This window comes from Streptomyces sp. NRRL S-118, from assembly GCF_000716335.1.
In the GTDB taxonomy this organism is placed as follows: Bacteria; Actinomycetota; Actinomycetes; order Streptomycetales; family Streptomycetaceae; genus Streptomyces.
In genome coordinates this window covers 256769-300106 of the sequence record NZ_KL591003.1, presented here as the reverse complement: position 1 = coordinate 300106, position 43338 = coordinate 256769, and the positions used below count along the sequence as shown (strand labels likewise).

Annotated in this window: 37 protein-coding genes and 2 pseudogenes; 21 read left to right on the top strand and 18 right to left on the bottom strand. The window is 72.3% G+C overall.

What is annotated here, in order from left to right; all coding sequences use genetic code 11:
• Window positions 1-154: 154 nt before the first annotated feature.
• Window positions 155-481 carry a hypothetical protein gene (locus tag IH00_RS0108030; protein WP_031071096.1) on the bottom strand — a complete coding sequence of 109 codons (327 nt, stop codon included), beginning with the start codon at window positions 479-481 and terminating at the stop codon, window positions 155-157.
• 190 nt (window positions 482-671) lie between these two features.
• Between IH00_RS0108030 and IH00_RS0108025 the strand changes: the two genes are divergently transcribed.
• Window positions 672-1805 carry an L-cysteine desulfhydrase Cds1 gene (locus IH00_RS0108025; protein WP_031071094.1) on the top strand — a complete coding sequence of 378 codons (1134 nt, stop codon included), beginning with the start codon at window positions 672-674 and terminating at the stop codon, window positions 1803-1805.
• A gap of 140 nt (window positions 1806-1945) precedes the next feature.
• Here the strand turns inward: IH00_RS0108025 and IH00_RS0108020 are convergent, their stop codons facing one another.
• On the bottom strand, window positions 1946-2413 hold the full coding sequence (locus IH00_RS0108020) for an SRPBCC family protein (RefSeq protein ID WP_031071092.1): 468 nt from the start codon (window positions 2411-2413) through the stop codon (window positions 1946-1948).
• Between the two features lie 9 nt (window positions 2414-2422).
• Window positions 2423-3250, bottom strand: a complete 828-nt coding sequence (locus IH00_RS0108015) for a DeoR/GlpR family DNA-binding transcription regulator (RefSeq protein ID WP_031071090.1) — start codon at window positions 3248-3250, stop codon at window positions 2423-2425.
• 195 nt (window positions 3251-3445) lie between these two features.
• Here IH00_RS0108015 and IH00_RS0108010 point away from each other — a divergent pair, with 195 nt between their 5' ends.
• Window positions 3446-5815, top strand: coding sequence for a hypothetical protein (locus tag IH00_RS0108010; protein ID WP_031071088.1), 2370 nt, complete (start codon window positions 3446-3448; stop codon window positions 5813-5815).
• Here the strand turns inward: IH00_RS0108010 and IH00_RS0108005 are convergent.
• The 4 genes from IH00_RS0108005 to IH00_RS0107990 form a co-directional block, all read right to left on the bottom strand.
• Entirely contained in the window at window positions 5785-8220 is a 2436-nt protein-coding gene (locus IH00_RS0108005) for a right-handed parallel beta-helix repeat-containing protein (protein ID WP_031071087.1), read from the bottom strand. The genes IH00_RS0108010 and IH00_RS0108005 overlap by 31 nt on opposite strands.
• Window positions 8221-8305: 85 nt before the next feature.
• The gene (locus IH00_RS0108000; protein ID WP_031071085.1) at window positions 8306-8902 is read right to left on the bottom strand and encodes an Rv1733c family protein; all 597 of its coding nucleotides are present in this window, start codon (window positions 8900-8902) and stop codon (window positions 8306-8308) included.
• A 103-nt stretch (window positions 8903-9005) separates the two neighbouring features.
• The gene (locus IH00_RS0107995) at window positions 9006-9839 is read right to left on the bottom strand and encodes an MOSC domain-containing protein (RefSeq protein ID WP_031071082.1); all 834 of its coding nucleotides are present in this window, start codon (window positions 9837-9839) and stop codon (window positions 9006-9008) included.
• 43 nt (window positions 9840-9882) lie between these two features.
• Window positions 9883-10359 (bottom strand): DUF6643 family protein, encoded by a 477-nt coding sequence (locus IH00_RS0107990; RefSeq protein WP_031071080.1) that lies wholly within the window; start codon window positions 10357-10359, stop codon window positions 9883-9885.
• A 293-nt stretch (window positions 10360-10652) separates the two neighbouring features.
• On the opposite strand from IH00_RS0107990, the gene IH00_RS0107985 reads away from it, so the two are divergent.
• Window positions 10653-12038 (top strand): TerD family protein, encoded by a 1386-nt coding sequence (locus tag IH00_RS0107985; RefSeq protein WP_031071078.1) that lies wholly within the window; start codon window positions 10653-10655, stop codon window positions 12036-12038.
• A gap of 17 nt (window positions 12039-12055) precedes the next feature.
• Here the strand turns inward: IH00_RS0107985 and IH00_RS39465 are convergent, their stop codons facing one another.
• Window positions 12056-13423: a glycosyltransferase gene (locus IH00_RS39465; RefSeq protein ID WP_031071076.1), complete on the bottom strand. Its 1368-nt coding sequence runs from the start codon at window positions 13421-13423 to the stop codon at window positions 12056-12058.
• Between the two features lie 58 nt (window positions 13424-13481).
• On the opposite strand from IH00_RS39465, the gene IH00_RS0107975 reads away from it, so the two are divergent.
• Together IH00_RS0107975 and IH00_RS0107970 are read left to right on the top strand one after the other, a co-directional pair.
• Window positions 13482-14267, top strand: coding sequence for a glutamate racemase (locus IH00_RS0107975; RefSeq protein ID WP_031071074.1), 786 nt, complete (start codon window positions 13482-13484; stop codon window positions 14265-14267).
• A 136-nt stretch (window positions 14268-14403) separates the two neighbouring features.
• A pseudogene (locus tag IH00_RS0107970) lies at window positions 14404-14937 on the top strand (hypothetical protein); the annotation flags it as partial.
• Here the strand turns inward: IH00_RS0107970 and IH00_RS0107965 are convergent.
• Window positions 14912-16018, bottom strand: coding sequence for an O-antigen ligase family protein (locus IH00_RS0107965; protein WP_052411264.1), 1107 nt, complete (start codon window positions 16016-16018; stop codon window positions 14912-14914). The pseudogene IH00_RS0107970 and the gene IH00_RS0107965 overlap by 26 nt on opposite strands.
• A gap of 208 nt (window positions 16019-16226) precedes the next feature.
• Here IH00_RS0107965 and lnt point away from each other — a divergent pair, with 208 nt between their 5' ends.
• The 4 genes from lnt to IH00_RS0107945 all read left to right on the top strand — a co-directional run bounded on the left by lnt (window position 16227) and on the right by IH00_RS0107945 (window position 21394).
• Entirely contained in the window at window positions 16227-17846 is a 1620-nt protein-coding gene (lnt, locus tag IH00_RS0107960) for an apolipoprotein N-acyltransferase (RefSeq protein ID WP_031071069.1), read from the top strand.
• A gap of 10 nt (window positions 17847-17856) precedes the next feature.
• Complete coding sequence (locus IH00_RS0107955) at window positions 17857-18333, top strand: NUDIX hydrolase (RefSeq protein WP_031071067.1); 477 nt, start codon at window positions 17857-17859, stop codon at window positions 18331-18333.
• 63 nt (window positions 18334-18396) lie between these two features.
• Window positions 18397-19194, top strand: coding sequence for a 3-hydroxybutyrate dehydrogenase (locus IH00_RS0107950; RefSeq protein ID WP_031071065.1), 798 nt, complete (start codon window positions 18397-18399; stop codon window positions 19192-19194).
• A gap of 154 nt (window positions 19195-19348) precedes the next feature.
• On the top strand, window positions 19349-21394 hold the full coding sequence (locus tag IH00_RS0107945) for a helix-turn-helix domain-containing protein (protein ID WP_039946627.1): 2046 nt from the start codon (window positions 19349-19351) through the stop codon (window positions 21392-21394).
• A 55-nt stretch (window positions 21395-21449) separates the two neighbouring features.
• Here the strand turns inward: IH00_RS0107945 and IH00_RS0107940 are convergent, their stop codons facing one another.
• Complete coding sequence (locus tag IH00_RS0107940; RefSeq protein ID WP_039946529.1) at window positions 21450-22808, bottom strand: MFS transporter; 1359 nt, start codon at window positions 22806-22808, stop codon at window positions 21450-21452.
• A gap of 544 nt (window positions 22809-23352) precedes the next feature.
• On the opposite strand from IH00_RS0107940, the gene IH00_RS0107935 reads away from it, so the two are divergent.
• The 5 genes and pseudogenes from IH00_RS0107935 to IH00_RS0107915 all read left to right on the top strand — a co-directional run bounded on the left by IH00_RS0107935 (window position 23353) and on the right by IH00_RS0107915 (window position 28237).
• Window positions 23353-24588 carry an MFS transporter gene (locus tag IH00_RS0107935; protein ID WP_031071059.1) on the top strand — a complete coding sequence of 412 codons (1236 nt, stop codon included), beginning with the start codon at window positions 23353-23355 and terminating at the stop codon, window positions 24586-24588.
• A gap of 63 nt (window positions 24589-24651) precedes the next feature.
• A pseudogene (locus IH00_RS39985) lies at window positions 24652-24932 on the top strand (IS630 family transposase); the annotation flags it as partial.
• A gap of 221 nt (window positions 24933-25153) precedes the next feature.
• Window positions 25154-26161 (top strand): NADP-dependent oxidoreductase, encoded by a 1008-nt coding sequence (locus IH00_RS0107925; RefSeq protein ID WP_031071057.1) that lies wholly within the window; start codon window positions 25154-25156, stop codon window positions 26159-26161.
• Window positions 26158-26931, top strand: coding sequence for an SDR family NAD(P)-dependent oxidoreductase (locus IH00_RS0107920; protein WP_031071056.1), 774 nt, complete (start codon window positions 26158-26160; stop codon window positions 26929-26931). Before IH00_RS0107925 ends, IH00_RS0107920 begins: the two co-directional genes overlap by 4 nt.
• Before the next feature lie 508 nt (window positions 26932-27439).
• Window positions 27440-28237: a maleylpyruvate isomerase family mycothiol-dependent enzyme gene (locus IH00_RS0107915; protein WP_031071054.1), complete on the top strand. Its 798-nt coding sequence runs from the start codon at window positions 27440-27442 to the stop codon at window positions 28235-28237.
• A 306-nt stretch (window positions 28238-28543) separates the two neighbouring features.
• Here IH00_RS0107915 and IH00_RS0107910 read toward each other — a convergent pair whose 3' ends face one another.
• Both IH00_RS0107910 and IH00_RS0107905 read right to left on the bottom strand, forming a co-directional pair.
• On the bottom strand, window positions 28544-29383 hold the full coding sequence (locus IH00_RS0107910) for an SCO6745 family protein (RefSeq protein WP_031071052.1): 840 nt from the start codon (window positions 29381-29383) through the stop codon (window positions 28544-28546).
• A gap of 80 nt (window positions 29384-29463) precedes the next feature.
• Window positions 29464-30306 carry an alpha/beta fold hydrolase gene (locus tag IH00_RS0107905; protein ID WP_031071050.1) on the bottom strand — a complete coding sequence of 281 codons (843 nt, stop codon included), beginning with the start codon at window positions 30304-30306 and terminating at the stop codon, window positions 29464-29466.
• 297 nt (window positions 30307-30603) lie between these two features.
• Here IH00_RS0107905 and IH00_RS0107900 point away from each other — a divergent pair, with 297 nt between their 5' ends.
• The 3 genes from IH00_RS0107900 to IH00_RS0107890 all read left to right on the top strand — a co-directional run bounded on the left by IH00_RS0107900 (window position 30604) and on the right by IH00_RS0107890 (window position 33485).
• A complete protein-coding gene (locus tag IH00_RS0107900) occupies window positions 30604-31803 on the top strand; it encodes an acetyl-CoA C-acyltransferase (RefSeq protein WP_031071048.1) in 1200 nt (399 codons plus the stop codon).
• A 10-nt stretch (window positions 31804-31813) separates the two neighbouring features.
• Entirely contained in the window at window positions 31814-32443 is a 630-nt protein-coding gene (locus IH00_RS0107895) for an HAD family hydrolase (RefSeq protein ID WP_039946624.1), read from the top strand.
• A gap of 349 nt (window positions 32444-32792) precedes the next feature.
• Window positions 32793-33485, top strand: coding sequence for a TetR/AcrR family transcriptional regulator (locus IH00_RS0107890; protein WP_031071044.1), 693 nt, complete (start codon window positions 32793-32795; stop codon window positions 33483-33485).
• 66 nt (window positions 33486-33551) lie between these two features.
• On the opposite strand, the gene IH00_RS45400 is transcribed toward IH00_RS0107890, so the two are convergent.
• From IH00_RS45400 to IH00_RS0107865, 5 genes are all read right to left on the bottom strand, one after another.
• Complete coding sequence (locus IH00_RS45400; RefSeq protein WP_031071042.1) at window positions 33552-33857, bottom strand: hypothetical protein; 306 nt, start codon at window positions 33855-33857, stop codon at window positions 33552-33554.
• 41 nt (window positions 33858-33898) lie between these two features.
• Window positions 33899-35218, bottom strand: coding sequence for an aldehyde dehydrogenase family protein (locus IH00_RS0107880; RefSeq protein ID WP_031071041.1), 1320 nt, complete (start codon window positions 35216-35218; stop codon window positions 33899-33901).
• A gap of 83 nt (window positions 35219-35301) precedes the next feature.
• Entirely contained in the window at window positions 35302-36006 is a 705-nt protein-coding gene (locus IH00_RS0107875) for a type 1 glutamine amidotransferase domain-containing protein (protein ID WP_031071039.1), read from the bottom strand.
• Window positions 36007-36086: 80 nt separating this feature from the next.
• A complete protein-coding gene (locus IH00_RS0107870) occupies window positions 36087-37013 on the bottom strand; it encodes an NADP-dependent oxidoreductase (RefSeq protein WP_031071038.1) in 927 nt (308 codons plus the stop codon).
• Between the two features lie 55 nt (window positions 37014-37068).
• On the bottom strand, window positions 37069-38556 hold the full coding sequence (locus IH00_RS0107865; RefSeq protein ID WP_031071036.1) for an MFS transporter: 1488 nt from the start codon (window positions 38554-38556) through the stop codon (window positions 37069-37071).
• A gap of 158 nt (window positions 38557-38714) precedes the next feature.
• Between IH00_RS0107865 and IH00_RS45230 the strand changes: the two genes are divergently transcribed.
• The gene (locus IH00_RS45230) at window positions 38715-39179 is read left to right on the top strand and encodes a MarR family winged helix-turn-helix transcriptional regulator (RefSeq protein ID WP_324615774.1); all 465 of its coding nucleotides are present in this window, start codon (window positions 38715-38717) and stop codon (window positions 39177-39179) included.
• A 758-nt stretch (window positions 39180-39937) separates the two neighbouring features.
• On the opposite strand, the gene IH00_RS0107850 is transcribed toward IH00_RS45230, so the two are convergent.
• On the bottom strand, window positions 39938-40351 hold the full coding sequence (locus tag IH00_RS0107850; RefSeq protein ID WP_031071032.1) for an arsenate reductase ArsC: 414 nt from the start codon (window positions 40349-40351) through the stop codon (window positions 39938-39940).
• A gap of 101 nt (window positions 40352-40452) precedes the next feature.
• On the opposite strand from IH00_RS0107850, the gene IH00_RS0107845 reads away from it, so the two are divergent.
• Genes IH00_RS0107845 through IH00_RS0107835 form a run of 3 tightly spaced genes read left to right on the top strand, consistent with a single transcriptional unit; the run spans window position 40453 to window position 42901 of the window.
• The gene (locus IH00_RS0107845; RefSeq protein ID WP_031071029.1) at window positions 40453-40761 is read left to right on the top strand and encodes an ArsR/SmtB family transcription factor; all 309 of its coding nucleotides are present in this window, start codon (window positions 40453-40455) and stop codon (window positions 40759-40761) included.
• Window positions 40758-41837: an ACR3 family arsenite efflux transporter gene (gene arsB / locus IH00_RS0107840; RefSeq protein ID WP_031071027.1), complete on the top strand. Its 1080-nt coding sequence runs from the start codon at window positions 40758-40760 to the stop codon at window positions 41835-41837. The genes IH00_RS0107845 and arsB overlap by 4 nt, the downstream gene beginning before the upstream one ends.
• Complete coding sequence (locus tag IH00_RS0107835) at window positions 41837-42901, top strand: ArsO family NAD(P)H-dependent flavin-containing monooxygenase (RefSeq protein ID WP_031071025.1); 1065 nt, start codon at window positions 41837-41839, stop codon at window positions 42899-42901. Before arsB ends, IH00_RS0107835 begins: the two co-directional genes overlap by 1 nt.
• Window positions 42902-43338: the final 437 nt, after the last annotated feature.

Genomic DNA, 43338 nt, shown 5'->3' with positions numbered 1-43338 from the left:
CACGGGCTCGCACTCGTACACGGGCTCGCACTCGTACACGGGCTCGCACTCGTACACGTGCCCGTGCTCGGTACACGGCTCGTACTCGTGCACGTGCCCGTGCTCGTACACGGGCTCCCCGGCGCCGGGCCGCCCGTCCGCCCGTCCGGCCGCGTCAGCCGCGACCGGAGCCCGCCCTGCGGACAGCCTCCAGGAAACGCCCGGCGAGCGCTGTCGCGGTGCTGTCCGGCCTGCGGCTGCGCTGCCCCATGGTGAGCCGGTACCGGTGGCCGTTGAGCGTGGCCACCGTGGCTCCGTCCCGGCCCGCGAACCACGGCCTGCCCGCCCGGACGGCGCGCACCGGCGCACTGTCGATCACCCGCCCGTAGCTGGTCAGCAGGGCCAGCTTGCCGTCCTTGATCAGGACCTCGCCCGCCCTCGTCAGCGAACGCGGCCACCGCTCGATGCGTACGCCCGTGGCGCTGAAATCAGGCTCCGCCATGACTCTGCCGCCCCCTTCGCGCGGATTGCCGGTCCGGTCAGTCTGCACAACGACCCGCCCGTACACCAGGGCGCGTAGGGAGCACGGTCCCCAAGCTCGCCCTATAGGGCATCAAAGTCATCGTTTGCGCAGGTGAGGAGGGTATGTTCAAGGAAGGGGCAGCAGTGGCGGAAGACGAGGAGTGGCACGCGTGAGCACCGTTGAGCAAGCTGAGCCGGCCGGTGCGGCCGGAACCATCGATGTGGACCGCAGCGACCCCGAGTACCGGTCCTGGCTGAAGGACGCCGTACGCAAGGTCCAGGCCGACGCCAACCGGTCCGCCGACACGCACCTCCTGCGCTTCCCGCTGCCCGAGCAGTGGGGCATCGACCTCTACCTGAAGGACGAGTCCACCCACCCCACCGGCAGCCTCAAGCACCGCCTGGCGCGCTCGCTGTTCCTCTACGGCCTGTGCAACGGATGGATCCGCCCCGGCAAGCCCGTCATCGAGGCCTCCAGCGGCTCCACCGCCGTCTCCGAGGCGTACTTCGCGAGTCTCGTCGGCGTGCCGTTCATCGCCGTCATGCCGCGCACCACCAGCCCCGAGAAGATCCGGCTCATCGAATTCCAGGGCGGCCGGTGCCACTTCGTCGACGACTCGCGCAAGATGTACGAGGAGGCCGCGGCGCTCGCCGTGCAGACCGGCGGCCACTACATGGACCAGTTCACGTACGCGGAGCGCGCCACCGACTGGCGCGGCAACAACAACATCGCCGAGTCGATCTACCAGCAACTGCGCCTGGAGCGCTACCCGGAACCCGCCTGGATCGTCGCCACCGCCGGCACGGGCGGCACGTCGGCGACCATCGCCCGCTACGTGCACTACATGCAGTTCGACACCCGTATCTGCGTTCCCGACCCGGAGAACTCCTGTTTCTTCGAGGGGTGGACCACCGGCAACGCGCTGGCCTCCAGCGACTGCGGCTCCCGGATCGAGGGCATCGGCCGGCCCCGGATGGAACCCAGCTTCGTGCCCGGCGCCGTCGACCGCATGATGAAGGTGCCCGACGCGGCGAGCGTCGCCGCCGTACGCGCCCTGGAGAACGCCATCGGGCGCAAGGCCGGGGGTTCCACGGGCACCGGCCTGTGGAGCGCGTTGAAGATCGTCGCCGAGATGGTGGCACAGGGGCGCACCGGCAGCGTCGTCACGCTGATCTGCGACCCCGGCGAGCGCTATCTGGACAAGTACTACTCCGACGACTGGCTGGCCGAACAGGGCCTGGACATCACCCCGTACAGCGCCACCATCGACGAGTTCCTGCGCACCGGCGCCTGGCCCGACTGACCCTGCCGCCCCACGCGCGGGCCCACCCGCCGCACCCTCACCGCCGACCGCGCCGGACCGGCTCGTGAGTCGTCACCGGCTCATCGAGCCGGACGAGCCGCAACCGGTGGCCACCGCAGACCACCGCAACTGACGATCCGTCAGAGACTTGCCCCGCCGCTCCCCGTACGCTCGCGGAGCAGACCGGCCAGCGCCCGCCCGAAGACCAGTCGCCCGGCCCGTGCGAGCAGCGCGTCGCACGCCCGCGGCAGCCCGCGCAGCCGCACCTCCTCCGTCCACGTCACCCGCGTCCCGCCCGCCGCCGTCTCCCGCACGGCGATCTCGGCCCACCCGGTGACCACCCGGCCGCGCTTCTCCAGCCGGCAGCGGCCCGCCGCCCGGCCGGCCACCGGCGGTTCCCAGCGCACGACCTCCATCGGGTCGTCGAACCCGAACCGCCCCACCCCCGTCCGCGCGGTGAAGCGGCTCCCGGCCCGGGTCTCCCCGGCCGTCGCCGCCGTGACCCGCGTCAACGGCACGAGCCGCGCGTGCGCCCGCCAGTCCGTCACCCGCCGCCACGCCTCCGCGACCCCCGCCGGCGTTTCCCGCTCGACCCGGAACACACCCATGGAGCGCCCCTATGCCTCGTCCTCGCCCGCCACGATCAGCCCCGGCAGGTGCTCCGCCATCTCGGCGCGGGCCTGAGGAGAGAGGCCCGGGTCCGTCACCAGGTGGTCGACCTCGTCCAGCCGGGCGAAGGAACTCAGGCCGACCGTGCCCCACTTGGTGTGGTCCGCGACCACCACGACGCGCCGCGCGGAGTGGACCAGACGGCGGTTCGTCTCGGCCTCGGCGAGGTTCGGCGTGGACAGCCCCGCCTCCACCGAGATGCCGTGCACGCCGAGGAACAGCACGTCGAAGTGGAGCGAGCGGATCGCCTGGTCCGCCACCGGACCGACCAGCGCGTCCGACGGCGTACGCACTCCGCCGGTGAGGACCACCGTCGCCGCGCCCGGCCGCGCCGCGCCGCCCGGCGCGGTCTGCTGCGCCGCGTGGAACACGTCGGCCACCCGCACCGAGTTGGTCACCACCGTCAGGTCCGGTACGTCCAGCAGGTGCTGTGCCAGGACGTACGTGGTCGTACCGCCCGACAGGGCGACCGCGCTGCCCGGCCCCACCATCACGGCGGCCGCCCGCGCGATGTCCTCCTTCGCGCTCTGCTCCAGCGAGGACTTCGCCTCGAAGCCCGGCTCGTGGGTACTCGCCTCCGCCACCGGCACCGCGCCGCCGTGCACCTTGGCGAGGACGCCCTGGCGCGCGAGCGCGTCCAGATCCCGGCGCACGGTCATGTCGGACACGTTCAGCCGGCGGGTGAGTTCGTTGACCCGCACCCCGCCGCGCCGCCTCACCTCGTCCAGGATCAAGGCGCGCCGCTGCTCCGCGAGGAGGTTGTGGTTGTCGCTCACCGCAGGGGCCGGTCCTTCCAGGTCGTCGACAGGCTGGCAAGGCCCCTCATCCTGCCACGGGCCGCCCCGCCCGGGACGGCGGGGAGATTGCGTGAGGGACCTGCGCGGCGCGGCCCCGATGGACGATCCTGGTGCAGCGCACCGCCACCACCCCGCACCGCCACCCCTCCCCGTCCCGCAGAGAGCGAGCCCGAAGTGCCCCCTGCCACCCCGGAGACGGAGCCCGCCGGACCGGCCCCCGGTGCCGCGCTCGAACTCCTCGTCCACGGCGTCGGCGGAACCACCCCTGCGGACATGCTCGACGACCCCCGCACCGTCCGCGTCACCGGTGACGAGACCGCCGCCATCCACCGGCGCGCCGCCGACCGGTACGCCGAGAACGAACCCGAGCGGTTCCGCCACGGCCCGGTCCAGGAGGCGTACTGCTGGTGCAACCTGACCTCCGGCAACGGATCACGCGCCCTGTGGCTGCTGCTCCTGCCCTTCATGGTCGTCAACCTGGCGCACTGGATGCGTCCCCCGGCCGAGGGGCAGGCCGCCGCGGTCCGGCTCTACGGCGTGCTCGTCCGCCTGGTCGCCCTCAGCCTCACCGTACTGCTCACCGCCGCCGCCTGCGAGGTCGCGCTGGACCTGGCGGCCTGGCAGTGCGCCGGCTCCGTGCGCTGCGCCGACGAGCGTTCCTGGCTGGGCTTCCTGTCCGTCTCCCAGGGCGGCTGGTGGTCGCAGCCGGGCCGCCGCCTCGCGCTCGCCGCGCTGCTGCCCGCCGCGCTCGTCGGGCTGCTGTGGTACCTGTCCAACCGCACCTGGAGCGCGTACGAGGCCCAGCGCCCGCCCCGCGGCGAACAGGACGGCGACGGCACACCGGGCCTCCGGCCGCGCCCCGCCCTCGGCCGCCCCGGCTTCTGGTACGGCCGCCGGCTCGTCGCCCGGCTGCGCGCAGCGCACACCGCCGCCGGATTCCTCACCGTCGCCGCCGCGGTCGGCGGCGCCGCGGCCCGCCACGACCGCGGCGCCGCGAGCACCACCCGCGAGATCCTCGGCTGGGCCGTCGAAGGGGCCCTGCTGCTCGGCGCGGTGGTCGTGGTCACGGTGGTGTGCCGCCGCGGCCGCAGCGAGCGGCGGCTCGACCACCGCCTCGACGGCGTCCTGGTCACCTGGCTGCCCGGCGGGTCCCTCGCGCTCCTCGCCCTCGCCCTGCTGTACGCCGGCTGGTCCCGCCCCGGATGGCGCTCCACCGGCACCCTCCCCGGCGACACCACCTTCAGCTTCATCGTCCTGGCCCAGGGAATCCTCGTGGTGGCCCTCGCCGCCGTCGCCCTGCGCCTGCACCGCCGCGCGCCGCACACCCGTACCGTCCTGTACGGGCTCGGCGGCCCGGCCGTCGCCATGCTCGCCTGCGCACTCGGCGGCGTGATGACCGGCGGGATCGCCCAGCGCGTCGCCGACTGGCTGGACGGGCCCGCGACGCCCGGCACCGGACAGGGCCCCATCGTCGGCCCGCCCGTGCTGCTGAGCTGGCAGGCGTCCGTGATCCCCGTCCTGCTGCTCCTGCTGCTCGTCCCGGTGCTGCTCCTCGCGCTGCGCACCGCGCTCACCGCCCGCCGGCTCGTCCCCGTCGTGGAGGGCGAGTACGACGGCGAGCGGCCCGACCCCGTCCGCAGCCGCCGCATCGCCGCGGTCCGGGCACGGGCCGCGCTCACCGACGCGGCTCCCGGCATCGTCGGCCTGGTCTCCGGCGCCACACTGCTGCTGGGCGCGCTCGCCGTCGCCGGCTCCAGGGCGAGCGGCACCGTGCCCGGCAAGGCGTTCGCCGGGACGCACCCGCTCGTCGAGGGCGTGGCCGAGTCCGCTCAGGCCCTCGGCTCCTGGCTGGTCGGGTTCGGCTTCATACTGTTCGTCACCTGGGGACGGCGCGCCTACAAGGACGCCTCCGCCCGGCGCACCATCGGCATCCTGTGGGACGTCGGCACCTTCTGGCCGCGCGCCGCCCACCCGTTCGCCCCGCCCTGCTACGCCGAGCGCGCCGTGCCGGACCTGGCCTGGCGGATGTCGTCCTGGACGGGCCGCACCGGCGGCCGTCTGGTCATCTCCGGCCACTCGCAGGGCAGCGTGCTCGCCGCGGCCGCCGTCTGGCAGCTCCCCGCCGCCACACGATGCCGCGTCGCCCTGCTCACCTACGGATCACCCCTGGAGCGGCTGTACGGCCGGTGGTTCCCCGCCTACTTCGGCCCCGGGCCCCTGGCCGCCCTCCACCGGGAGCTGCACTGCTGGCGCAACCTGTGGCGCCGCACCGACCCGATAGGCGGCCCGGTGAACCTCCCCGCGGAGGGCGACAAGCCCGAGGTCGACCACTTGGCGCTGCGGGACCCGGTGGCGTACGGCCGCACCCACGAACACCCGCTGCCCGAGCCGGTCCTGGGCCACTCCGAGTACCAGGCCGACCCGGTGTTCGCCAAGGAACGGGCGGTCCTGCTCGACCGGCTGCCGCCCGCCCTGCCGCTGCCGCTCCCGCAGCAGCGTACGGAGACGGAACCCTACGGCAGCTCGGGCAGGTCCTCCGGATAGAGCAGGCTCAGGTCGTCGGTGCTCACCTCGGTGAGCTCCGCGACCCGGCCCGCGTGCCGCTCCACCATGGACTCGAACGTCTGCCGCGCGGTGCGGCCGTTGCCGAAGCCGGGCCCCTTGGGCAGCTCCGTGAAGTACTTCAGCAGCGCCTCGCCCGTTCCCGTGCCGAGCCGGTACTCGTGCTCCTCCGCCTGCTGCTCGACGATCCGCACCAGCTCGGCCGGCGCGTAGTCGGGGAAGGCGATGGTCCGCGAGAAGCGGGATGCCACACCTGGGTTGACGGTCAGGAACCGCTCCATCTCCGCGGTGTAGCCGGCGACGATCACCACCACCGCGTCCCGGTGGTCCTCCATCAGCTTCACCAGCGTGTCGATCGCCTCGCGCCCGAAGTCCCGCCCGGAGTCCTCGGGGGCCAGCGCGTACGCCTCGTCGATGAACAGCACCCCGCCGCGCGCCCGGTCGAACGCCTCCTGGGTACGGATGGCGGTGGATCCGATGTGCTCGCCGACCAGGTCCACCCGGGACACCTCGACCAGGTGACCGCGCTCCAGCACCCCGAGGGAGGCGAGGATCTCGCCGTACAGCCGGGCGACGGTCGTCTTGCCGGTGCCGGGGGAGCCGGTGAAGACCAGGTGGCGGCGTACGGACGCGGCCTTGAGCCCGGCCTCCTGGCGTTTGCGGCCGACCTCGATCATGTTGGTGAGGGTGCGGACCTCCCGCTTGACGCTGTCGAGGCCCACCAGGGCGTCCAGTTCGCCCAGGACCTCCTGCGAGCCGCGTGCCGGGGCCCCCGCGGGCGCCGCTCCGCCGGCCGCGGCGGGTGTCCGGTCCGGTGCCTGCGCCGGGACGGACCCCAGCAGCCCGCCGGCCGGCTGCGTCGCCGTCACGACGCCCGCGGCGGTCGCGGCCGGAACGGAGGGCGCGTGTGCGGCGGTGAGGCCGCTCTCGTCGCTGGTGCAGTCCTCCATCACGGGACGGTCCTCGCCGAACTCGTACCCGCCGCGCGCGCACCGCTCCGTGCGGCACCGTCTCAGCGTCGTACGGCAACCGTCCATGACGTGGAAGCCGTACCCGCCGCTGCCCGTCACCCGGCAGCCGTGGAACGTGCCGCGGCCCTCCGCGGAGACGTAGAACCCGGCCTCGGCGGGGGAGATGACGGTGCACCGCTCCACGGTCGGGTCGGCGCCCTTGGTGACGATGACGCCGGTCTGCACGGCGTCCATGGTGCAGCCGTTGAGTGTGCCGCCGCTGCCGTGGTCCCGGAACCAGGCACCGGTCGACGCCTCCCGGATGCGGCAGTCGTCGAGCTGTGCGGTGGCGCCGTCGCTGACCGAGACGGCCGTGTTGCGCACCTGGCCCAGATCGCTGTCCACCACGTCCACGCGCGAGCCGCGGTCGAGCACGAACAGCGCGTCGGGCACGTCGTGCACCCGGCACGCGTCCAGGACGGCCGTCGCACCGTCGGAGACCCACACCGCCGGGTAGTCACCGGTGCTGTCGTGGATCTCGCACTGATTGGCGTCGACCCGGGTGCCCGGGTCCCACACCGACAGACCGTTGCGCCCGAAGCGCCGCACCGTCGAGCGCGTCAGCGTCAGGACGGCACGCGAACGCAGGTCCACGGCGTTCTCCGGGACGTCGTGGATGTCGCAGTCGGAGAGCGTCAGCACCGCGTCCGTGTCGAGGGTGATGCCGTCGGCCGACGTGCGGTGCACCTGCGAGTCGGTCAGGTGCGCGGCGGCCCGCGAACTGACCTGGACACCGCTGCCCTTGGTCTCGTACACCTCGCAGCCGATCGCCTCCAGGCCGCTGCCCTCGCCGGTCACGGAGAAGCCCGCGCCGCCGGTGTGGTGGACGCGGCACTGCTCCAGCCGTGGGTGCGCGCCGCCGCGCACGGTGACGCCCGACTGCCCGGCGGAGACCACCTCGCACTCCTCGAACACGCCGCCCGCGCCGTCCAGTACGCCGATCCCGACCCCCGCCGGATTGTCCACGGTGCAGCGCCGTACGGTGGGCCGCGCGGCGCCGCGCACCTCCAGCCCGGACGCCGAGCGGGTCACGATCCGCAGGTCCAGCAGTTCCGGAGTGCCGTCCTCGACCAGCAGCGCGGGCGCCGCGGTGTCCTGGCCCTCCACGTACAGATCCTGCACGGTGGCCGAGGCGCGCACGGTCAGCGGTACGCCGTCGGCCGGGGCGATCCGTACGGCACCCGCCGCGCCGTCCGCACCGCGCAGGGTGACCGCCCGCCGCAGGACCAGGTTCTCCCGGTACGTACCGGGGGCGATGGTCAGGACGTCGCCGTCGCCGGCGGCCTCCAGGGCCGCGGCGAGAGAGGCGTACTCGCCCGTGCGGCGCCGCCACCGCGATGTGCCGGTGTGCGTCACCTGGACCGTGCCCTGTGCCATGGTGCTGCTGAGCCCCCCACCTCGTCGTGTCGCTCCCCTAACGGTCGCACCACCGTAGCGCGCGCGGCGAGGGCCGGCCGACCGGTCAGCTGCCCGCGCCCGTCCTGCCCCAGTCCGGACCGGTCCGGGCCCACTCGCGGTCCAGGCGCGCGTACCGCCGTTGCGTCAGCTGCCGTACGACCAGCCGCCGCACGCCCTCGACAAGCGCCGCGGACGCGACGGCGACACCGGCGCCCGCCAGCGCGGCGTGCTCGCGGGCCGTGGACGCGTCCATGGGGCGGTTCACCGGGCGGCCCCGGTCGTCCGTCCAGATCCGCACCGTGTCGCCCGGCTGCGCGTTCTGCCGGGCGACGCTCACCGTCCCGGTCCGCAGGGTGCCGTCCGGGGCCGTCCAGCCCGCCCGCACCGGCTTGCGCATCCGGTGGTCCGCCGAGGCGTCCGGGTCCCGCGGCACACCGTCGCGGCCCCGCGCGGGACCCAGCACCTCCGCGGTGACCGGATGGCGGTGCGCCTGCTGCAGCCGCGCCGTCTGCTGGACGGACGCATGGGTCGCCGCGCCGGTGAGCAAGCCCGCGGCGGGCGCCGCCAGACAGACGAGCACCAGGGCGGCGAACGCCACCCACGCCTCGGCGAGATCGGTGGTCCGGCACAGGGAGTTGTGCCGCCAGCGCCAGAGCCCCATGACCGTATGCACGGAATTCGGCACCCCCTTCCGTGTCCGTCAACGCGCGTACGGACCTTCCGGGTTCCCTCCGCCGTGGGCACCATGCACCCGGCGGTCCCGTCTACCGGTAGCCGAGGATCTCGACCGGGTCCCCGGTGCGCAGGGTGCCGGTGCCCTCCGGCACCAGGTTCTGGCCGAAGACCATCCGCCGGTCGATGAGGCGGTGCCGGGCGAGGGTGCGCAGCGGCTCCTTGCCGCGCCGGGCGGTGCGCTGGTCGGTGGTGGTGACGATGCAGCGGCCGCACGGCTTGGCGACGCGGAAGGTGACCTCGCCGATCGCTATCCGCGTCCAGCGGTCCTCGTCCCAGGGCGCGGTGCCGTCGACCACGACGGTCGGGCGGAAGCGCTCCATGGGCAGGGGCCCCTCGTCGGGGTGGTCGCCCTGTGCGATGAGGGAGTTCAGGGCGTCGAGCGAGGCCGTGGTGGTGACCAGGAGCGGGAAGCCGTCGGCGAAGCTGACCGTCTCGCCGGGCTGCGCGTAGTCGGGGTCGATGGGACGCCGGCGCGCCGGATCGTCCAGGTGCACCAGCCGCACGTCCTCGCCGAGATAGGCGCTGAGCCACGCGTCGGCGGCGGCCCCGGCCGGTACGGCTTCCACCTTCGTCCCGAAGATCTCGGTCACGACCGTGCCGGTGGCCCCGGAGGGCACCGGCACCGGCAGCGGCTTCCGCCCGGGCGCGGACAGCGTGATCCCGCCGCCCTCCCCGAGCGCGGCGGAGGCCAACGCCAACCGTGCGTGCTGGCGTTGGGTCACCGCCTTCGCCGAGGCGTCGATCAGCATCCAGCGGCGGTCCCCGGCGAGCCCCCACGGCTCGACCACCGCCTCGGCGGGTGCGGAACCGCCGAGCGACTTGACCGGATGGATGTGCAGGGAGCTCACTTCTGCAGTCGGCATGGCCTCATCCTGCCAGTCGCTCCCCGGCACGGGTGCCGTTCGGTCAGTACCCGCCGCCCTGGTAGGGGCGGTTGTACGGGTCGTCGTACGGAGCCGGCGCGGGCGCCGGCGCGGGACGAGGGGCTGCCGGGCGCATCGCCTCGTACCCCGTGGCGACCGGCCGGGAGTACTGCGGGGGCTGGGGGCCGGCGTAGCCGCGCGGCGCCGTCGCCTGCTGGGGGATGTAGGGAGCGGGCGCCTGATGCAGCGGAGTGGGCTGCGGCGCCTGCATCTGGGCGGGCTGGGGGTAGCCGTAGGAACCGCCGTAGGACGGGGCGGGCTGGGAGGGTGCCGCCGGGAGGGCGGGGAGCGCCGCGGGCAGCGCCGGCAGGTAGCTGTTGCCGGTGTCGTACGCGGCAGGCACTCGGATCGGGGCGATCTGAGGCGTGCCCCGCTCCGCGACGAGGGAGTCGTAGATCGGGGTGTCCGGGAACGACGGCGCGCCGTAGTAAGCGCCGCCGTAGGAGCGGGGGGAGGTCATGGCACATAAGTTAAGCCCACGATCTGCTTTTGGGGAGCCCGGTAAGAGGGTTGTTTTACGTGTACTGAGAGGCCATCGATCCCCAATGTGACCGAAGGTGGCAAAAAGGGGGCGCCCCTTCGGGTAAAACCCATGCTGAGGAGGGGTTACCGGCGGTCGGTCCTCAGACCCCCGGGCGGGCCCCCTCCGGCCTCCCGGTGTCTTCCCGTCGCTTCGACGGACACGTCCCCGTCTCCTCGATTACGTTGGCGGGTACATAAATCGCCAGGCGTCGGACCGGCGAAGGGGTGGTCATGTCCATGATTAAAGGAGCCAATGTCGTCGTGCCGGCGCGAAGTCTTCGCGTCGAATTGGGCTGGCGTTCCGGTCCCGGTGTGCCGGACGTCGACGCGTCCGCCCTGCTGCTCGTGTCGGGCAGGGTGCGCTCCGACGCGGACTTCGTCTTCTACAACCAGCCCGCGCACGCCTCGGGCGCGGTGCGGCACGAAGGCAAGCGCACATCCGGCCCGGCGGTGACCGACACCCTCGCCGTCGACCTCGCCCGCGTGGAGCCCGCGGTGGAGAAAATCGTCCTCGCGGCCTCGGCGGACGGCGCGTCCTTCGGGCGGGTGCCGGGGCTGTGCATACGGGTGCTGGACGCGGACGACGGCACGGAGGTGGCGCGGTACGACAGCCAGGACGCCACCGTGGAGACGGCGTTCATCCTGGGCGAGCTGTACCGGCGGCAGGGAGCGTGGAAGTTCCGTGCGGTCGGACAGGGCTACGGCAGCGGACTGGCCGGCCTGGCAACGGACTTCGGCATCACGGTCGACGCGCCTCGGCACCCGGCCCCGGTACCCCGGCCGTCCGCGTCCGCGGACCCGGCGCCCCGGCCGCCCGCGTCCGGGAACCCCGCGCCCCCGTCCCGGCCGTCCGCCCCCGTGTCCCGCCCGTCGGTGCCCGCGCCCCGGAACCCCGTGGCCACCCCTCCGCCCGCGGTGCCGCGGGACGTGCCCGCCGGCCGGCGGACCGGTACGCCCGGCAGTCCGGCGCCCGCCCCGCGCAAGGTCGCGCTCACCAAGGTGACGCTCACCAAGAACGCCCCCTCCGTCTCGCTCACCAAGCAGGGCGGAACCTCCGGCACCATGCGCGTCAACCTCGACTGGACCAGCCGCTCCGCCGGCTCCGGCCGGGGCTGGTTCGCCAAGCTCGCCGCCGGCGACGTGGACCTCGACCTGGGCGCCCTGTACGAACTCACCGACGGCAGCAAAGGCGTCGTCCAGGCGCTCGGCAACACCTTCGGCTCCCTGCACCGGCCGCCGTACATCCACCTCGACGGCGACGACCGCACCGGAGCCGTAGCCACCGGCGAGAACCTCACCATCAACCTCGACCACAAGGACCGGTTCCGCCGCATCCTCGTCTTCGTCACGATCTACGACGGGGCCACCAGCTTCGCCGGTCTGCAGGCCACGGTCACCCTGTACCCGCAGCACGGCGCCCCCGTCGACTTCTCCCTCGACGCCTGCACCGTCAACTCCCGCGTCTGCGCACTCGCCCTCATCACCCAGGAGCACGGCGACCTCGTCGTCCGCCGGGAGGCCCGCTACCTGCTCCCGCAGCCCGGCGTCACCCACCAGGAGACCGTCGACACCACCTACGGCTGGGGCCTCACCTGGACGCCGGCCCGCAAGGACTGACCGGGGCCGCCCCGGCCCTACCGTTCCGGCGCCGCCTGCGGGCGCGGATACGTACGGCCCTTCCAGGCCGCCCCGCGCCCCCGGTGGTGCTGCACCGCGGAATCGACCGTCATGCCCAGGTAGAGCGCCGCCGTGAACGGCAGCAGGGGCGCCGTCCACAGCGACTGGCGGTAATAGCGGAGCATCGGGATGTACGTCCCCGTCATGACCGCCCAGGCCGCGGCGCCCAGCACACCCGCGGCCGGGTCACCCCCGAACAGGCCCGCGCACAGCGCGGCGGGCGGTACCGCGTACACCATCAGCAGCCCGCCCACCGTGCCCAAAAGGATCACCGGGTTGTGGCGGAGCTGCGCGTACGCGGTGCGGGACACCATCCCCCACAGATCGGCCAGCCGCGGGTAGGGGCGGACGCTGTCCATCCGCTCGGCGAGGCCCAGCCAGAGCCGTCCGCCGGCCCGCCGTACGGCCCGGGCCAGGGACACGTCGTCGATCACCGCCTGCCGGATCGACTCCGGCAGGCGCGCCCGGTCCGCCATCTCCGTGCGCAGCAGCATGCAGCCCCCGGCCGCGGCCGCCGTCCGTGCGCCGTCCTTGTTGGTCCACCGGAACGGATACAGCTTCGCGAAGAAGTACACGAACGCCGGCACCACCAGGCGCTCCCAGCCGCCGGCCACCCGCAGCCGTGCCATCTGCGAGACCAGGTCCAGGCGGTTGCTCGTGGCCGCGGCGACGAGCTCCCGGAGGCTGTCGGGCTCATGGGCGATGTCCGCGTCCGTCAGCAGCAGGTAGTCCGGGTCGCCCACCGCGTGCGGGCAGTCCGCCGCCTCCGGGGCCCTCACCGCTCCGGGGCCGCCCGCCGCGTCCGGGCGGTCATCCGCCGCGTCCGGGCCGCCGCCCATCGCGTCCGGGGCCGCCGCCTCCGGGTTCCGCATCGTTCCGGGGCCGCGCATCAGGTCCGGGACCCCCACCGCCCCGGGGCCGCCCGCGACTGCTCGCGCGCGGGCCACCGCGATCCCGTGCCGCACGGCCCACAGCTTCCCGGTCCACCCGGGCTCCGGCGGGCCCGGCGTCGCCACCGTCAGCGGCAGCCCCCCGTGCCGCACGGACAGCGCGCGGGCGAGATCCCCCGTCCCGTCCTTGCTGCCGTCGTCGACCAGCACGATCCACGCAGGCCCCGGATAGTCCTGCGCCAGCAGCGACGGCAGGCTCACGGGCAGGACCTCCGCCTCGTCCCGCGCCGGGACCACCACGGCGACGGACGGCCACCGGGCCGGGTCGGCCCGCCGGGGCAGCCGCTGGTCCGTCCGCCAGAAGAAGCCCTGCCCGAGCAGCAGCCAGGCCCACGCCACCAGCGACCCCAGCGCGATCCACGCAATGGTGCTCATTCGTCGCAGTCTGCCCCACAACGAGGGGAGCGCAAGGGGCGTCGGCTAGGGTGACCGGGTGAAGATCGCGCTCATGGACTCCGGAATCGGCCTGCTGGCGGCGGCCGCCGCGGTGCGCCGGCTGCGGCCGGACGCCGATCTGGTGCTCTCCTCCGACCCCGACGGCATGCCCTGGGGACCCCGTACGCCCGACTACGTCACCGAGCACGCCCTCGGCGTCGCCCGGGCCGCCGCCGCCCACCGCCCCGACGCGCTGATCGTGGCCTGCAACACCGCCTCCGTCCACGCGCTGCCCGCGCTGCGCGCGGAGCTGGAGCCCGGGATCCCGGTGGTCGGCACCGTCCCCGCCATCAAGCCCGCCGCCGCGAGCGGCGGCCCCGTCGCCATCTGGGCGACCCCGGCCACCACCGGCAGCCCGTACCAGCGGAACCTGATCCGGGAGTTCGCCGGGTCGGTCGACGTCACCGAGGTGCCGTGCCCGGGTCTCGCCGACGCCGTGCAGCACGCCGACGAGGACGCCGTCGACCGGGCGATCGCGGCGGCCGCCGCCCTCACCCCCGACGACGTCAGGGCCGTCGTCCTGGGCTGCACCCATTACGAACTCGTCGCCGAGCGCATCCGTGCCGCCGTCCAGCCGGCCGGCCGGCCACCCGTCGACCTGCACGGCTCCGCCGGCGCCGTGGCCGCCCAGGCGCTGCGCCGCATCGGTGCCGCACCCGCACCGGCCGCCACTCTCAGCACCTCACTCGCCGTGCTGCTCAGCGGCCGCCCCTCCGGGCTCCCGGAGGCGGCGCTCACCTACGCGGAGGGCCGCCTGCTCGCCGCCGTCGCGCCCACCGGCTGACCGCTCCCGCCGGCCGACGGGCCTTCCGCGGCCCCCTGCTCCGGGGCCGCGCGCCCTGCCGCAGCACGGCACCCGGGGCGGCGCCCGCCTGTGGCACGAGGAGCCGCGACAGCGGAACGTGAGTACCCTGCTACGCATGAGGGACCACCCCCGCAGCGAGCCGGCCCCCACCCACCCCGGGCACGAGATCTGGACGGGCCGCGCGACCAACCGCGTCCAGTGGCTGCTCGCCGCCGCGGGCGCCGCCTGCGTGGCCCTCGGCATCGCCCTGGCCGTGGCCTCCCCGTGGACCACGGGCGTTCCGGCGCTGCTGATGGCGGTGATCGGATGCGTGACCGTGGGGCTGCTGGTGCTCTTCGGCACGCTCGCCTTCGTCCACGTCGAGATCACGGTCGACCACCACGCCCTCGAAGTGCGCTGCGGCCACATGGGCGTGCCGCGCCGCCGCATCCCGCTGGAGCACGTCGTCGGCGCCGAGTTCGTCCCGTCCGTCACCCCGCGCCAGTGGGGAGGCTGGGGCTACCGCTGGCGTCCCGAGCTGGGCACGGCCGTCGTGGTCCGCCGGGGCGAGGCCCTGGTCCTGACCCTGGGCGACGGGCGCAGCTTCACCGTGACGGTCGACAACGCGGAGGGCGCGGTCCACTTCATCCGCCACCGCCTCCTGCACCGGCACCGCCACCAGGACGACCGACCGCCGGCCGCCGGCCCGGTGCGCCGTCGGTCGTCACCGCGGCGCGCGCCGTCGCGAGACCGGCCAGCAGCCCGGCGGCCGTCGTCACCGGGGTGAAGCTCAGCACGTTGCCGACGGCGGCCAGCGCGGCGAGCGCGGTGAGCGCCGCGGCGGCCGACAGCACCACCGGGGTCGGCCGCAGTGAGCGCCACAGGACGTACAGCAGCCAGGCCCCCGTCCCGGCCATCACGGCGACGCCCACCAGGCCCTGTTCGGCCGCCTGCTGGAGGGGCGCCGAGTGCGGCCTGCCGCTGGCCCGCGGCGACTCCCGGGCCGCGGTGCTCAGCTCGCCGAACCGGCCCGGACCCGCCCCGAGCAGGGGTTCCCGGTGGACGACGTCCCTCGCGTCCCGCCACAGCCGCACCCGGTACGAAGTGAGCGGGCCCTCGACGGAAGCCCCTGTCCCCGGCGCCAGGACGTCCTCGGCCACCGCCCACGACGCACACACCACCAGTCCCGCGGACAGCGCCAGGCCCACCAGTACGGGGCCCCGCCGCCGCGCCCGGGCCACGGCCAGGGAGCACAGAAGCACCGCCGCGCCCGCCAGGCACCCGGCGACCGGCCCGAGGGCGAGGGACGTGCCGGCCACACCGAGCGCCACCAGCCGCAGCGCCGGGCGCAGCGACGGGCGCCGGACCGCCGAGGCCGCACAGCAGGCGGCCCCCGCGGCCAGGGCCGCCAGCGCCGCGTACGCACCGGCGTCGCCCGGCAGCGGCCCGCCGGTGGCCGTGGCGCCCGGCAGACCCGGCAGTCCCGTCCGCGCGGCGGTCATCAGGCCCAGGATCGCCAGCGCCGTGGCCGCCGCGGCGGCGACCGGCAGCAGCGCCCTGGCGATCCGCCCGCACGCGTACCCCGCCGCGAGGGCGAGCACCGCGAGCAGCACCCCCTCCGGGCGGGCGTCCCGGCCCGCGGCGCTGACCAGTGCCGACTCCGCACACGCGCCCAGCAGCGCGGCACCCACCACATCGGCCGCCCGGCCGCGCTCCGCGGCAGGCTCCGCGACCGTCTCCGGCGGACGCACCGGCACACACTCCGGCACGGACTGCGGCGCAGGTCTCGGCGCAGCGATCATCCCGTCGCCCCCCCGACTGACGGGTCCCTGATGGGACAGGACCGGCATTCACCGTAGCGGCGCCCGGCCCGAGGTGTGGAGAGGCTGTGCAGAAACGATGTTGCAGCCGCCGGGGCCGCCCTCCCGCCCGCCGCGGCCGCCGCCGTAGACTCCGCACGTGAGCGCCACCATGACCCCTGTCGACGACGCACCCCCGCCCGCCGCCGAGCACAGGTGGAGCGCACGGCTCCTGCGGCGCCTGATGAGACCGGCAACGGCGGTGCTGTCCGGGGTCCTGCTGTACCTCAGCTTCCCGCCCCGTCCCCTGTGGTGGCTCGCCCTGCCCGCCTTCGCCCTGCTGGGTGCCACCCTGCGCGGCCGGCGCCTCAGGGCGGGTTTCGGCCTCGGCTACCTGGCCGGGCTCGGCTTCCTCCTCCCGCTGCTCGTCTGGACGGGCGAGGAGGTCGGCGCGGTGCCGTGGCTGGCGCTCGTCGCCGCGGAATCGCTCTTCATCGGTGCCACCGGCCTCGGTGTCGCGGCGGTGTCGCGCCTGCCGGCCTGGCCGGTGTTCGCCGCCGCCGTGTGGATCCTCGGCGAGGCGGCACGCGCGCGCGTCCCCTTCGGCGGCTTTCCCTGGGGCAAGATCGCCTTCGGCCAGGCGGACGGCGTGTTCCTGCCCCTGGCCGCGGTCGGCGGTACGCCCGTGCTCGGTTTCGCCGTCGCCCTCTGCGGCTTCGGTCTGTACGAGGCGGTCCGCGCGCTGCGTGCGTACCGGGCGGCTCGCTCCGTCCCACGCGGCCCGCTCGCCACGGCCCTGCTCTCCGTCCTCGTCCCGGTCACCGCCGCCCTCGCCGCGCTGCCGCTCGTGTCGGCCACGGCCGAGGACGGCACCGCCACCGTCGCCGCCATCCAGGGCAACGTGCCCCGTCTGGGGCTGGACTTCAACGCCCAGCGCCGCGCCGTGCTCGACAACCACGCGCGCCGCACGGAGCAGCTCGCCGCCGACGTGGCCGCCGGCAAGGTCGCCGAGCCGGACTTCGTGCTGTGGCCGGAGAACTCCTCCGACCTCGATCCCTACCGCAACGGCGACGCGCGCGCCGTGATCGACCGCGCGGTCGGCGCCATCGGCGTACCCACCGTCATCGGCGCCGTGCTCACCCCCGAGACGGGCCCGCTGCGCAACACGCTCATCGCGTGGGACCCGCAGCGCGGCCCCGCCGACACGTACGACAAGCGGCATGTGCAGCCGTTCGGCGAGTACATCCCGATGCGGTCCTTCGTGCGCCTCTTCGACAGCGACGTCGACCGTGTCAGCCGGGACTTCGGGCCCGGCGGGAAGGTGGGCGTCTTCGACCTCGCCGGCACCCGGGTGGGCCTCGCCACCTGTTACGAGGCGGCCTTCGACTGGGCGGTGCGCGACACCGTCACGCACGGCGCCCAGCTCATCGACGTACCGAGCAACAACGCCACCTTCGGGCGAAGCGAGATGACCTACCAGCAGCTCGCCATGTCACGCGTTCGGGCGGTCGAGCACAGCCGCTCCGTGGTCGTCCCGGTGACCAGCGGTGTCAGCGCGATCATCCGGCCGGACGGCACCATCGTCCAGGAGACCCGCATGTTCACTCCGGACGCCCTGGTCTCCGAGGTGCCGCTGCGCTCCTCCCTGACCCCGGCCACCCGGCTGGGCACCCTTCCCGAAGCCGCCCTGGTGGCGCTCGCCGTGGCCGGGCTGGTCCGGGCCGCCGCCGGAGCGCTCCGCACCCGGCGTGCCGCCCGGACGGAGCAGGTCTCCGCCTAAGGTCGTGGGCATGGCGATCCCTGACTTCATCCGGGCCGTCCGGGCCACGGCCGGACACCAGTTGCTCTTCCTGCCGGGCGTCTCCGCCGTCGTCTTCGACGACGAGGGGCGGGTGCTGCTGGGCAGACGGGCCGACAACGGCCGGTGGACGCTCATCACCGGCATCCCCGACCCGGGGGAGCAGCCGGCCCTCGCCGCCGTGCGCGAGGTGTACGAGGAGACCGCCGTCGAGTGCGTGGTGGAACGGGTCGTCCTGGTCGAGGCCCTGCCGGAGCCGGTGACGTACCCCAACGGCGACCAGTGCCAGTACATGGACACGACCTTCCGCTGCCGGGCCGTCGGAGGCGAGGCGCGTGTCAACGACGACGAGTCGCTGGACGTGGGCTGGTTCCCGCTCGACGCGCTGCCACCACTGAGGGACAGCGACCTCTTCCGGATCAAGCAGGCCCTGGCCGACGAGCCCACATGGTTCGCCACCACTGCGTGATAAGCGGAAGTATGGAGCTGGAACACATACGTCGTGGTGGCACGGCTCCATAAGGTGCGGAGCATGACCGCACCCCACCCCACCGTCACCTCCCTCGACCTCGGCGGCCGCACCGCGCTCGTCACCGGTGCCGCGAGCGGCATCGGCCGGGCCTGCGCGCTGCGGCTCGCGGCCGTCGGGGCCAAGGTCAAGGCCGTCGACCGGGACGCCGACGGCCTCGCCGCACTGGCGGCACTGGCCGAGGCGTCCCAGGGCCTGGCCGGTGCGGTCGAGCCGCACGTCCTCGACCTCACGGACCTCGACGCCGCCGAGGAGACCGCGGCCGGCACCGACATCCTCGTCAACAACGCCGGGCTGCAGCGCGTCAGCCCGATCGAGGACTTCCCGCCGGAGGCCTTCCGCACGGTCCTGACCGTGATGCTGGAGGCACCGTTCCGGCTGATCCGGGGAGCGCTGCCGCACATGTACGGGCAGGAGTGGGGCCGTATCGTCAACATCTCCTCCGTCCATGGGCTGCGCGCCTCTGCCTACAAGTCCGCCTATGTGGCCGCCAAACACGGTCTGGAGGGACTGTCCAAGACGGCCGCCCTCGAAGGCGCTCCGCACGGGGTCACCTCCAACTGCGTCAACCCCGGCTACGTCCGCACCCCGCTCGTCGAGGCCCAGATCGCCGACCAGGCGGCCGCCCACGGCATCCCGGCCGGGCGGGTCCTCTCCGACGTGCTGCTGAAGGACACGGCGCTCAAGCGGCTCATCGAACCGGAGGAGGTCGCGGAGGCCGTCGCCTACCTCTGCGCGCCGCAGGCCTCGTTCATCACCGGTACGTCACTCGTCCTCGACGGCGGCTGGACCGCACACTGAGCACGGTCACGGCCCGAGCGGGGGCGGCGCGGGCGGTCGAGGCGCGAGCGGGGGCGGCGGGGGCCGAGGGGGCCCGCGGGACCGCCGACCGGTCCGCCGCCGGGTTTTCCACAGGGCTGGTGCGACCCCCCGTACGGCAGGTATCCCTGTGACCATGTCCGACGAACAGCTCTCCTACCTGGAGCTCCTCGCCCGCGGCGCGGCCGCCGAGGCCTACGACCGGCCCGCGCTGCTCGCCCGTGCGAGCGGCGCCGGCCCCGAGGCGCTGGCCGCACTGGAGCACGCCAAGCAGCTCGCGCTGCGCGTGCGCGCGGAGCTGGAGGGTCGGCGGCGGAGGGAGGCGGAGCTGTCCGCGCTGTTCGAGACGGCACACGACCTGGCCGGACTGCGCGACCTGGACGCCGTGCTGCGCGCCATCGTCCAGCGCGCGCGTTCCCTGCTCGGTACGGAGGTCGCCTACCTGAGCCTCAACGACCCGGCCGCCGGCGACACCTACATGCGGGTCACCGAAGGCTCGGTGTCCGCCCGTTTCCAGCAACTGCGCCTGGGCATGGGGGAGGGGCTCGGTGGGCTCGTCGCCCAGACCGCCCGGCCGTACGTGACGGAGAGCTACTTCGACGACGAACGGTTCCGCCACACCCGCACCATCGACTCGGGCGTACGGGACGAAGGGCTCGTGGCGATCCTCGGCGTGCCGCTGACCCTGGGGAGCCAGGTCATCGGCGTGCTCTTCGCCGCGGACCGCCGCGCCCGTGTCTTCGAGCGCGAACAGGTCGCGCTGCTCGGCTCGTTCGCGGCGCACGCCGCCGTCGCCATCGACACCGCCAACCTGCTCGCCGAGACCCGGTCGGCGCTGGCCGAGCTGGAGCGGGCCAACGAGATCATCCGCGCCCACAGCGGAGTCATCGAGCGCGCCTCCGAGGTCCACGACCGCCTCACGGAGCTGGTGCTGCGCGGGGGAGGCGTCCATGACGTGGCCGCCGCCCTGTCCGAAGTCCTCGGCGGGACCGTCGGGTTCACCGAAGGCCCGCTCCCGGGCGCGGCGCACGGCGACGGCCGGGCCGTGCGGCACGGGGACGACTGGGTCGCGGCCGTCTCGGTGGGGGGCGAGGTTCTCGGGGCGCTCGTCCTGCGCGGCCACCCGGACCTCGATCCGGTCGACCGGCGCACCCTGGAGCGCGCCGCCATGGTCACCTCCCTGCTGCTGCTCGCGCGCCGCTCGGCGGGTGAGGCGGAGCAGCGGGTACGCGGCGAACTGCTGGATGACCTGCTGGACGCGCCGGAGCGCGACCGGCGGCTGCTGAGGGAACGCGCCGCCCGCCTCCGTGCCGACTTCGACGCCCCGCACGTGGTTCTGGCCGCCCGGATCGACCGGTCGGCGCCGGGCACCCACGAACGGGACGTACCCGAGCGGGACATGCGAGGACGGGACTCGACGGCACGGGACTCGACGGGACGGGACGCGACGGGACGGGACGCGACGGGACGGGGCGCGAGGGGAGGGGACGTGACGGGACGCGACGGAGTGCCGCCCGACGGCGTCCTGCCGGGGGACACCGCCGTACGGGAGAGCGCCGACCGGCAGCGCCTGTGGTCGGCCGCGTCCCATCTGGCGGCGACCCGGCACGGGCTGGCCTCCGCACGCGACGGCGGCACCGTTCTGCTGCTGCCGCTCACGTCCGGCGACACCGCGGCCGGCCTGGCCCGCCATGCGGCCAAGCACCTCGGCGGCGCCCTGCGCGAACCGGTCACCGTCGGCGCCTCCTCACCGGTCGACGCGCCCGCCGCCCGGCCGGGCGCGATATCCCCGGCGTACGCCGAGGCCCGCCGCTGCCTGGAGGCACTGCGGCTGCTCGGACGCTCGGGGGAAGGCGCCGCGGCCCAGGACCTGGGCTTCCTCGGGCTGCTGCTGGCGGACTCACGTGACATCGCCGGCTTCGTCGACCGCACGATCGGACAGGTCGTCGCGTACGACCGGCGCCGTGGCACCGACCTCCTGCGCACGCTGGACGCGTACTTCGCCAGCGGGATGAGCCCCGTGCGCACCAAGGACGAGCTCCACGTCCACGTCAACACCGTGGCCCAGCGCCTGGAGCGGATCGCCCGGCTCCTGGGCCCGGACTGGCAGTCCCCGGCACGTGCCCTGGAGGTGCAGCTGGCGCTGCGGCTCCACTTCATGTCCGCCGCGGTCGCACGCTGAAACGGCCGGCCGCCCCCGCGCGGGGGCGGCCGGCCGTTCGGCTCCGCGGGGTTCCTCAGCGCACGACCACGGCCCGCTCGTCCTCGACGGCGTCCTCCGCCAGGTCACGGCTGCGGGTCTCCCGCGCGCACCCGATGGCGACCACGGTGAGCAGCGCCGCGGCGATGACGTACAGCGCGATCGGCGTGGAGCTGTCGTGGTCGGCCAGCAGCGCGGTGGCGATGAGGGGAGCCGGCGCACCGGCGGCGACCGAGGAGAACTGCGCACCGATGGAGGCGCCCGAGTACCGCATCCGCGTCGCGAACATCTCGGAGAAGAACGCAGCCTGCGGTGCGTACATCGCTCCGTGCAGCACCAGACCGACGGTCACGGCGAGCAGCAGGCTGCCGAAGCTCTTGCTGTCGATCAGCGCGAAGAAGGGGAACATCCATGCCCCGACCCCGATCGCACCGATCAGGTACACCGGGCGCCGCCCGATGCGGTCGGACAGGGCGCCCCACGCCGGGATCACCGCGAAGTGCACGGCGGAGGCGATGAGAACGGCGTTGAGAGCGGTCTGCTTGCTCAGCCCGGCCGACGTGGTCGCGTACACCAGGATGAACGCGGTGATCACGTAGTAGCTGATGTTCTCCGCCATCCGGGCGCCCATCGCCACCAGCACATCACGCCAGTGGTACCGCAGCACGGCCACGAGCGGCATCCTCTCCAGTTGTCCGGTCTCGGTCCTGCGGGCCTCGGCCCGGGCCAGCGCGGCCTTGAAGACGGGCGACTCGTCCACGGACAGCCGTATCCACAGGCCGACGATCACCAGGACACCGGACAGCAGGAACGGGATGCGCCAGCCCCATGAGGTGAAGGCGGCGTCGGACAGCAGGGCGGTGAGCGCCGACAGTACGCCGGTGGCCAGCAACTGCCCGGCTGGCGCCCCGGTCTGCGGCCATGACGCCCAGAACCCGCGCCGCCGGGCGTCACCGTGCTCCGACACCAGGAGCACCGCCCCGCCCCACTCGCCGCCCAGCGCGAACCCCTGCACCAGCCGCAACACGGTGAGCAGCACGGGAGCGGCGGAGCCGATCGTGGCGTGCGTCGGCAGCAGCCCGATGGCGAAGGTGGCCCCGCCCATCAGCAGCAGGCTGAGGACGAGCAGCTTCTTTCGCCCGAGCCGGTCGCCGTAATGCCCGAACACCAACGCCCCGAGCGGCCGCGCGGCGAAGCCGACGGCGTACGTCAGGAACGACAGCAGGGTGCCGACGAGCGGGTCGGAACCGGGGAAGAACAGCTTGTTGAACACCAGCGCTGCGGCGGACCCGTAGAGGAAGAAGTCGTACCACTCGATGGTGGTGCCGATGAGGCTCGCGGCGACGATGCGCTTGAGGCTGGACGGGGCTGGTGGAGCGGTCGCGGGGGAGGACATCGGCACCACTTCCTGGCGGTCGACGGGGACGCTTGCGTGTCGCCATACCGTAGGAACGCGCAGGTCAGAGACGTATGTGGTGGGACACCATAGTTCTGGGGTCGGGTGTGCGCGGGGCCACCATGGGGGCGCTGCCGGGGTCTCCGCGACGGCCTTGACGAGGCCGGGAGGGGAGCTGTCTAAGTTGCGCTATTCAGGCACGATTTGGGGGTGCCGTGCTGACTTCTGTGCGGGCTTGGTGCTGACGATTTCCGGCAAGCCTGCGAGACGTGCCGCATCGGCGTCATCGCGCGCCGCCATAGTGGAACTACGAGTCGAGGACCGGCTACTCCCGCGACAAGTTCCCGCACCGTGCTCGCTTCGGCGCAGCGCCAGGCGAAGCACACCGTCCCTGCCCCGACCGTGAACGTGAACGCTTCGGATAGCTCCGCCCCGTCCGACACAGTTCCTAGCGCCATTCCGCGGGGATGTGGGCCAACTGGGTCGCCATATGGTTGCCGATGTCGCCAGTCCTTACTGTCGACCGAGGAGGCGGAGCCCCGTCATGCCCGGACCGATGCCGGATCCCGGCCCACAGCGCGTCATCGCCGCCTCGAACTTCGTCTACACCGTCGGCAGCGGCCTCTACCTGACCGCTGGAGTCCTGTACTTCACCGAGGCAGTCCACCTTCCGGCAAGCCAGGTGGGCCTCGGACTCGGCATCGCCGGTGTCGTCTCGCTGGCCGTGGGCATCGCTGTCGGTCATCTCGCGGACCGGCACGGAGCGCGCGGTGTCTACGCGATCACCCTCGTCGTCCAAGCGCTGGCCACTGCCGGCTTCGTACTGGCAGACAGCTTCTGGCCGTTCGTCACCGCGGTAGGCACGGCCATCGGCGCCAAAGCGGCCGGATTAGCCGCACGCAGTCCGCTCATCAGGCACTATGGAGGGGGCCGACCGCAGGAATTCCGCGCCTGTCTCCGCGCCGTGACCAACGTAGGCATCTCCTTCGGCGCACTGCTGGCGGGCTGGGCCGTCCAGGTCGGCACCCTCCCCGCCTACCAACTCATGGTCATCGCCAATGCGGTTGCCTTCGCGGCTTCCGCAGCGATCCTGATCTACCTGCCGCCGGTCAAACCTGTCCCCGCCGTCGGCGGCCCCCGCTGGATCGCCCTGCGGGACCGCCCTTACCTCCTGCTCACCGCTCTCGACGGCATCATGGCTGTCCAGTTCAAGGTGCTCACGGTGGCCATACCGCTCTGGCTGGTCGCGGCCACCACTGCCCCGCGCTGGCTCATCTCGTGCACCATGCTCATGAACACCATCATCGTCATTGCGTTGCAGATACGAGCCAGCCGCAGCATCAATTCCCCAGCTGCCGGCGGAACCGCCTACCGCCGAGCCGGCGTGGCCTTCCTCGTCTCCTGCTCACTGATCTCCCTGTCTGCGGGGATACCAGCGTGGGCTGCTGCCACACTTCTCCTGGCCGCGATGGTGATCCACACGATCGGCGAACTGTGGCACTCTGCCGCAGGCTTCGAAGTGTCCTTCGCCCTCGCCCCACAGCATGCCACCGGTCAGTACCTCGGAGTGTTTGGCCTGGGCGCCGGACTGGCTGAAGCCCTCGGACCGGCCCTGCTGATCTCACTCTGCATCACCTGGGGCCGCCCCGGGTGGTACGTCGTAGGAGCGCTGTTCACCCTGACGGGACTGGCAGCACCATTCGCCGTCCGCTGGGCACAACGTCACCGGCGCGCTCAGCAGACACACCCAGAAGTCGCATGGAAGGTTGCAGCCGCCTGAAAGGGGTGGCTTCTGGCGCCGCTCCGGCTGTACGGCCCGTGCGCACACGAGAAACCTCGCGGGGTCACCAAGACCCTGCAGTCCGCACCGAGGAACGCGACCCACTGGTCGACACGCTCGATGGCGAAGGAACTGGGTCTGTCGCAGTCGACGGTGTCGCGCATCTGGCGGGCTTTCGGCCTGCATCCGCACCGCTCGCAGACGTTCAAGCTGTCCACGGATCGGACGAGGAGTCGCAGATCCAGGCGCTGGACCGCTTTCAGCCGGTGCTGCCGATGATGCCCGGAGTGCCGCAACGCGTCACGCACGACTATGTCCGCGCCGGCACCACCACCCTGTTCGCCTGGTGACGTCGTAGCGGTTGCCGCCAGTGAGCGCGATGCCGAGCGGCTTGAGGACCCCCGGTCGAGCGCCGGCGGCGACGCGTGCCGCCGCCCGCCCGCGGGGTGTCATGCCGTCGCTCCTCGGTATCCGGCGGGGAGAGCTGCATGTGGCCAGGATCACGCCAGTGGTCGTACCTACTGGTCGGTATGCTCGCAGGGAACCGGTTACGACAGGAGGCGCGATGTCTGCGACCAACCGCCAGATCCGTCTGGCAGCCCGCCCCGTGGGCGAGGTCAAACCCGACGACTGGGAGCACTGTGCGGGTTCCGTCGACGAGCCGGGCCCGGGCCGGTTCGCGGGACGGACACGCATGATCTCCCTGGACCCGGCGATGCGGGGCTGGCTGGACGACCGTCCCTCCTACCTGCCGCCGGTGGGCATCGGTGAGGTGATGCGCGCCGGATCGGTCATCGAGGTCACCGCATCGAACCACCCCGACTTCCAGCCGGGTGATCACGTGGTCGGAACCTTCGGCGTCCAGGAGTACGTGGTCTCCGACGGCAGGGGCGTCCTGAAGATCGACACGTCCCTCGCCCCGCCCTCGACGTATCTGGGCGCGCTGGGCATGCCCGGCATGACCGCCTACTTCGGCCTGCTGGACGTCGGGGCGCTGAAGGACGGCGAGACCGTCGTGGTGTCGGGGGCGGCCGGCGCGGTCGGCACCATCGCGGGTCAGATCGCGAAGGCCAAGGGCTGCCGGGTCGTGGGCATCGCCGGCGGACCGGAGAAGTGCGCGCTGCTCACCGACGAACTGGGATTCGACGCGGCGATCGACTACCGCGCCGAGGACGTCAGGAAGGCGCTGCGCGACCACGCCCCCGACGGCATCGACGTCTACTTCGACAACGTGGGGGGTGACATCCTCGACGCAGCCCTGACCCGGCTGGCGATGCGCGCACGCGTCGTGGTGTGCGGTGCGATCAGTCAGTACAACAACGCCACCCCGGTCAAGGGCCCCTCCAACTACCTCTCGCTGCTGGTGCGCCGCGCCCGTATGGAGGGCTTCGTCGTCTTCGACTACGCCAAGCGCTACGCGGAGGCCGCCCAGGAGATCTCCGCCTGGATCGGCGCCGGCCGCATCAAGGTCAAGGAACACGTGGTCCGAGGGAGCGTGGACGACTTCCCCGAGACGTTGCAGATGCTCTTCCGCGGTGAGAACGTCGGCAAGCTCGTCCTGGAGCTGGCATGACGGTCGCCGAGAGCGGGGCCGCGCTCCAGGGCAAGGTGGCGATCGTCACCGGCGGTGCCAGCGGACTGGGCCGGGCCACGGCGCTGGCGCTGGCAGAGGCGGGGGCACGCGTCGTGGTCGCGGACCTCGACGCGCGGGGCGGCCGTGAGGTGGCCGAGATGGTCGACGGCCATTTCCGTGCCTGCGACGTGTCCGACCTCGAGGCCAACCGTGCGCTGGTGGACTTCGCCGAGCAGCAGTACGGCGGGGTCGACATCGCGTTTCTCAACGCGGGGGTGGCGACCGGATGCGGCGTCGGCGACGACTTCGACCTGGCGCGCTACCGACGTGCGATGGGGGCCAACCTCGACGGCGTGGTGTTCGGCACCCATGCGGTCCTGCCGGCGCTGCGGGCCCGCGGCGGAGGAGTGATCGTGGCGACCGCGTCCCTTGCGGGCCTGGCGGCCGTACCGCTGGATCCGCTGTACGCGGCCAACAAGCATGCGGTCGTGGGACTCGCACGCTCCCTGGGACCGGCTCTCGCGCGTCAGAACGTGCGCTTCAACGCCGTCTGCCCGGGGTTCGCCGAGTCGCGGATCATCGACCACCTGCGCGACATGCTCTCCGAGCAGGAACTGCCGATCATCCCGGCCGAGGTCGTGGCGGACACGGTGCTGCGGATCGTCACCGGTGACGACACCGGGGAGTGCTGGTTCATCCAGGCCGGACGCGACCCGGAGCCGTTCCGTTTCCGTCATGTGCCGGGGCCGGGCAAGCCCGTCGGCATCTGACAAGGCTCACGGCAGTCCGTGTCCGTCACGGGCTGCCGGTGTCACTGCCCGGCGGTGGTCGCGGCATCGGCGGCCGAGCCGAATCCGTACACGGCGGGGCAGCGGACCGTCCGGCCGAGCCCGGCTGCTCCGAGCGGCCCGGTGGGCCGACCTCCGGCAGGCGACCCCGGATTCGCGCGGCAGCGGGCTGCGCGGTGCAGTCGCGCTCCCGTGGGCGTGGGTGCCCTGGCTCTGCTTCTGCTCGTCGAGTCCGCCGTCGGCAGTTCGGTGATCATTCGCTGCCGACGCGGACGTTCCCGCTTCCGGAGGCCATGCCCGCATTGCCACAGGACAGCCGGTTCACGATGAGCCGAACGATAGCCGGGGTGGCATCCGGCCTGGTGGTCGGCGCTGCCTCGTGGGGATCAGGTCGGCGCACGTGCCTCGTACGCTCGTCCCGAGGAAGGCCGCGATCCGTCCTCGACCAGCCGTCCGGCTCACCCACAGCTTCATCGAAAGGCATGTCACGATGACCACGTCCGACCACGCCGATCCCGCATCCGGTGTCGCCCGGGTCGATCACCGCACGGCGATCGCGGCGGAGACCGCCCGGTTCGTCGCAGCGGTCAGGGACGCCGACCTGGCTACCGCGGTGCCCAGCTGCCCCGGCTGGACGCTCGCCGACCTGGTCAAGCACACAGGCAGTGTCCAGCGATGGTTCTCGGCCCTGCTGCGGGCGCGCATCCAAGAACCCCCGCGCACACGTGAGGTGAACCTGCGACTCCCCGAGCAGGAGGACGGATACGCCGACTGGCTGGCCGAGAGCGCGACGGTGGCCGCGGACGCCTTCGCAGTCACCGACCCGGACCTTGCGATGTGGGCGTGGGGCGTCGACCAGCACGCCCGCTTCTGGGTACGCCGCATGCTCTTCGAGACGCTGCTGCACCGGGCCGATGCCGAGCTGGCACTCGGCCTCCGGCCCGTCATCGACCGTCCGGTCGCCGTCGACGGGATCGACGAGTTCCTCGTGAACCTGCCCTTCGCCACCTCCTTCGCCCCCAAGGTGGCCGACCTGCGCGGCCCCGACAGGACCATCCGCTTCCGCACGACCGACGGAGACGACGCCTGGCTCGTTCGCCTGCGGCCCGACGGCTTCGGACTGGACACGTCCCGTCCGTCCGCGGACACCGCTGACGCGACCGTCCGGGGAACCGCGGCCGACCTGCTCCTGCTCGTTTACGGCCGCCTGCCGTACGAGGCAGAGGCCCTCGCTCACGAGGGGGACGAGCACCTGCTGGCTCACTGGTTCGCCAACTCCGCCTTTTGAGGCCCGACGGGTGTGTGCCGAGGACGAGGACGCGGACGCAACGCGAGGTGACTTTCACCGGGCGGATGCCGTAACCGCTTCCGGTCGAAGCGACGGAGGGGCCATGGGTTGCCGCGTCCGCGAACACCTACTGCCTCCGGTACGCCGCACTGCCCCTTTTCTTTGATCCGGTGCCGTTGGCTCAAGAGGGCGCCCTGCGAAGTCGGCCACCGACCCGGCTGGTTCCGCGCCGACCTCGATGACTCAGGGCATGGCCATTGGTTCCAGCGGATGAAGCAGGAGGCGGAGGGGACAAGGGCCCGGTCACTACGAGCGGGCCCCGGCGGAGCCCGGATCGAGAAGGCCGGCGTTGACGACCGCGTGGCCGAAGGGGCTGGCGAGTTCGGCGAGACGCTCACAACCGGCGTCACCCAGGGTGGCGTAGGCGGGAAGGGCCAGACGGTCGGTGCGGTCCTCGATGTGCCGGCGCAGGAGGACGCCTTCCGGGCTGAGGGAGTCGCCGTCGAGGAGACCGCGCTCGCGTAGGCGCTGCTGGGTGCCGACCCACTCCTCCTCGGGCCATGCGCGGCTCGCCTTGAGGAAGGCGACGGGAACCTCACCGGTCGCGGCGTGCAGAACCAGGGCCTCCAAGCCCCCGACGCCCTCGCTCAGCAGGCACGCGACATGGCCGTCTCCACGGAACTCCCGGAGCAGTGTCTGGGCATGCCACAGCTGCAGCACCGGCTCCTCCGGCCAGGGCAGGGCGGCATGCGCGGCGAACAGCGGGCGGCCCTGCGCGTGGTCGCAGGCCGCCTCGGCGGCCCGGCGGGTCAGCGCCAGGACTTCGTGCAAGGCGGGCAGCTCGTGGATTCCCGCACGCCGCAGGGCTTCGCCTGCCGCGGCGTACCGCGCGTCCAACACCTGCTGCGGCGTCGTTGCGTCCCAGGCTCCGTCGACCGCCCGCCGTACGAGACGAGGGTTGAAGTTGTAGAAGGTCGAAATGACCAGCTCGGCGGATGCCCGGCCGAACGCGGCGCTCCGGGAGGTGAAGTACCCGGCGTGTCCGCTCAGTCCGAGGGCCGCGTACCGTCGCCGTGCTTCGGGGGCGAAGTAGATCATGGCGTGTACGGGCTCGAGGCGGCGCCAGGCCGCGCGTGCTGTGTTCACGGGGTCACCTCTTCGGAGAGTCGACGAGCGGGGTATCCGGAGAACGGGGTGTTCGCCGAGCGGGGCATTCGTCGGCCGGTTCAGTACTCGCCGTGCGCTCGCAGGTGTTCGAGCAACAGGCGGCTCAGCGTTTCGGGCGCCTCCTCGGGGACCCAGTGGCTGACGCCCTGCAGGGTCTCGAACCGGTACGGCCCATCGACCCACCGCCCGGTCTCCTGTGCCGCTGCCGGGCCGAACGCGCTGTCCTCCGTGCTCCAGACGTACAGCGTCGGCACGGCGATGGCGCCGATCGCTCCGTCGGGACGGCCGGCCCGGTACCAGTTCAGCGCCGCGGTGAGAGCGCCCTGCTGGGACAGGTGGCGCACGTAGGCGTCCGCACTGTCCGGCGGGACTTTTCCGGCGTAGAACCCGCGAAGCTCTTGGGCATCGTGGGCGAGCATGCGCTTCTCGGTCGCGGGTGTCTCGCGCCAGTCGATCATGTAGCGGGAGCGTGTGCGCTGGTCCTGGTCGGTGCGCAGGGTGGTGGCCAGAGCGCCGGGGTGCGGGGTCGAGACAACCGCCAGGGTGCGTACGCGGGCGGGGTGGGCGTGCGCGGTCCACCAGGCCACCGCGCCTCCCCAGTCATGGCCGACCAGATCGAACGCCGCCCAGCCCAGTTGCTCGGTGATCGCGACCACGTCGTCGACGAGGAGGCCGATGCGATAGTCCTCGGGTCGCCGGGGGCGGACGCCGGGGGAGTACCCACGCTGGTCGGGTGCCACCACGCGGTAGCCGTGCGCTGCCAGCGCCGCGATCTGCCGTTGCCACACCAGCCCCGTCTGCGGGAAGCCGTGCAGCAGCAGCACCGGGCGGCCGTCGGGCGGACCCGCCGCGATCGCCTCGAACCTGCCCGCACCCGTGGGGATGCTCAGTCGGGTCACGATCCCACCTCCCCATACCAACTGGTCGGTAGCCTTCAGGTAGGTGGAAGGGGCTGTCAAGGCCCGTGGTTGAACTTGACGCCGAATTCAACTATAACGAGTCGGGAGGTCGACTCCCGTCCCCGCTGTGGCCATGGCTCGTTGTCACCGGTCGCCCGAGGAGACGGTCAACCAGCTCTTTTCGCACCACAGTTGGCGTCAGGCCCCGCCCACCGACATCGATCCCCGGCCCACGGAGCTCGGATCCCCGGCTCATGGAGCTCACGGACGAACCGAACCAAGAGGAAGCACCGAGGCGACATGAGGGAAGCAGTCATCGTTTCGACGGCCCGAACGCCGATCGGAAAGGCTTACCGCGGCGCGTTCAACGACACCCAGGCGCAGGAACTTGCCGCCCATGCCCTGTCGCACGCCGTGCAGCGCGCCGGGCTCGAGGGAGGTGAGGTCGAGGATGTGATCTTCGGCTGTGCCGTGCAGCAGGGATCCACCGCTGTCAATGTCGCGCGACAGGCCGTTCTGCGTGCCGGACTCCCGGACACCGTGTCGGGGATGTCGATCGACCGGCAGTGCTCGTCGGGCCTGATGGCCATTGCGACGGCCGCCAAGCAGATAGTCGCGGACGGCATGCAGGTCGCTGTCGGCGGCGGTGTCGAGTCGATCTCCCTGGTGCAGAACGACCACATGAACACCCACCGCATGGAGGATCCCTGGCTGGTCGAGCACAAGCCGAGCATCTACATGCCGATGCTGCACACGGCTGAGGTCGTCGCCGAACGCTACGGCGTGAGCCGCGAACGCCAGGACGAGTTCGCGCTGGTGTCACAGCAGCGCACCGCGGCGGCGCAGGAGGCCGGCCGGTTCGACCAGGAGATCGTCGCGCTTCCCAGTGTCAGGAAGGTTCTCGACAAACGGTCCGGATGCGTGCGGGACGAGGAGGTCACCCTGACCCGGGACGAGGGCAACCGCGCGTCGACGACGCTCGAAGGCCTGGCCGGGTTGGCGCCGGTGCTGCCCGACGGTCAGGTCAGCGCGCATTCCACCGTCACGGCCGGCAACTCCTCGCAGTTGTCCGACGGGGCTTCGGCATCGGTGCTGATGGAGTCGAAGGAGGCCGAGCGCCGCGGACTGGAACCGCTGGGCGTCTACCGGGGTATGACCGTTGCCGGTTGTGGGCCGGACGAGATGGGCATCGGTCCGGTGTTCGCCATCCCCAAGCTGCTGAAGCAGCACGACCTCACCATCGACGACATCGGCCTGTGGGAGCTCAACGAGGCATTCGCTTCCCAGGCGCTGTACTGCCGGGACGAACTGCACATCGACCCGGAGCGGTTCAACGTCGATGGCGGCGCCATCTCGGTCGGTCATCCATACGGCATGACCGGTGCCCGCCTGGTGGGGCACGCCCTCATCGAGGGCAAGCGCCGAGGCGTCCGGTACGTGGTGATCTCGATGTGCATCGGCGGCGGCATGGGCGCAGCCGGGCTGTTCGAGGTCGCCTGAGGTGCCGGGGGTGACGGAAAAGGCGCGAAGCGCGGTCCTGGTGGACTTCGGCGGTGTCATCACCTCGAGTGTGTTGCGGGCTTTCACCGACTTCGGGGCCTCGCTCGGCGGCGACCCGGACCTTCCGCTGGAACTCCTCCGCCGGGACCAGCCGTCACGCACCCTCCTGGCGGACCACGAGTGCGGCCGTATCGACACCGAAGCCTTCGAGCGAGGATTCGCCGAACGTCTCCGCGTCCATGGCGCGGACGTATCCGCCGAGGGGCTCACGGCCCGGATGCAGGCGGGCATATCGATCGACCGGGACATGCTCGCGCTGCTCGGTGATCTCCGGGCCGTCGGCCATCCCGTTGCGCTCGTGTCCAATTCGTTCGGTACCGGAACCTACGACGGCGTCGACATCGCCGCTGTGGCCGATGTGATCGTCATCTCCGCCGAGGTCGGGATCCGCAAGCCCTCCCGGCGGATCTACGCGATCGCGTGTGAACGCCTCGGCATCGATCCGGAGGAGGCAGTCATGATCGATGATCTGCAGCAGAACCTCGACGGAGCGGCACGGCTCGGAATCGGGGGCGTCCTGCACACCAGCGCTGCCGACACCCGCCGCCGGCTCGCCGAACACTTCGGGATCACCGCCTGACCGATCGGCCGACCGGGCGCGGTGAGGCAGGTCGTCCGGCCGCAGGGTGTCCCGGACGAGCGCTACGGCGAGGAGGTCGCCGCGCTGATCGCCGCCCGGCCCCGGTTCGCAGCTCGGTGCGGCCGAGGTGTCGAGCCGGGCACGGGAGCGGCTGTCCGCATGCAAGATCCCGCGCATCGTCCGGTTCGTCGACGCGCCGCCCGAGGGCCCGACCGGGAAGGTCCTCGAGCGGTCCGTCGACGTACCGCTCCGACCCGCGCCACGGCGCCGGCGGATGTCGCCGCCCGCCGCCACTGAGCAGCCGTGCGGGTTTGTGATGGTGATGTCGGATTCAAGTAAAGTTCCCGGGATGGAGACCACCGCGCCCGAGGAGACCGACGGCGAGAAGGCACCGCCCATGGCGCCCCTCTCACAGCTCCGTGAGCCGCCTGCGACAAAGCGCGGAGCGCGGACACGGGCCGCTCTGGTGAAAGCCGCGCGGAAGGTGTTCGAACGGGACGGCTACCTCGACACCCGGCTGACCGACATCACCAAAGAGGCCCAGTGCGCGGCGGGATCCTTCTACACCTATTTCGCCAGCAAGGAAGAGGTACTGGCCGCCGTCCTCCTGGAGGCGCAGGAGGACATGCTGCACCCCGGCATGCGCCGGGTGCAGGGCACCGACGATCCCTATGCGGTCCTCGAGGCGAGCAATCGCGCCTATCTCGAGGCATACAAAAGGAACGCGAAGCTGATGGGCCTGCTCGAGCAGGTCGCTCAGGTGGAGCCGGAGTTCCGCGAGTTCCGGAGCCGGCGCGCCGACGCCTTCATCCGCCGCAATGCCCGCGGCATCGCCGACCTGCAGGCGCGGGGCGTCGCAGACCGTGATGTGGATCCGATGATGGCCTCACGCGCGCTGTCGGGCATGGTCAGCGTCATGGCCTACAACGCCTTCGTGATCGGCGAACAGCAGGAAGGAGGCACGCCTGTGGACTTCGACGAGCTCGTGTCCGCGGTCACCCGCCTCTGGGCGAACGCCCTCCGGTTCCCCGGCCACCGCTGATCGGGCGGCTGGACCGTCTGCCTCACAGCACCCGGCACCGCCGGGTGCCTCACTTTCTCGCCTCCCTCACGATGGTCGGTCGTCGGCTGCGGCCCGTGCCGGAAGGGTGAGGATCATCTTGCCGGTGCTGCCGCCTCGGAGCATGCCGAGGAATGCCTCGACGTCGTTCCCGATGCCTTCCACGGCGGTCTCCTCCTGGTGGAGCACCCCGTCGCGGATCCAGACCGACAGGTGCAGGTTCCGTACGAGGATCCGACCGGGGCCGGGCTCGGCGACGGGAACCTCGCGCAGGGCGAAGTCCTGCGGCCGGGGCACACCGTTCGGGCGGGCGACCAGGTGGCATTCGCGGCCGGTGGTGGGGAGAGTGCTCATGGCGGAGTGTCTCTCCGCCGCGTTCAGCACGGCTGGGAGGATCAGCCGAGTGGCTTGGCGAGGACGGCCTTGCGGTGGCTGAAGGTCTCGATGGAGTAGCGGCCGTGGTAGCTTCCCATGCCGCTCTCCCCGACGCCCCCGAAGGGCAGGTCGGAAATGGTGAGATGGGCCAGCGGCAGGCCGAACCCGAGACCGCCGGAGGACGTTTCGGCGGCGAGCCGCTCCCGGGTGGCGTCCGATTCGGTGAACGCGTACAGGGCGAGCGGCTTGTCGCGGTCGTTGATGAAGTCGATGGCCTCGTCGAGCCCGGCCACTTCGACGATCGGGAGGATCGGGCCGAAGATCTCCTCCTGCATGACGGGTGCGTCCGGTGACACCTCGGCCAGGACGGTCGGCGCGATGTACCTCGTCCCGCGGTCGTGCACGCCGCCGGTGGCCCGACGGCCGGAGCCGAGGAGAGCGGTCAGCCGGTCGAAGTGACGTTCGTTGACGATACGGCCGTACTCCGGGGAGGCGATGGGGTCGGGCCCGTACAGCCCTTCGATGGCCTTGGCCAGGGCGGCTTCCAGAGCGCGCGCGGTCTCGGGGTCGGTGAGGACGTAGTCGGGCGCGACGCAGGTCTGCCCGGCGTTGAGGAACTTCCCGGCCGCGAGGCGGGCAGCGACGGTGCCCAGGTCGGTGCCCCGGTCCACGAACACCGGTGACTTGCCGCCCAGTTCGAGGGTGACGGGCGTGAGGTGCCGGGCGGCCGCGGCCATCACGATGCGGCCGACCGTGCCGTTGCCGGTGTAGAGGATGTGGTCGAAACGCTGCTCGAGCAGGGCAGAGGTCTCCGGGACCCCGCCTTCGACCACGGCCACCGCGTCCGTGTCGAGGTACCGCGGCACGAGGCGGGCGAGTGCGGCGGAGGTGGCCGGGGCCAGTTCGCTGGGCTTGGCGACCACCGCGTTGCCCGCGGCCAGGGCACCGACCACCGGGGCAAGCAGCAGCTGCGCCGGGTAGTTCCAGGGGGCGATGACCAGTACGACCCCCAGGGGGTCGTACTGCGTCCAGGCACTCGCCTCGCCGATGAACGCGGGGATGGGGGCCGGTTCGGGGCGCAGCCACCCGTCGAGATGCTCCAAGGTGTGGTCGATCTCGCGTATGACGAAGTCGATCTCCGTGCGGTACGCCTCGGTGGAGCTCTTCGTCAAGTCGGCGTGGAGCGCCTCGGCGAATGTCTCCCCCTGCTCGGTGAGCAGGGTACGCATCCGGTGCAGTTGCTCGGTGCGCCAGGCCACGGGCTTGGTCCTCCCGGCGCGGAAGGTGGCACGCAGCCGGGCGACGAGCTCGGCGGGCTGCTCGGGGGCAGGGTTGTTCATGGTTCCCTCACAGGTGCGGTACGGGGGCGGGGGCGTTGTCGCCGCGCCGCGGGCAGCCCGGGCGCCGGCGCAGGCAGGGGTGATCAGCCGTGGTTCAGGAGGTCGATGAGGTTCCGTGCGAGCTGCGCCGAGGATGCGGGGTTCTGACCGGTGTGCAGATTGCGGTCCGCCACGACGTGCTCGCTGAACGGGGCCGCGGCCCGGAAGTCGGCCCCCACTTCCACCAAGCGGTCCTGGAGCAGCCACTTGGCCTTGTCGGCGAAGCCTGCCGCGGTCTCCTCGGTGTTGGTGAAGCCGGTCATGCGGTAACCGGCGAACGGCCAGCTGCCGTCCTCGCGCCGGGCGGCGAGCAGGGCCGCGGGGGCGTGGCACAGCACGCCGAGCGGCTTGCCGGAATCCAGCGCCGCGGTGAGCAGGCGGCCGGAGCCGGCGTCCACGGCGAGGTCCTCCATGGGGCCGTGGCCACCGGGGTAGAGGACGGCTGCGTACGCGCCGAGGTCGACCTCCTCGAGCTTGACCGGGTTCTCCAGGTCGGCGCGGATGGAAGCCAGGTACGCGGCGATCGCGTCGGCCTGCTCCCTGCCACCGGTGGACTCGGCGGCAAGGCTGACGGCGTCGACGGTCGGAGCCACGCCGCCGGGTGTGGCGATGGTGACATCGAACCCCGCCTCCCGGAACAGCCGGTGCGGTGTGGCGAGTTCCTCGGCCCAGTAGCCGGTGGGGTGCAGGGTGCCGTCGGCGAGCGTCCAGTGGTCGGCGCCGGTGACGACGAACAGAACTGCGGTCACAACTGTCTCCTTCGAGGTGCGCGCAAGTCGCGCGGTGGTGGGGGCGGGGTGCCGGTGCTGATGCGGCGGCGAGCGATGGTTCAGGCGACGGCGATGATGATCTTGCCGCGGGTGTGACCCTCGCGGTTGAGGCGCTGGGCGTCGGCGGCCTGCTCGAGCGGGAAAACGGCGGCCACGTCCACCCGCAGCTCCCCGCGCTCGGCAAGTTCGGTGAGGGCCTGCAGGTCCCGGCTGTCGGGCCGCACGAAGACGTACCCGCCACCGAGGCCGAGCACGGCGCCGTCGACAGCCGAGGCCAGACGGCCGCCCTCGGCAAGCAGCCCTGGCGAGACCTTCAGGGCGTCCCCGCCGACGAGGTCGAGGACGGCATCCACGCCCTGCGGCGCGAGGGCGTGGACACGGTCGGTGAGGCCGTCGCCGTAGCCGACCGGCTCCGCTCCCAGTCCTCGCAGGTAGGCGTGGTTGTGCTCACTGGCGGTGCCGATGACCCGGGCGCCGAGCGACCTGGCGATCTGTACGGCCAGAGAGCCGACGCCGCCGGCCGCGGCGTGCACCAGCACGGTGTCGCCGGCCCGCACCCGCAGGGATCGTGTCAGCGCCTGGTATGCGGTGAGGCCGGCCAGCGGAAGTCCGGCAGCCTCCTCGAAGGAGAGGGTGTCGGGCTTGCGGGCGAGCGTACGGACCGGGGCGGCGACGTACTCGGCGAAGGTCCCGCGGGAGACGAAGTCCTCACGGACGTAGCCGATCACCTCGTCGCCCGGAGTGAACTCGGTGACCCCGACGCCGGTCTCCTCGACGACGCCCGCCACGTCCCAGCCGGGGATGACGGGGAAGACGGCGTCCATGACGGCGTCCAGGTACCCCGCCTGGATCTTCCAGTCGACCGGGTTGACGGAGGCGGCCTTCACACGGACCAGGACGGTGTCCACGCCGAGCTTCGGGTTCGGTACATCGCCGTACTCCAGGACCTCAGGGCCGCCGTAGGTGCGATAAGTGATGGCCTTCATGGGGATGACTCCTTGTGCAGTGGTGGTGCGGTGGTGCGGATCGCGGTGGGGCTCGTCAGGCAGCGGCCGTGGCAGCGGCCGGCTCCGGCGCGGGCAGGCGCTCCCCACGGGGCGCCCGCTCTCCCCGTTCGAGCCCGACCAGCGAGAGGGCCAGGACGAAGGCGAAGGCGATACCGGCCAGGGTGAAGCTCAGGGTGAACTGGCTCTCGGCGGGGAGCGGGGGCACCCCGGCCGGAAGGTTCTCGATGGTCCGGGAGGCGAGCAGTGAGGTGATCAGCGCGCTGCCGATCGCGCTGCCGACGGACCGGGAGATGGAATTGATGCCGTTGGCGATGCCGGTCTGGTGGGGTGGTACCCCCGCGACGATGAGGGCGGGCATCGCGGCGTAGCCGAGGCTGATGGCTGTTCCGACAGCCATTCCGGCACCGATGACCGAGGGGGTCGACGAGTGTGCGGCGGCCAGCCACCCGAACCCGGCGACGCCGATCATCGCGCTGAGGGCGAGGGTGAGGCGTGGTCCGATCCTGCGGATCAGCACGCCACCGAACTGGGAGACGACGAGGGACGCGATGGTGCTGGGCAGCAGGTACTCGACGGAGGCGCGGAGAACCGAGGCGCCGAAGCCGTAGCCTGCGACATCCCTCGGCACCTGCGCCAGGTAGGAGACGCCGAGGAACTGGGCGAACATCCCGAATCCCACGAAGAGGCCCGCGAGGTTGCTGAGAAGCACCGGGCGGTGGAGGAACATCCTCATGTCGACCATGGGTTCACGGACGCGGCTCTCGGTGAGGCTCCAGACGCCGGCCATGACGACCGCTCCGGCGAAGCTGCCCAGCGTACGGGCGGAGGTCCAGCCCCACTCGTGCCCCTGGGAGATCGGCAGCAGCAGGAGAACCAGGAAGAGGCCGAGGGTGAGGGCGCCGAGTATGTCGGTGCGTCCACCGGTCCTGGTGCGGCTCGCCGGTACGAGGAGGACGACGGCGAGCAGAGTGACCACCGCGAGGCCGGTGGCCAGCCAGAAGACGTGGTGGTAGTCGGCGTCCTCGCCGCGGGTCAGCAGGCCGGTGGTGACCAGTGCGAAACCGCTGCCGAACGCCAGGGTGCCGCTGACCAGCGCCATCGCTCCCGGCAGACGGCGGGCAGTGACCTCCTCGCGGAGCACCGACAGGGCGAGCGGGAAGATCGCGGTGGCGGCACCCTGCAGCACGCGACCGACGATCAGCCAGAGCAGCGAGTCGGTCGTGGCGGCCATGACGGAGCCGACGATCATCACGGCCAGCACGCCGATGAGGGTCGGCTTCTTGCCGTGCTGGTCGCCGATGCGGCCGAGCAGCGGGGTGAAGACGGCCGCCGAGAGCAGGGTCGCGGTGGTGACCCAGCTGACCTCGGCGGAGCTGGCCCCGAGGCTGCTCTGGATCAGGCCGAGTATCGGCACCACCAGTGTCTGCATCATCGACACGATCATCGCGGCGAGGCTCAGGGCAAGGATGACAGCGGTCTGGGCCCGGGGTCGGCCGGGCGGCGGAGCGAGGGGTTGTGACACGGGTGCGTTTCTCCGGTGCGGGGTGGGGCTCGGCGGCGGGAACCAGGCGGGGAACTGGTCGGAGGGGGGTAGATGCTTGATGCAGCCAAGCAATAAGGGAGACGGTAGACGTCAATGGTTGATGAAGTCAAACATTGAGCTTCGCCTACACTTGAGGTATGGCCCACAGCACCGACCCGCTCGCCGACCGCTCCGCTGCGCAGCACGGAGACCCTGCCCACGACGCACTCATGGAGCGCTTGGCACGCGCCGCTGCCGGCTACTACCGGGACCTGACCTCGGCGGCCGCACTGCACGGCCTCACCATGACGCAGGCCAAGATGCTCATCCTGCTTCGGCAACCGCTGCCCATGCGCGCCCTCGCGGGGCGACTCGCCTGCGACGCCTCCAACATCACCGGACTCGTCGACCGGCTCGAAGCGCGTGGACTGGTCTCCAGGCATGCCGACGCGGCCGACCGGCGGATCAAGAACGTGGTCGCCACCGAAGAGGGGAGGGAGGCGGTCCGCCTGATCCGCGCCGACATGCGGGCCACCTCGGCAGCCTTTGCGCGTCTGGACGAGGAGGGCCGCCGCAGTCTCTACGAGCTGCTCGGGCGCCTGCACCCCGAGGAGACGACCTGATCGCGGCCGGGTCCGACCGCCGCGCAGGTCGACCCGGGGAACGGTGGCGCCCGGCTACGGAGCTGGTGGCCGGATCGCGGCGCCGGGCCGGTGCAGGGCCTCGATGAACGCCTCGCCCTCGGCCTGCCCGGCCGAACGCCCAGCGCCGTCGAGGCGCTGCTTGCCCATCCGGCCCGTCGTCCCTGAGGGGGCGGCTCCGGGTGGGGGCCGGCTCGCGCCGGGGGAACGGCTGCCTCCACCTCGAGGCGAACGAGTCGGCCGGCAGCAGAGCCGGGGTGGCTGGGTGGTGCTCCGACCGGCCTCGGGCTGCGGGACATGGCCTGGGCTGTGTCGAGAGGTGGCGCCCGCGGAGGCCGTCCGGGGCGACAGCGGTGACCGGCGTGGCGGATCCGGCCAGAGTGTCAGTGCGGCCCGGCCGTCCTCCGGTGCGGTGTCGAGGAGCCGGGCTTCGGGGGGTTTGTTCTCACAGGCCGGGTCGACGACAAGGGTCTGCCCGGTCGCGCGGTGCTCGGCGAGAACTGCCGGGCCGTCCCAGGCGCACTTGCCGGGGTCGCGCGGCGCGTCGGCTGCCCCTTCGACTCACGGACGACCTCGCCGCCGCCGAAGGCCGCCTCGATTCCGCTGTGCGGCCGGCTTCCCAGCCGCCGCCGGCGGCGGCACCGGCGAAGACCTGGGCCTGAGGCCGGCGCGCGCCGTCTACGGCGCGGCGGTGCGGGCGGCGGGCCCGGAGCCCATGGTGATGACGTTGCGGATCTCGCTCACGCCGTCTTCTCCGGGGCGATCTCCTCGATCAGGCCCTCGACGAGCTTCTTGATCTCGTCACGGATCGGCCGGACGGCCTCGACGCCCTGGCCCGCCGGATCCTCGAGCTTCCAGTCCAGGTAGCGCTTGCCGGGGAAGACCGGGCACGTGTCGCCGCAGCCCATCGTGATGCAGACGTCCGACGCCTTGACCGCGTCCACGGTGAGGACCTTCGGGGTCTGGGCGGACATGTCGATGCCGACCTCGCGCATCGCCTCGACCGCCGCCGGGTTCACCTGGTCGGCCGGGGCGGAGCCTGCCGAACGGACCTCGACCCGGTCCCCGGCCAGGTGGGTCAGCCAGGCGGCGGCCATCTGTGAGCGGCCGGCGTTGTGGACGCAGACGAACAGGACGGAGGGCTTCTCGGCCATCGGAGGTCTCTCTTGTCTCACGACGAAACAGGCGTGTCAGTGTTGGCTGACGTCAGCACCCGTTGGTGTCAGCTGTCACTGATGTGTGACAGTATCAGCCCATGATGACGTCAGTCGACACTGAACTGATCCGGGTCCTGGCCGACCCCCTCAGGCTGCAGATCGTGACCCTGCTCGCCCGCGAGACCCTCTGCACCACCCACCTCGTGGAGGAAACGGGCGCCCGCCAGACGAACCTCTCCAACCACCTGAAGGTGCTGCGTGAGGCCGGGGTGGTGGAGACCGAGCCGTGCGGTCGCTTCACGTACTACAAGTTGCGGCCCGACGTCATCGCCCAGCTCGCCGGACGGTTCGCCGAACTGGCCGAGACCGCTCGTACCGCCGCCGACAACAAGAGGGCCTGCCCGTGACCCGCACCGAAGCACCCGCGACCGTCGACGCATCGTCGGTCGTTGCGAAGCTTTCGACGCTCGACCGCTTCCTCGCCGTGTGGATCCTGCTCGCCATGGCTCTCGGGCTCGGCCTCGGACGGCTGATCCCCGGCCTGAACGACGCCCTGGCGAAGGTCGAGATCGGTGGCATCTCCCTGCCGATCGCCGTCGGCCTTCTGATCATGATGTACCCGGTCCTGGCGAAGGTCCGGTACGACAAGCTCGACGCCGTCACCGCCGACAAGAAGCTGATGATCTCGTCCCTGGTCATCAACTGGGTCCTGGGACCCGCGGTGATGTTCGCGCTGGCATGGATCTTCCTGCCGGACCTGCCCGAATACCGCACCGGCCTGATCATCGTCGGGCTCGCCCGATGCATCGCCATGGTCATCATCTGGAACGACCTGGCTTGCGGCGACCGCGAGGCGGCGGCTGTGCTGGTGGCGCTCAACAGCGTGTTCCAGGTCCTCGCCTTCGGTGTGCTCGGCTGGTTCTACCTGGACCTGCTGCCCGGCTGGCTCGGCCTCGGCAACGGAGAGTCGCTCGACATCTCCATGGGGAAGATCGCGCTCAATGTGGTCATCTTCCTGGGCGTGCCGCTGCTCGCCGGCTTCCTCACGCGCCGGATCGGTGAGAAGAAGCTCGGCCGCGAGTCCTATGAGGGCAGCTTCCTTCCGAAGATCGGTCCGTGCGCCCTCTACGGGCTGCTCTTCACGATCGTGATCCTCTTCGCCCTCCAGGGGAAGACGATCACCTCGCAGCCCCTCGACGTGGCGCGGATCGCGATCCCGCTGCTCGTGTACTTCGCGGTGATGTGGTTCGGCACCTTCCTGCTCGGCAAGGTCATCGGCCTGAACTACGACCGCACGGCCACCCTCGCCTTCACCGCGGCCGGCAACAACTTCGAGCTCGCCATCGCGGTCGCCATCGCCACCTTCGGCGTGACGTCCGGCCAGGCGCTGTCCGGCGTCGTCGGCCCGCTGATCGAGGTTCCGGTCCTGGTGGCGCTGGTGTACGTGTCGCTGGCCTGGCGCAAGAAGTTCACGGCCGCCTAGTGGCTCGACGCACGGATGTGGTGGTGATCGGCGGCGGCCAGTCGGGGCTCGCTGCCGGGTACCACCTGCGCCGCCTCGGACTGGACTTCATGATGCTGGATGCCCAGCCCGAGGCGGGCGGGGCGTGGCGGCACGTATGGGATTCGCTGCACCTGTTCTCGCCGGCCGCGTACTCCTCGCTGCCGGGACGGCTGATGCCGCCTCGGCCGGGCGGGACGTACCCCGGGGCGCAGCACGTCATCGACTACCTCGCCGACTACGAGAAGCGCTACGACCTGCCCGTGCAGCGCGGCGTCCACGTGCGGGCGGTACACCGCGACGGCCTGTTCCTGCGGGTCGAGACCGACTCCGGCGAGTGGCGTGCCCGGGCTGTCGTCAGCGCGACGGGTAGCTGGTCGAGGCCCTTCATCCCGGCGGTGCCGGGCCGTGCGGCCTTCCATGGGACCCAGCTCCACACGGTGGAATACCGCAGGCCGCAGGAGTTCGCGGGCCGGCGGGTGATCGTGGTCGGCGGCGGCAACTCCGGGGCCCAGATCGCCGCCGACCTCGCATACGACACCGACCTGACCTGGGTGACCCTGCGGGAACCCCGCTTCCTCCCCGACGACATCGACGGCCGCGCCCTCTTCGACGCCGCCACCGCGCGTCGTCGTGCCCTTGACGAGGGCCGTGCCGACACCGGCGGGGTCGCCTCGCTCGGCGACATCGTCGCCGTACCGCCCGTACGGGGAGCACGTGATGCCGGACGTCTCAAGGCGTCGCCGATGTTCGACCGCCTCACGCCGGCCGGCGTCGCCTGGGCCGACGGTCTGACCGCCGAGGCCGATGCCATCATCTGGTGCACCGGGTTCCGCCCGGCCCTGTCCCACCTCGCACCGCTCGGTTTGCGCGGGCCGCGGGGCCACATACCCACCGCCGGCACCCGCGCCCTCGCCGAGCCCCGCCTCCACCTGCTCGGCTACGGCGACTGGACCGGCCCTGCCTCCGCCACCCTGATCGGGGTCGGCCGCCCGGCCCGCGAGGCCGCCCGCGACATCGCGGCGCTGCTCTCGACGGATCGCTGACGACCTGCCGGGCCCGCGCGGCTGCCTCATCGGGGGGAGCGCGTAATGGATCTCGGACTCACCAGGGCGGGCGCGTCGCGTACGAGGTCTCGTGCCCGCGCGAGGGTGTCCTCGATGGCGATGGCGATGGCCTGACGGTCATGGGCAGGTCGACGGCCCTGCCACCCGGACACCCCTCACCGGAGCGCTCGATGGGGGTCGTCCCGCTTCAATGGACTGTCGATTGCGCCGAACACCGTGGCCCCGCGCGGATTCCTTCACCCGGTGCTTCGTCGCGTTCTGCCGCGAGGTGGAACCGGAGGTGGAACAGCCACTTGTGGTGCACCCGTCGACGCCGCGGCTGTCGTGCCCTTCCAGCCCCGGGAACACGGATGGCCTCCATGGACCGGGGTCGTGGTGACGTGCCGACCCGATGGCTGTTCAGGCGGCGGTGTACC

What these genes read in the sequence shown, in the direction of transcription:
- IH00_RS0108030 (WP_031071096.1), bottom strand. Translation starts at nt 481, where the DNA reads ATGGCGGAGCCTGATTTCAGCGCCACGGGCGTACGCATCGAGCGGTGG.
- IH00_RS0108020 (WP_031071092.1), bottom strand. Translation starts at nt 2,413, where the DNA reads ATGGGTGTGTTCCGGGTCGAGCGGGAAACGCCGGCGGGGGTCGCGGAG.
- IH00_RS0108005 (WP_031071087.1), bottom strand. Translation starts at nt 8,220, where the DNA reads ATGGCACAGGGCACGGTCCAGGTGACGCACACCGGCACATCGCGGTGG.
- IH00_RS0108000 (WP_031071085.1), bottom strand. Translation starts at nt 8,902, where the DNA reads ATGGGGCTCTGGCGCTGGCGGCACAACTCCCTGTGCCGGACCACCGAT.
- IH00_RS0107995 (WP_031071082.1), bottom strand. Translation starts at nt 9,839, where the DNA reads ATGCCGACTGCAGAAGTGAGCTCCCTGCACATCCATCCGGTCAAGTCG.
- IH00_RS0107990 (WP_031071080.1), bottom strand. Translation starts at nt 10,359, where the DNA reads ATGACCTCCCCCCGCTCCTACGGCGGCGCTTACTACGGCGCGCCGTCG.
- IH00_RS0107985 (WP_031071078.1), top strand. Translation starts at nt 10,653, where the DNA reads ATGTCCATGATTAAAGGAGCCAATGTCGTCGTGCCGGCGCGAAGTCTT.
- IH00_RS39465 (WP_031071076.1), bottom strand. Translation starts at nt 13,423, where the DNA reads ATGAGCACCATTGCGTGGATCGCGCTGGGGTCGCTGGTGGCGTGGGCC.
- IH00_RS0107955 (WP_031071067.1), top strand. Translation starts at nt 17,857, where the DNA reads ATGGCGATCCCTGACTTCATCCGGGCCGTCCGGGCCACGGCCGGACAC.
- IH00_RS0107950 (WP_031071065.1), top strand. Translation starts at nt 18,397, where the DNA reads ATGACCGCACCCCACCCCACCGTCACCTCCCTCGACCTCGGCGGCCGC.
- IH00_RS0107945 (WP_039946627.1), top strand. Translation starts at nt 19,349, where the DNA reads ATGTCCGACGAACAGCTCTCCTACCTGGAGCTCCTCGCCCGCGGCGCG.
- IH00_RS0107940 (WP_039946529.1), bottom strand. Translation starts at nt 22,808, where the DNA reads ATGTCCTCCCCCGCGACCGCTCCACCAGCCCCGTCCAGCCTCAAGCGC.
- IH00_RS0107935 (WP_031071059.1), top strand. Translation starts at nt 23,353, where the DNA reads ATGCCCGGACCGATGCCGGATCCCGGCCCACAGCGCGTCATCGCCGCC.
- IH00_RS0107925 (WP_031071057.1), top strand. Translation starts at nt 25,154, where the DNA reads ATGTCTGCGACCAACCGCCAGATCCGTCTGGCAGCCCGCCCCGTGGGC.
- IH00_RS0107920 (WP_031071056.1), top strand. Translation starts at nt 26,158, where the DNA reads ATGACGGTCGCCGAGAGCGGGGCCGCGCTCCAGGGCAAGGTGGCGATC.
- IH00_RS0107915 (WP_031071054.1), top strand. Translation starts at nt 27,440, where the DNA reads ATGACCACGTCCGACCACGCCGATCCCGCATCCGGTGTCGCCCGGGTC.
- IH00_RS0107900 (WP_031071048.1), top strand. Translation starts at nt 30,604, where the DNA reads ATGAGGGAAGCAGTCATCGTTTCGACGGCCCGAACGCCGATCGGAAAG.
- IH00_RS0107890 (WP_031071044.1), top strand. Translation starts at nt 32,793, where the DNA reads ATGGAGACCACCGCGCCCGAGGAGACCGACGGCGAGAAGGCACCGCCC.
- IH00_RS45400 (WP_031071042.1), bottom strand. Translation starts at nt 33,857, where the DNA reads ATGAGCACTCTCCCCACCACCGGCCGCGAATGCCACCTGGTCGCCCGC.
- IH00_RS0107880 (WP_031071041.1), bottom strand. Translation starts at nt 35,218, where the DNA reads ATGAACAACCCTGCCCCCGAGCAGCCCGCCGAGCTCGTCGCCCGGCTG.
- IH00_RS0107870 (WP_031071038.1), bottom strand. Translation starts at nt 37,013, where the DNA reads ATGAAGGCCATCACTTATCGCACCTACGGCGGCCCTGAGGTCCTGGAG.
- IH00_RS45230 (WP_324615774.1), top strand. Translation starts at nt 38,715, where the DNA reads ATGGCCCACAGCACCGACCCGCTCGCCGACCGCTCCGCTGCGCAGCAC.
- IH00_RS0107850 (WP_031071032.1), bottom strand. Translation starts at nt 40,351, where the DNA reads ATGGCCGAGAAGCCCTCCGTCCTGTTCGTCTGCGTCCACAACGCCGGC.
- IH00_RS0107845 (WP_031071029.1), top strand. Translation starts at nt 40,453, where the DNA reads ATGATGACGTCAGTCGACACTGAACTGATCCGGGTCCTGGCCGACCCC.